The organism is Endozoicomonas sp. Mp262 (assembly GCF_025643335.1).
GTDB lineage: Bacteria > Pseudomonadota > Gammaproteobacteria > Pseudomonadales > Endozoicomonadaceae > Endonucleibacter.
In genome coordinates, this window is the sequence record NZ_CP092489.1 from 1,215,515 (window position 1) to 1,273,185 (window position 57,671).

The 57,671-nt window shown below is 44.3% G+C and carries 52 protein-coding genes and 2 pseudogenes (2 of these 54 running past the window's edge); 32 read left to right on the plus strand and 22 right to left on the minus strand.

The features are described from left to right. Positions 1–1,281, minus strand: the 5' portion of a protein-coding gene (gene rsmB, locus MJ595_RS05345; protein WP_263081441.1) for a 16S rRNA (cytosine(967)-C(5))-methyltransferase RsmB. 21 nt of this gene lie to the left of the window's left edge; the window shows 1,281 of its 1,302 coding nt (coding positions 1–1,281); the start codon lies at positions 1,279–1,281; its stop codon lies beyond the left edge, outside the window. Positions 1,282–1,302: 21 nt separating this feature from the next. After that, the gene (fmt, locus tag MJ595_RS05350) at positions 1,303–2,247 is read right to left on the minus strand and encodes a methionyl-tRNA formyltransferase (protein ID WP_263081442.1); all 945 of its coding nucleotides are present in this window, start codon (positions 2,245–2,247) and stop codon (positions 1,303–1,305) included. A 906-nt stretch (positions 2,248–3,153) separates the two neighbouring features. Here fmt and MJ595_RS05355 point away from each other — a divergent pair. After that, on the plus strand, positions 3,154–4,521 hold the full coding sequence (locus MJ595_RS05355) for a transposase (protein WP_263078002.1): 1,368 nt from the start codon (positions 3,154–3,156) through the stop codon (positions 4,519–4,521). 108 nt (positions 4,522–4,629) lie between these two features. Here the strand turns inward: MJ595_RS05355 and MJ595_RS05360 are convergent, their stop codons facing one another. Both MJ595_RS05360 and def read right to left on the minus strand, forming a co-directional pair. After that, positions 4,630–5,229, minus strand: coding sequence for a hypothetical protein (locus MJ595_RS05360; protein ID WP_263081443.1), 600 nt, complete (start codon positions 5,227–5,229; stop codon positions 4,630–4,632). A 178-nt stretch (positions 5,230–5,407) separates the two neighbouring features. After that, positions 5,408–5,914, minus strand: coding sequence for a peptide deformylase (gene def / locus MJ595_RS05365; RefSeq protein WP_263081444.1), 507 nt, complete (start codon positions 5,912–5,914; stop codon positions 5,408–5,410). Positions 5,915–6,112: 198 nt separating this feature from the next. On the opposite strand from def, the gene MJ595_RS05370 reads away from it, so the two are divergent. From MJ595_RS05370 to MJ595_RS05410, 9 genes are all read left to right on the plus strand, one after another. Further along, complete coding sequence (locus MJ595_RS05370) at positions 6,113–7,144, plus strand: LysM peptidoglycan-binding domain-containing protein (RefSeq protein ID WP_263081445.1); 1,032 nt, start codon at positions 6,113–6,115, stop codon at positions 7,142–7,144. Positions 7,145–7,156: 12 nt separating this feature from the next. After that, positions 7,157–8,275, plus strand: a complete 1,119-nt coding sequence (gene dprA / locus MJ595_RS05375) for a DNA-processing protein DprA (protein ID WP_263081446.1) — start codon at positions 7,157–7,159, stop codon at positions 8,273–8,275. 86 nt (positions 8,276–8,361) lie between these two features. Beyond that, positions 8,362–8,865, plus strand: a complete 504-nt coding sequence (purE, locus tag MJ595_RS05380) for a 5-(carboxyamino)imidazole ribonucleotide mutase (RefSeq protein ID WP_263081447.1) — start codon at positions 8,362–8,364, stop codon at positions 8,863–8,865. A gap of 163 nt (positions 8,866–9,028) precedes the next feature. Then, on the plus strand, positions 9,029–10,177 hold the full coding sequence (locus MJ595_RS05385; RefSeq protein ID WP_263079026.1) for an IS4 family transposase: 1,149 nt from the start codon (positions 9,029–9,031) through the stop codon (positions 10,175–10,177). A gap of 91 nt (positions 10,178–10,268) precedes the next feature. Next, positions 10,269–10,835 carry an L-threonylcarbamoyladenylate synthase gene (locus MJ595_RS05390; RefSeq protein ID WP_263081448.1) on the plus strand — a complete coding sequence of 189 codons (567 nt, stop codon included), beginning with the start codon at positions 10,269–10,271 and terminating at the stop codon, positions 10,833–10,835. Positions 10,836–10,876: 41 nt separating this feature from the next. After that, entirely contained in the window at positions 10,877–11,788 is a 912-nt protein-coding gene (gene hemF, locus MJ595_RS05395) for an oxygen-dependent coproporphyrinogen oxidase (protein WP_263081449.1), read from the plus strand. A gap of 39 nt (positions 11,789–11,827) precedes the next feature. After that, positions 11,828–12,670 carry a shikimate dehydrogenase gene (gene aroE, locus MJ595_RS05400; protein WP_263081450.1) on the plus strand — a complete coding sequence of 281 codons (843 nt, stop codon included), beginning with the start codon at positions 11,828–11,830 and terminating at the stop codon, positions 12,668–12,670. Between the two features lie 115 nt (positions 12,671–12,785). Next, complete coding sequence (locus tag MJ595_RS05405; protein ID WP_263081451.1) at positions 12,786–13,370, plus strand: biotin transporter BioY; 585 nt, start codon at positions 12,786–12,788, stop codon at positions 13,368–13,370. Next, complete coding sequence (locus MJ595_RS05410; RefSeq protein WP_263081452.1) at positions 13,346–14,005, plus strand: YiiX/YebB-like N1pC/P60 family cysteine hydrolase; 660 nt, start codon at positions 13,346–13,348, stop codon at positions 14,003–14,005. Before MJ595_RS05405 ends, MJ595_RS05410 begins: the two co-directional genes overlap by 25 nt. On the opposite strand, the gene MJ595_RS05415 is transcribed toward MJ595_RS05410, so the two are convergent. The 4 genes from MJ595_RS05415 to MJ595_RS05430 all read right to left on the minus strand — a co-directional run bounded on the left by MJ595_RS05415 (position 14,002) and on the right by MJ595_RS05430 (position 17,824). After that, positions 14,002–14,217 (minus strand): hypothetical protein, encoded by a 216-nt coding sequence (locus tag MJ595_RS05415; protein ID WP_263081453.1) that lies wholly within the window; start codon positions 14,215–14,217, stop codon positions 14,002–14,004. The genes MJ595_RS05410 and MJ595_RS05415 overlap by 4 nt on opposite strands. A gap of 125 nt (positions 14,218–14,342) precedes the next feature. After that, a complete protein-coding gene (locus MJ595_RS05420; RefSeq protein ID WP_263081454.1) occupies positions 14,343–15,077 on the minus strand; it encodes a GAF domain-containing protein in 735 nt (244 codons plus the stop codon). 521 nt (positions 15,078–15,598) lie between these two features. Then, positions 15,599–16,924, minus strand: coding sequence for a transposase (locus tag MJ595_RS05425; RefSeq protein WP_263078492.1), 1,326 nt, complete (start codon positions 16,922–16,924; stop codon positions 15,599–15,601). A gap of 357 nt (positions 16,925–17,281) precedes the next feature. Continuing rightward, positions 17,282–17,824, minus strand: a complete 543-nt coding sequence (locus MJ595_RS05430) for a gamma carbonic anhydrase family protein (protein ID WP_263081455.1) — start codon at positions 17,822–17,824, stop codon at positions 17,282–17,284. A gap of 85 nt (positions 17,825–17,909) precedes the next feature. Here MJ595_RS05430 and prlC point away from each other — a divergent pair, with 85 nt between their 5' ends. From prlC to MJ595_RS05445, 3 genes are all read left to right on the plus strand, one after another. Continuing rightward, positions 17,910–19,946, plus strand: a complete 2,037-nt coding sequence (prlC, locus tag MJ595_RS05435) for an oligopeptidase A (RefSeq protein ID WP_263081456.1) — start codon at positions 17,910–17,912, stop codon at positions 19,944–19,946. 55 nt (positions 19,947–20,001) lie between these two features. Continuing rightward, positions 20,002–20,250, plus strand: a complete 249-nt coding sequence (locus tag MJ595_RS05440) for a YheV family putative metal-binding protein (RefSeq protein ID WP_263081457.1) — start codon at positions 20,002–20,004, stop codon at positions 20,248–20,250. Between the two features lie 254 nt (positions 20,251–20,504). Beyond that, complete coding sequence (locus MJ595_RS05445) at positions 20,505–20,675, plus strand: hypothetical protein (RefSeq protein ID WP_263081458.1); 171 nt, start codon at positions 20,505–20,507, stop codon at positions 20,673–20,675. A gap of 108 nt (positions 20,676–20,783) precedes the next feature. Here the strand turns inward: MJ595_RS05445 and MJ595_RS05450 are convergent, their stop codons facing one another. After that, on the minus strand, positions 20,784–22,151 hold the full coding sequence (locus MJ595_RS05450) for a transposase (protein WP_263078002.1): 1,368 nt from the start codon (positions 22,149–22,151) through the stop codon (positions 20,784–20,786). A 133-nt stretch (positions 22,152–22,284) separates the two neighbouring features. Here MJ595_RS05450 and MJ595_RS05455 point away from each other — a divergent pair. From MJ595_RS05455 to MJ595_RS05470, 4 genes and pseudogenes are all read left to right on the plus strand, one after another. Beyond that, positions 22,285–22,632, plus strand: a pseudogene (locus MJ595_RS05455) (helix-turn-helix domain-containing protein); the annotation flags it as partial. Beyond that, positions 22,554–23,207, plus strand: a complete 654-nt coding sequence (locus tag MJ595_RS05460; protein ID WP_263322427.1) for an IS630 family transposase — start codon at positions 22,554–22,556, stop codon at positions 23,205–23,207. The pseudogene MJ595_RS05455 and the gene MJ595_RS05460, both read left to right, overlap by 79 nt. A 105-nt stretch (positions 23,208–23,312) precedes the next feature. Continuing rightward, a complete protein-coding gene (locus tag MJ595_RS05465; RefSeq protein WP_263081459.1) occupies positions 23,313–24,509 on the plus strand; it encodes a hypothetical protein in 1,197 nt (398 codons plus the stop codon). A gap of 427 nt (positions 24,510–24,936) precedes the next feature. After that, complete coding sequence (locus tag MJ595_RS05470; RefSeq protein ID WP_263081460.1) at positions 24,937–25,380, plus strand: L-alanine exporter AlaE; 444 nt, start codon at positions 24,937–24,939, stop codon at positions 25,378–25,380. Between the two features lie 17 nt (positions 25,381–25,397). Here MJ595_RS05470 and MJ595_RS05475 read toward each other — a convergent pair whose 3' ends face one another. Further along, on the minus strand, positions 25,398–26,348 hold the full coding sequence (locus tag MJ595_RS05475; protein ID WP_263081461.1) for a LysR substrate-binding domain-containing protein: 951 nt from the start codon (positions 26,346–26,348) through the stop codon (positions 25,398–25,400). A gap of 876 nt (positions 26,349–27,224) precedes the next feature. Between MJ595_RS05475 and deoC the strand changes: the two genes are divergently transcribed. From deoC to deoD, 3 genes are all read left to right on the plus strand, one after another. Next, positions 27,225–28,004 (plus strand): deoxyribose-phosphate aldolase, encoded by a 780-nt coding sequence (gene deoC, locus MJ595_RS05480; protein ID WP_263081462.1) that lies wholly within the window; start codon positions 27,225–27,227, stop codon positions 28,002–28,004. Between the two features lie 125 nt (positions 28,005–28,129). Beyond that, complete coding sequence (locus MJ595_RS05485) at positions 28,130–29,359, plus strand: phosphopentomutase (RefSeq protein WP_263081463.1); 1,230 nt, start codon at positions 28,130–28,132, stop codon at positions 29,357–29,359. 260 nt (positions 29,360–29,619) lie between these two features. Further along, the gene (gene deoD / locus MJ595_RS05490; protein WP_263081464.1) at positions 29,620–30,327 is read left to right on the plus strand and encodes a purine-nucleoside phosphorylase; all 708 of its coding nucleotides are present in this window, start codon (positions 29,620–29,622) and stop codon (positions 30,325–30,327) included. A 128-nt stretch (positions 30,328–30,455) separates the two neighbouring features. Here the strand turns inward: deoD and MJ595_RS05495 are convergent, their stop codons facing one another. Beyond that, the gene (locus MJ595_RS05495; RefSeq protein ID WP_263081465.1) at positions 30,456–31,211 is read right to left on the minus strand and encodes an ion channel protein Tsx; all 756 of its coding nucleotides are present in this window, start codon (positions 31,209–31,211) and stop codon (positions 30,456–30,458) included. Between the two features lie 138 nt (positions 31,212–31,349). Further along, on the minus strand, positions 31,350–32,144 hold the full coding sequence (locus MJ595_RS05500; protein WP_263322463.1) for an outer membrane protein OmpK: 795 nt from the start codon (positions 32,142–32,144) through the stop codon (positions 31,350–31,352). A gap of 293 nt (positions 32,145–32,437) precedes the next feature. On the opposite strand from MJ595_RS05500, the gene MJ595_RS05505 reads away from it, so the two are divergent. Then, positions 32,438–33,658 carry an NAD(P)/FAD-dependent oxidoreductase gene (locus MJ595_RS05505; RefSeq protein ID WP_263081466.1) on the plus strand — a complete coding sequence of 407 codons (1,221 nt, stop codon included), beginning with the start codon at positions 32,438–32,440 and terminating at the stop codon, positions 33,656–33,658. 10 nt (positions 33,659–33,668) lie between these two features. Further along, a complete protein-coding gene (locus MJ595_RS05510) occupies positions 33,669–34,019 on the plus strand; it encodes a hypothetical protein (protein ID WP_263081467.1) in 351 nt (116 codons plus the stop codon). A gap of 15 nt (positions 34,020–34,034) precedes the next feature. Here MJ595_RS05510 and MJ595_RS05515 read toward each other — a convergent pair whose 3' ends face one another. Continuing rightward, positions 34,035–34,775 carry a TrmB family transcriptional regulator gene (locus MJ595_RS05515; protein WP_263322464.1) on the minus strand — a complete coding sequence of 247 codons (741 nt, stop codon included), beginning with the start codon at positions 34,773–34,775 and terminating at the stop codon, positions 34,035–34,037. Positions 34,776–35,100: 325 nt separating this feature from the next. Here MJ595_RS05515 and glmU point away from each other — a divergent pair, with 325 nt between their 5' ends. Together glmU and glmS are read left to right on the plus strand one after the other, a co-directional pair. Next, complete coding sequence (gene glmU / locus MJ595_RS05520) at positions 35,101–36,480, plus strand: bifunctional UDP-N-acetylglucosamine diphosphorylase/glucosamine-1-phosphate N-acetyltransferase GlmU (RefSeq protein ID WP_263081468.1); 1,380 nt, start codon at positions 35,101–35,103, stop codon at positions 36,478–36,480. A gap of 31 nt (positions 36,481–36,511) precedes the next feature. Beyond that, the gene (gene glmS, locus MJ595_RS05525) at positions 36,512–38,344 is read left to right on the plus strand and encodes a glutamine--fructose-6-phosphate transaminase (isomerizing) (protein ID WP_263081469.1); all 1,833 of its coding nucleotides are present in this window, start codon (positions 36,512–36,514) and stop codon (positions 38,342–38,344) included. A 271-nt stretch (positions 38,345–38,615) separates the two neighbouring features. Here the strand turns inward: glmS and MJ595_RS05530 are convergent, their stop codons facing one another. Next, on the minus strand, positions 38,616–39,497 hold the full coding sequence (locus MJ595_RS05530) for a LysR family transcriptional regulator (RefSeq protein ID WP_263081470.1): 882 nt from the start codon (positions 39,495–39,497) through the stop codon (positions 38,616–38,618). A 117-nt stretch (positions 39,498–39,614) separates the two neighbouring features. Here MJ595_RS05530 and maoP point away from each other — a divergent pair, with 117 nt between their 5' ends. The 4 genes and pseudogenes from maoP to MJ595_RS05550 all read left to right on the plus strand — a co-directional run bounded on the left by maoP (position 39,615) and on the right by MJ595_RS05550 (position 44,359). Continuing rightward, complete coding sequence (gene maoP / locus MJ595_RS05535) at positions 39,615–39,968, plus strand: DUF413 domain-containing protein (protein WP_263081471.1); 354 nt, start codon at positions 39,615–39,617, stop codon at positions 39,966–39,968. Positions 39,969–39,985: 17 nt separating this feature from the next. Further along, positions 39,986–41,020, plus strand: a pseudogene (locus MJ595_RS05540) (glutathione synthetase). Continuing rightward, positions 41,004–43,043, plus strand: a complete 2,040-nt coding sequence (locus MJ595_RS05545; RefSeq protein ID WP_263081472.1) for a flavohemoglobin expression-modulating QEGLA motif protein — start codon at positions 41,004–41,006, stop codon at positions 43,041–43,043. The pseudogene MJ595_RS05540 and the gene MJ595_RS05545 overlap by 17 nt, the downstream one beginning before the upstream one ends. Positions 43,044–43,129: 86 nt before the next feature. After that, positions 43,130–44,359 (plus strand): MFS transporter, encoded by a 1,230-nt coding sequence (locus MJ595_RS05550; protein ID WP_263081473.1) that lies wholly within the window; start codon positions 43,130–43,132, stop codon positions 44,357–44,359. 66 nt (positions 44,360–44,425) lie between these two features. Here MJ595_RS05550 and MJ595_RS05555 read toward each other — a convergent pair whose 3' ends face one another. The 5 genes from MJ595_RS05555 to MJ595_RS05575 form a co-directional block, all read right to left on the minus strand. Further along, positions 44,426–44,854 carry a hypothetical protein gene (locus MJ595_RS05555; protein WP_263081474.1) on the minus strand — a complete coding sequence of 143 codons (429 nt, stop codon included), beginning with the start codon at positions 44,852–44,854 and terminating at the stop codon, positions 44,426–44,428. Between the two features lie 129 nt (positions 44,855–44,983). Further along, the gene (locus MJ595_RS05560) at positions 44,984–47,065 is read right to left on the minus strand and encodes a prolyl oligopeptidase family serine peptidase (protein WP_263081475.1); all 2,082 of its coding nucleotides are present in this window, start codon (positions 47,063–47,065) and stop codon (positions 44,984–44,986) included. Between the two features lie 336 nt (positions 47,066–47,401). Next, positions 47,402–48,202, minus strand: coding sequence for a glucosamine-6-phosphate deaminase (gene nagB / locus MJ595_RS05565; protein ID WP_263081476.1), 801 nt, complete (start codon positions 48,200–48,202; stop codon positions 47,402–47,404). A 480-nt stretch (positions 48,203–48,682) separates the two neighbouring features. Further along, on the minus strand, positions 48,683–49,912 hold the full coding sequence (gene serA / locus MJ595_RS05570) for a phosphoglycerate dehydrogenase (protein ID WP_263081477.1): 1,230 nt from the start codon (positions 49,910–49,912) through the stop codon (positions 48,683–48,685). A gap of 122 nt (positions 49,913–50,034) precedes the next feature. Continuing rightward, positions 50,035–50,295, minus strand: coding sequence for a DUF4404 family protein (locus tag MJ595_RS05575; RefSeq protein ID WP_263081478.1), 261 nt, complete (start codon positions 50,293–50,295; stop codon positions 50,035–50,037). Between the two features lie 178 nt (positions 50,296–50,473). Here MJ595_RS05575 and MJ595_RS05580 point away from each other — a divergent pair, with 178 nt between their 5' ends. Together MJ595_RS05580 and MJ595_RS05585 are read left to right on the plus strand one after the other, a co-directional pair. Further along, positions 50,474–51,142, plus strand: coding sequence for a fumarylacetoacetate hydrolase family protein (locus tag MJ595_RS05580; protein ID WP_263081479.1), 669 nt, complete (start codon positions 50,474–50,476; stop codon positions 51,140–51,142). Positions 51,143–51,318: 176 nt separating this feature from the next. Further along, positions 51,319–51,738, plus strand: coding sequence for a response regulator (locus tag MJ595_RS05585; protein ID WP_263081480.1), 420 nt, complete (start codon positions 51,319–51,321; stop codon positions 51,736–51,738). A gap of 105 nt (positions 51,739–51,843) precedes the next feature. Here MJ595_RS05585 and MJ595_RS05590 read toward each other — a convergent pair whose 3' ends face one another. Both MJ595_RS05590 and MJ595_RS05595 read right to left on the minus strand, forming a co-directional pair. Next, a complete protein-coding gene (locus MJ595_RS05590; protein WP_263081481.1) occupies positions 51,844–52,458 on the minus strand; it encodes a hypothetical protein in 615 nt (204 codons plus the stop codon). 428 nt (positions 52,459–52,886) lie between these two features. Continuing rightward, positions 52,887–53,309, minus strand: a complete 423-nt coding sequence (locus MJ595_RS05595) for an acyl-CoA thioesterase (protein WP_263081482.1) — start codon at positions 53,307–53,309, stop codon at positions 52,887–52,889. A 579-nt stretch (positions 53,310–53,888) separates the two neighbouring features. Here MJ595_RS05595 and MJ595_RS05600 point away from each other — a divergent pair. Beyond that, a complete protein-coding gene (locus MJ595_RS05600) occupies positions 53,889–54,857 on the plus strand; it encodes a phosphate ABC transporter substrate-binding protein PstS family protein (RefSeq protein ID WP_263081483.1) in 969 nt (322 codons plus the stop codon). 121 nt (positions 54,858–54,978) lie between these two features. Next, positions 54,979–55,902: a hypothetical protein gene (locus MJ595_RS05605; RefSeq protein WP_263081484.1), complete on the plus strand. Its 924-nt coding sequence runs from the start codon at positions 54,979–54,981 to the stop codon at positions 55,900–55,902. Positions 55,903–56,008: 106 nt separating this feature from the next. Here the strand turns inward: MJ595_RS05605 and MJ595_RS05610 are convergent, their stop codons facing one another. Further along, on the minus strand, positions 56,009–57,671 hold the 3' portion of the coding sequence (locus MJ595_RS05610; protein ID WP_263081485.1) for an NAD-dependent malic enzyme. It continues 5 nt past the right edge of the window; the window shows 1,663 of its 1,668 coding nt (coding positions 6–1,668); the start codon falls outside the window, past its right edge; it ends in the stop codon at positions 56,009–56,011.

A 57,671-nucleotide genomic window follows, 5' to 3' on the forward strand; every position in this document is an offset into this window, starting at 1 on the left:
AAGGCTATAGAAAAAACCATCCCCGCTACCAGGGAATATCTGTTTACCATACCGGGTGTCATATCCCCAGCTTCCTGGCAGAGGCTGAAGGCTGGCATCCTTGTGAGAAGCCAGAAAGTCCTTGATTTGCAAGTGATTTTCTTTTGGCATCACGGAGCAGGTGGCGTAGAGCAGTGAGCCACCAGGTTTAAGTAATGACCACATCTGGTGAAGGATTTCCTTCTGGAGACTGGCCAGGGCATCAATGTCAGAGGCTTTTCTCAGTAGCTTGATATCGGGATGCCTTCTGATAACACCGGTAGCAGAACAGGGCGCATCTAAAAGAATATGGTCGTATTCCTTGCCGTCCCACCATGCTTCCGGTTGGGTTGCGTCGCCATGAATGACAGTGGCAACCTGGTTTAGCCGTTCCAGATTTTCACGTACACGAACCAGCCGGTGCTCATCGGAATCCAGGGCATGCAGCTCTGTGTTTTCATAAAGCTCAAGGATATGACAGGCCTTTCCTCCGGGAGCACAACAGGCATCCAGGATGCGCTGCCCCGCTTTGGCAGGCAGCAGGTTAGCGGCAAGTTGGGCAGATTCATCCTGGACACTGACAGAGCCATCCTGAAACAAGGGTAGCTGGTTTACCGCGGTGGGTTTGCTCAAGATTAGGCCTTGTGGCGCCAGGAGAGATGGAGCCGCAGGAATACAGTGATCAATGAGTTTTTTCAGGTATCTGTCACGGCTGATTTTGCTGTTGTTGGCCCGGAGTGTCATGGGGGGCTGTTGATTATTGGCGTCAATAATCACTTGCCAGTGCTCCGGCCATGCCTTTTTAAGTTCCTGCACTAACCAGGCAGGGTGGGCGGTGGCACAGTGTTGATCTGTTTCTTCCAGTTTTTGAAGGGTATCAAATTGGCGCTGGGCATTTCGTAGCAAGCCATTAACCAGTCCTCTTGCCCAGGCTTTGCCCAGGCTGCGGGTGACCTGTACCGTTTCGCCAATGGCTGCGTGGGGGGGGATACGGGTATAGAACAGCTGGTATAAGCCCACAAGGATAAGACTATGAAGCTCTTTCTCTTTCGCCTTTAATGGCCGTTCCATTAAATGATTAAGCCAGGCCTCAAGCCTGAAATAATAGCGCAAGGTTCCGTAACTTAACTCGGCCAGCAAGGCCTGATCCCTGGCGGAGAGCGTTTCCTGCTGGGCGGGCAAACACTTACTTAAAGAGTCGCCGCTGGCTACTTTTGCTACGACTTTGGCGGCAGCAAGTCTAACGGATGATTGTTTGGCCATAGTTGCGATCAAAGGCTCGTATTAACTAAATTGTTTACCAGTAGAGAACAGCTCTTTTTTACTGTTGAGCAGGTCTTGCACAGACATGGCCCGACTACCGGGAAGTTGCACATTAGTCACTCTTAATACGCCTTCTCCACAGGTAATATCAAGGCCTTTTTTGTTGGCGTCGATCAAAGTGCCCGGTTTTTCATTAGTGTTGGAGGCAATGGCCGCTGCCTCTCTGATTCGAATAATCTGGCCATCAAACTCAGCTGTGGCAACAGGCCAGGGGTTGAAGGCCCTGATGTGGCGTTCAAGCGCCATGGATGATTTTTCCCAATCCAGCCTGGCTTCTTCTTTGTTTAGTTTATGAGCATAGCAGGCTTGGTCATCATCCTGTTTTTCTGGTTGGATGGTGTGAGTTGCCAATGCATCCAACGCTTTTATCAGGGCCGGTTGTCCTACTTCAATCAAGCGGTCATGGAGGTCAGCAGAGGTATCTGTAGCCATAATCGGGCAATGGGCTTTAAGCAACATATCACCGGTATCCAGCCCGGCATCCATTTGCATAATGGTGACTCCGGACTGAGTGTCTCCTGCCTGAATGGCACGTTGAATAGGAGCTGCCCCTCGCCAGCGGGGAAGAATGGAGCCGTGGACATTAATGCAGCCCAGTCTTGGCGTATCAAGAACCATCTGGGGAAGAATCAGGCCATAGGCAACCACAACCATAATATCGGCATCCAGTGCTGCCAGTTCTTTTTGGGCTTCTTCTGTTTTGAGGGAGCGGGGCTGAAAAACAGGTATATTGTTTTCCTGGGCCAGGGCCTTTACCGGGCTTGGCTTTAGTTTTTGCCCTCTACCGGCAGGTCTGTCAGGCTGGGTATAAGCAGCAATAACCTCATGTTTGCTGTCCAGAATGGCTTGCAGGTGCTCTCTGGCAAACTCGGGTGTTCCTGCGAAAATAACTCGAAGGTTTGTCATTGGATATTTAGTGTGTCCGGGTTGTGCTAGCCATACTACAAAATAGTGGCCAGGCTAGGGGCTGTTGACGTTTGCTCGTGTGCTCAGCCAAAACCAGCGGTTTCGTGGCTAGACGCAGTAGCGCAGGAAGACTCACGTCTTTCAAGCTACTGCAACGACGGCACGGAATCGCTGGTTTTGGCCCTTCGGGTGGCTCGTAAAGCGGCTTTCCGACTGCGTTGGACTGGCTTGACGTAGAATAACTATGCCTGCACCAGTCCGCCCGGTGTGCCCCATTGGGTATTGCGGAAAACCGCTTTACGAGCCACTGAGCTCACGATCAAACGTCAACAGCCCCTAGGAGCCTGTTCTCGGACAGTCTCCTATCTAAATGGTGGAAATCCTTCGCAGGAGGCGCCGGGAAAAATGACCCTGCGACTTACCGACGAAAATGAATTCAGTGAAATTGGTGGGGGATAATATGAAAAGTCGCCAGGAGTGTAAAACACTCCAGACCTTTATTTGGTAAATTATGGTCATTTTTATTGGAGCAAACCTGCTTCTGAAAAATAGTGAATAACCCATATTAATTACCAAACTATCTGTAATTGGTTGAAAAATAAAATACCAGCAATTATGGCAGCAACAGTGGTTAACCTGAAACACCATCCTGTAGAGGGGGATTTGTTAAGCCTATCAGCAGGAAAAGTATCGTTATGGTTAAACATGGTAACCGCTGTCATTGTAAAAACATAAGTAGCCTGAAGCTTTAGTCTGGCAATTTTTTCTTCAGGGTTTATACAGCTATTCCCGTGACATCAATTAAATCACTGCAACAGCAAGGCTTACAGTAAATTCCAAATGGAGTGATTTCGCACAAAATAACGTCTACTTTTGATAGGGATACTTTATCAATGGCTGTCTCTCATGGCTTATCCATTCCAAAAAAGTCGTAAGCATCTTTGTGCAAACAGTTTAATTACTACGATTTCTGAAAGTTATGAGCAAATTCCAGATGTCCGACCAAACAAGGATTCCAGAAAAATAACAATACATGATGCCTCCATGTCCGCTTTTGCCATGATGCATCTCAAGTACCCATCGCTCCTCTCGTTTGAGCGTGATAAAACAGAGCAAGAAGTAAGGCATAACCTTGAGCACCTGTATCAGATAAAAAAACGTGCTCCCTGTGATACCAGTATGCGGGAAATCCTGGATCCAATAGATCCCGTAGAGTTCAAAAAGCCTTTTAAGACATTGCTGTCTAACGTCCAAAGGGGCGGATTACTGAAGGCATTCGAATTTCACTGCGGGAACTTGAAAAATCACTACTTGCTCCCGATCGATGGAACTGGGCTATTTTACTCCTGCAATAATAAAAAACCTTGTCAGGAGTGCTGTACTAAAAATAAGGGAAAGGCCAACGAAGCTCACTACCACCAGTTAATGGCAGCATGCATTGCTCACCCGGATCAAAAAACAGTCTTGCCATTGGCACCGGAAGCCATAGTTTGCCAGGACGGTTCGACCAAAAATGACTGTGAAAAAAATGCCATTAAACGGTTGTTTGCCACCATACGAGAGCATCACCCACGTCTAAAGTTCGTTATTCTTCTGGACAGTCTTTATGCTGACAACCCCACTGTCCAACTGATTAAGAGTTATGGCTGGCATTACATCATTGTCGCGAAAGATGGCAACCATGCCTCGCTGGTTGAAGCGATGGATGAGCTGGATAAAGAAGGAAAAGTTCACCGTGCTGAAAAAGTTAATGAAGAGACTGGAATTAAGTGGTGGTTTCGCTATGCCAATGACGTCAGGCTGAACAAGGCAAAATATGCAGAACAGGTTAATGTGCTTGATTTTGTCGAAACCGATAAAAAAGGTAAACAGCATATCTGGTGCTGGGTGACTGATATTCCGCTTAACGAAGAAACCATAGAACCCGTCATGAAAGGAGGGCGCTGCCGATGGCATATTGAGAACCAGACGTTTAACACCCTGAAAAATCAAGGCTACGATCTCGAACATAACTACGGTCACGGTGAGAAGCACTTAGCCACAAATCTGGCCTATCTGACGATGCTTGCTTTTCTCGTAGATCAAATACAGGAACTGTGCTGTCCCCAGTTTCAGGAAGCTTTAAGAACCCGCTCAAAAGGAGTCCGTATAGCATTATGGAAATGGATACAGGGCTATTTTTTGCATTGGCTGATAAAAACGTGGGAGGGGCTTTTTTACACAGTAACTCATGGTATTGAAGAGAAAAGGGTGATTCCATTCGATACATCATAACCGGCCATATCGTAGCTACGTTCAGGGGTGACATTTTTTCTTTAAAGCTCCGCTTTGTTAATTGGCGGCTCAGTTTTGATCGGCTTCATTATTTTTGCTGCCTTATTGTCAATACCAACGATCATCGACGTTCATCATGCGGGAATAGCTGGGGTTTATATCTTCTTTTTTTGGTAAAACTTGTAAAAGTGTTGTTTTAAGTGCTTTTTTTCGACATTCTTCGGATATGGGATATTCTCCATATCGACCAGCATAATATGATAGCAATGCGATAAAACTGTCAGAATCTTCCTCTATTAGAGATACAAAATACTCTAATAAAGAACTCTCCAATGCTGGATCTTTTTTACTTCTTTGTGGTTCCAGGATTTGTAAGTAGTCTGGCAAGTCAGATACATCCTCTACTTTTTGAACCAATAAAAGCTGATTCATAATATTGTTTATCAGATCTATATTTTCAAAATTTTTTGGGTTGCTATCAAAGAATAAATAACAGAAGTCTCCAGGTGTTAGATTTTCACCTCTACTGAATTTAGTGGTAATTAGATCTTGTTGATCTTTAGTTTCTTCAGGTGTTTTATTTTTTGTAATGAATTCAAATGTTTTTTGGAGTAACTCACCCATCGTCGTTTGGTTTGAGTAAGAATTGGTAGAGATAACAATTAACAAAAATAAAAAATATGTTTGATAAAGTTGAAAAAATCTCATGTACACAACCTTTATGTAAAAATAGAACGAGTCAAAAGCTGCCGTTAAGAAAGCTTGTTTTTTTATACTCTTTAATTTGGGTGCATAATGAGTTTAGTTTAAATATGACTGGTTTCAGAAGGTTAGAGAAGCTGGAGCCATTTTTTTATGGCTCCGGAGGGGGAAAGAGTCTTTATTATCAGGCTTTCAGCCGCTTATTTTTTTCAAGTTTCTTTTTGATACGATCCTGCTTCAGACGAGACAGGTAGTCGATAAACAGCTTGCCTTCCAGGTGATCGAGTTCATGCTGTACACAGACTGAAGCCAGGCCATCAAGTTCCGTGGTGTACTCCTGGCCTTCTTTATCCAGTGCGGTCAAGCGGATTTTTTCAAACCGACCCAGGGTCTCATAAAACCCTGGTACTGACAGGCAACCTTCCTGAAGCTCTGACTTTTCTTCGTTGACAGCTTCATAGCTGGGGTTAATGAGCACGATGGGGGCGTCGCCATTTTCTGACATATCCATCACAACAATCCGCTGGTGGATATCTACCTGGGTGGCGGCCAGACCAACGCCTTTAGCGTGGTACATGGTTTCCAGCATGTCATCAACAATTTTACGGATATCATCGTCTACCACTGTAACGGGCTTGGCAACAGTGCGTAGTCTTGGGTCGGGGTATTCCAGAACGTCCAGGATAGCCATCAGTAATATATAACTCTCAAGTTAAGGTAAGCGTTTTTTCCTTCATTGTAAGGAGCATCTATAGAATGAACAATTGGGTAAATAGCCTTAGCCCGGAAATTTTCTTTCAGGGTCGGCACCTCTTTTATTCAGAAACCCTGTCAGTGGTCGAGAGAGTAGTATAGTACATTGTTGATAGCGATCAGAGGGAGGCACAGGATGAGAGTAGGGTTTCTGGCCTTGATTTTATCTTGTCTTCCGGTTTCTGGCTGGACTGTGCAAACAACGGCTATCAAGGCAGATTCCCCGAAAAGTTATACAGTTAAGGAAGGTGATACCTTGTGGGGGGTTGCCGAACGCTTCCTCGAAAGTCCCTGGCGTTGGCCTGAACTCTGGCATGCAAACCCTCAGACAAATAATCCACACCTGATTTTCCCCGGGGATGTTGTCAGTCTGGTAGAGGTTGATGGTCAGCCCAGACTGGCGGTTTCTGAAAGAGGGGATACAGGGCGGACAGTAAAGCTCAGTCCTAAAATCAGGACAACACCTATTGATAAAGCCATTCCTGCAATTCCGTTACGGAAGATTAATACTTTCATGCTAGAGAGTCGTATTTTTTCGTCTAAGGAAGAGCTTGTCAGGGCACCCTATATCTTTGCATCCCAAAATAACAGGGTTGCGTCCAGCCCTGGTGATACGGTTTTTGCTCGTGGGCGATTCCCGGATTACGGCGGGAAATATGAGTTATTGCGCAGAGGTAAAAGTATTAAAGATCCCGCCACTGGTCAGACGCTTGGAGTCATAGGTTACAAAGTGGGGGAGGCTAGTCTGTCACGACTTGGAGAGGGTGTCGGTACTCTGAAGGTCATTAGTGCAAAAAGACCGGTGAAGCCAGGGGACAGGGTTATATCTGGGGACTCTTTTGCACCTGCCACGATGTTTTATCCCAAGGCACCGGTAGAGGCAGTCCATGGCAAAGTGGTGAGTATTTTAAATGGTGACAGTAAAGCCGGAAAGCACGATACGATTATTATCAGTATTGGTAACCAGGAAAGTCTAAGGCCGGGGGATGTTCTGGCCATCCAGTCCAATAGGAAAATTCGGGATCGATTTTCCAAACAAAAGGTTCGACTTCCCCCCCAGGATATAGGCATGGCTATGATCTATCGATCTTTTGATAAATTAAGCTATGGTATTGTTATGTCGGCCAGCCAAGAAATAGAAATTGGCGATTTTCTGAACAACCCATAATGCATAGTGACGATGACTTCCTGGCAGCAACTTGAACCCTGGTTAAGACTATCGTGTATTCAGAGCATTGGGCCGGTGAGGGTGCAAAGGCTTTTGCAGCACTTTAAGTCACCTCAACAGGTTTTATCTGCGTCACTGGCAGAATTAAAGGCTGGGATCCCTGAGGCGTGTGCCAGGGCCATTGTTGAGCAAAAGAACTCAGGTGATATCGCTAAAAAGCTGGATAAAGCCAGGGGTTGGATGGATGCCAGTGAAGCCCACCATATTCTCTGTGTTGAGTCTGATGCTTATCCCGTTCAGTTGAAAGAGCTGCCGGATCCCCCTTCCATACTCTACGTGGTTGGTAATCCTGTATTACTGTCTGAGCCCCAGCTGGCCATTGTTGGTAGTAGAAGACCAACCCCCCAGGGTAGACGGGTTGCTGCGGAGATTGCCGGGGTGCTGGCTCGCAGTGGTTTTGTTATCACCAGTGGCATGGCTATGGGGATTGATGGCGCTGCTCACCAGGGAACCCTTGCAGGTTATGGAAATACTGTGGCGGTGTTAGGCACGGGGGTGGATCAAGTCTATCCACGATCCCATCTTTCGCTCTATTCAGAAATTATCGAGCAGGGAGGGGCTATTGTCAGTGAATTGCCATTAGGCACTTCGCCAAATCCTGCCAACTTTCCCCGAAGGAATCGAGTGATATCAGGCCTGTCTCTGGGTGTACTGGTGGTGGAAGCGGCCATTGAAAGCGGTTCATTAATTTCAGCAAGACTTGCCGCAGAACAGGGGCGGGAAGTGTTTGCCATACCGGGTTCCGTTATGAACCCGCTTAGCAAGGGGTGCCATAAATTAATCCGTGAAGGCGCTGTATTGGTGGAAAGCGCTGAAGATATTTTGTTAGAGCTTAAGCCGGAAATTCAACATTTGCTGCTGGAGTCTGAGGGTTGTGCTGTATCTATCACAAAGTGTACCGATCCGGCACATAAGAAAATTCTCGAAGCGATGGGATTCGATGTTATCTCTCCCGACCTTATTAGCTCTTTGTGCAGTATCCCCTATGATGAATTATCAGTGATACTGACAGATATGGAGCTAAGTGGTTTTATTCAATCTGTGCCAGGTGGCTTTCTCAGATCCTGTTGAGATCTGATGGCATTAAGAAATATCGTTATCTTCCCTTCTCCCTGCTAAACTAGCGGCCTTAACACTGTCCTGAGGGAGGAGCTAAGGTGTCCAAGCCATTTATCGCGATTCTGATGGGGTCTGATTCTGATCTGCCAAAAGTCCAGTCAGCCGTGGATGTACTGAAAAAGCTGGATGTTCCTGTAGAGGTTAAGGTTCATTCAGCACACCGTACCCCGGATGCTACCCACTCCTATGTCCACGATGCCGATGAAAGAGGGGCTGCTGCGTTTATTTGCTGTGCCGGTATGGCTGCGCATCTGGCGGGTGTGGTTGCATCCCTCACCGTTAAGCCTGTGATTGGTGTTCCCATTGATGCAGGCCCACTAGACGGTATGGATGCCCTGTTGTCTACAGTGCAAATGCCAGGAGGCATTCCTGTGGCAACAGTGGCAATTGGTAAAGCGGGGGCAAAGAATGCGGGTTATCTTGCCGCCCAAATTATTGCCTTACACGACAAAGAGTTGTCTGATCGGCTCAAAATGGAACGCAAAGCTAATGCTGAAGCAATTCTTGCCAAAGATGCCGCTTTGCAGAATCAGTTAAAATAATACAGCCCGGTTTATCAGTAGGGGGGAATAGAGAACAGCCTGTCACACTATTCCCCATTAACTACTTCTCTGGAATCGTCAATCCATAATAAACAAGAATCGGGCTAAGTCCGACAGCTCTGTAGGGGACAATTCTGAGGTAAACGTTGATCTATGAGGGAGAATGAGCTGCTTTCAATCAGTATTCTGCAAGTCCTTTACCTCAAGCAGTTTACTTTTTGTGCAGCATACTCATTCTCTGGAAAAACAGCTTAAAGCTTCTTTTAACTGGCATCAATCCCGTATTAACCTTATGGCTCTCGCCATCTTTGGCCTTATACAGGTTGGCACGGTCAGTTTGTCCCGTATAGCTCAAACGATGGGGCACCACACTGAAATAGACTCCAGACGTAAGCGCCTCAAACGTTTCCTGATGTGGAAAGGCTTCGAGCTGGATTGTGTGGCACGAATGGTTGTTGACTGGATGGTGCCTGAAGGCAACTGGATTGTGTGCCTGGATCGCTCCAACTGGCAGTTTGGAAAGTTCAAAATCAATATCATGATGGTGGCAATTGCTTATAAAGGCACTGCCATTCCTATTGTCTGGACGCTCCTTCCCAAAAAGGGCATGTCCAGCATGGAGGAACGAATCACGCTGCTGAAGCGTTTTATCAACTTACTGGGTACAGAGCGTATACAGTATTTAACCGCAGACCGTGAGTTTCGGGGTGAAAAATGGTTAAAGTGGCTGATAGCGCAGAAAATTCCTTTCCGTATCCGCATTCCAAACGACACCCGCACAATGAACCGCCATCGAACGGAAAAATTGAAAGCGTATCGATTTTTCAGTCTGAAAGTGGGAGAAAGCATGCATCTGAATCATGCACGGGAACTCTGGGGTGTTCGTGTATTTCTTTCCTGTTATCGCTCAGAGCAGGAACGCGTCATCATTATCAGCAATGAAGCAGGTCAGGAGGCGCTGGGTGACTACATGAGGCGATGGGAAATTGAGACACTATTCCAAGCTTTAAAGGGTAGAGGTTTCGATCTGGAGAGTACACACCTGTCAGACAGAGAGCGTATTGAGCGCCTGCTGGGAATTGTAACCCTTGCCTATTGTTGGGCTTACTGCACAGGAGAATGGCGTGCTGAAATTAAGCCCATCAAAAGGCTAAAACATGGACGCCTTGCCAATAGTATTTTTCGATATGGACTGGAGTGGCTGGCAAGCCTTCTGTTTGACCGTACTTCATCCAGTACAGAATTAATGTTTCATATTGAGATGTTTGGCCAGCCTGTAAGGCCAGCCACTCATTGCGACAGTAAGAGTTAGGGATAATTGTCCCCTACAGAGGTCCGACAGGCTGCCAGCGTTTCTGGTAATATTGGCCGTGTAATCCAACTCTAGATGTATAACTAACCTCATGATCCTTGATATTGATGAACTAAACCTTGCAGTGGATGCGGTGACCCAAGGTGGGGTGATCGCCTATCCCACAGAAGCTGTTTGGGGGCTGGGCTGCAACCCATGGAATCAGGAGGCTGTTAACCGGTTACTGGCCATTAAATCCAGGCCTGTGGAGAAAGGTGTCATACTGGTTGGCTTTGCGGAAGAACAGTTCAGTCCGATTCTTGATCCATTAACGGATAGTGAGCGAGAGCGGCTCACTTCGGGATGGCCCGGACCTTATACCTGGCTGATTCCTGATCCTGATGGCTGGACGCCAAAATGGATTAGAGGCCAGTTTGATACGGTTGCCATTAGAATCAGTGATCACCCTATTGTTCGCTACCTGTGCTCTGCTACCGGATTGCCACTGGTATCAACATCCGCTAACAAAGCCGGGGAGCCACCCTTGCTAACTAAAGAACAGGTTGAACAACAATTTTCGGGACAGGTTGATTTTATCGTGCCGGGAGAGCTGGGTTCACAACAGACACCTTCTGAAATTCGTGACCTCAAAACCAACCGGGTTATTCGTGCCGGGTAACGGTTTACTGGTTCTTCAATAGAGAGGGAATGGGCTAAATTATGGAAACTGCCGTTAAGCTAAATGATGTCAGAGCATACCTGATGTCTCTCCAGGATCGAATCTGCCAGGCACTTGAAGTAGAGGATGGTGAAGCTCACTTTAAGGAAGATAGCTGGGAGTACCACGGTGGAGGCGGTGGCCGTGCCCGTATTGTTGAAGGAGGACATGTTTTTGAGAAAGCCGGGGTTAATTTTTCCCATGTAATGGGAGCCTCGCTGCCTCCCAGTGCCACAGCCAAAAGACCTGAACTGAAGGGACGAAGTTTTCAGGCGATGGGGGTTTCCTTGGTGGTCCATCCAGACAACCCTTTTGTTCCCACATCACACGCAAATGTACGGTTACTTGTGGCAGAAAAACCAGGTGCTGATCCTGTCTGGTGGTTTGGCGGCGGTTATGATCTGACACCTTATTATGGGTTTGAGGAGGACTGTGTCCATTGGCACACTGTGGCAAAGGCTGCTTGCGACCCTTTTGGTGACACTGTTTATCCCCGCTATAAAAAGTGGTGTGACGACTACTTTTTCCTGAAGCACAGAAATGAGCCAAGAGGGGTTGGTGGGCTTTTTTTTGATGACCTGAATGAATGGTCTTTCGATCAGTGCTTTTCTTTTATCCAGGCTGTTGGGGATAGCTATATTAAAGCCTATCTGCCAATAGTCCGAAAGCGAAAGGGCGAGACTTTTTCCGAGTGCCACAAGAAATTTCAACAGTATCGCCGTGGGCGCTATGTAGAGTTCAACCTGGTATACGACCGGGGAACTTTGTTTGGTTTGCAGTCAGGTGGCAGAACAGAGTCTATTCTAATGTCTCTTCCTCCATTGGTTCGCTGGGACTATAACTGGCATCCGGAGGAAGGTTCGGAAGAAGCAAAGCTATACTCTGACTGTCTAAAAGTAAGAGATTGGGTTTAAGTTTTCTGAAAACCGAACAGCAAAAAATTGAGGTGAAAAATGGCCGCTCCAGCAGACCGTTATGCGGTGATGGGTAACCCTGTTGCCCATAGTAAATCCCCCCGGATTCATGCCCTGTTCGCGGAAAACACACAACAGAAACTGCGTTATGATGCTATCGAGGTTGCCATTGGTTTATTTGAAGAGAGGGTTGCTGCTTTTTTTAACGATGGAAATCATGGCTTAAGTATTACTGTACCTTTTAAAGAGGCAGCCTGGTATTTGGCCGATAAAAAAACAGCGCGTGCAAAAACGGCAGGTGCCGTAAATACCCTTTGGCGGGATGAAAATAATTGCCTGAATGGGGATAATACGGATGGCATTGGATTGGTTAGAGATTTGACAGAGAACCATGACATTCCTGTAAAAAATACCCGAATTCTTGTGTTAGGGGCTGGTGGTGCAGTTAGAGGTGTTTTGGCTCCACTGATAAATGAACAGCCAGCATTAATCACTGTGGCCAACAGAACGTTCAGTAAAGCAGAAGAGCTGGTAGAGATATTCAGTCAGGAAAAAAAATCTTCTAATCAGGTAAGGCTGAATGCCTGTAGTTTCGATATGATTCAAGGGGATTTTGACCTTATTATTAATGGCACTGCTGCCAGTCTTCAGGGACAAACATTACCGGTTTCTCCCGATATCATTAATCCGGAAACCGTGTGTTATGACATGATGTATGGCTCTGGAGAGACAGTTTTTAATAAATGGGCCAGAGAGTCCGGGGCACTCAAATGTATTGATGGGCTGGGAATGCTTGTGGAGCAGGCGGCAGAACAGTTTTTTATTTGGCGTGGAGTCCGTCCAGAGACCGCTTCGGTATTGGCTGCTCTTAGGGGCTGCTGACGTTTGATCGTGAGCACAGGAGCAAACGTCAACAGCCCCTAAATAATATCCTCTTTGTGCAGTGATTGATTGATCTATACTTTCGACTTCTATAAATAATTAGAGAGTGCAGGGTATGAGTGCTGTTATTCAAACTGCTGCGGCTACAAGCCTGGAAGTAAAAGTAGATGCTTTTTTTCGCCCTTTGGCCCTGTTTTTTTCTGGTATTGTTTTATTAACGCTGGGGTCAAAGATTTATATCCCTATAGAACCTGTTCCTATTACAGCTCAAACAGTGGCTCTATTTCTGATTTCATTGACCTTTGGCCATCGTCTGGCTGTTGCTTCGGTTCTTGGGTGGCTTGGTTTAGGAGCCTGTGGGTTGCCTGTTTTTGCATCACATCTGACAGGTGTTACCGTTTTTACAGGGCCCACCGCGGGCTATCTTTTCGGGTTTCTTCTGGTTTCTGGTGTATGTGGATACCTTGCTGAAAAAGCAAAGGAATGTTTATCCGGTTCTCTTGATAAGCTGATAGCAATATCAGTGCTTGGGCATGTGATTCTCTATCTTTCCGGTTTGTGGTGGCTACATTACTTTGTGGGGAGTTGGCAAAATACTTTTTTAGCAGGGCTTTACCCCTTTATAATTGGAGATGCATTAAAAATAATCCTTGTTGTACTATGTGTGCCCGGAACATGGAAACTGAAGAACAGATGTTAGAAGAAGGATTGCGTCCCGGAGACCTCTTGTTTCAGCTTAGCAAGGGGCAGGAGGTGGAATGGTTAATCAGTCGGCTTTTCTCCGGCGTCAATGGGCAGGCTCTTAATCACGTAGGACTGTATATCGGTAATAATCATATTATTGAAGCGGTTTCACCCAGGGTACAAGAAGTCAAAGTGGAACAATTTGTCAATAGGGCAGCCATTGATCTAAAGGGAAAACCTTGTGTCACTATTGCCAGGTTAATACCTGAGTATTGCTCTCTTGTGGATAAGGCTATTGATTTTGCTCAGGATTGCTTATCGCATCCTTATGATAATAGCTACGGAAATTGCTCGGGGTGGTATTGTAGCCAATTGATTATAGAGGCTTTTAGATTCGCCAATAATGGTCATTTCCTTTTCCAGGAAACCCCAATGAGTTTTAAAGATCCTGAAACAGGAAAGATATTTCCTTATTGGGATATCTTTTACAAAAGCCGGGGTGAAAGGGTTCCTGAGGGTCAACCGGGTTCACATCCGGCATTACTCTCGTTATCACATCAGTTAACCATTGTGAAGATAGTGGGTGAGCTGCCTTTTAAAAACCTGAGGGAATTTGGTAGCAGTTTTAATGCTCAGTGTGAAATTGTTTAGATAATCAAGCGATGTTTAGCAACAATTGCAGCTAATCTTGAATTTCTATCTTTGAAAGAAGTTTGATGTTCATTTATAGCCATTTGGTTATAAAGTGTTTGCTTTTGTGAAGTTCTCTCTTCCTCAAATAGCTTTCTTTGCTCTTCAAGGTAAGCCTTATCGTATAAGTCAAATATGCTATTTTCGGCTGCTGTGGATTTAATATCGTTCATATATACATATTTAATTTATGTGTTATACCAATAGCGTAGTAGGAATATGGGACTAGTATAATTACTTTGGTTTTATATATCTTATTATTTATATAATTATTAAATTTATTTTAAATAAGAATAAACTAGCTGATGTTAGTCAAATCTATAGCGCTTATATTTCCTGATATTGCCAGCTCAAGGGAGTGTATAGCATTTGCCAGTGGCGAGGCAGTATTTGCAAGCAGTTGTTTGTACTTTTTTTCTGGCTTGGTGAGACAGGCAAACGCCAAAAGCCCTTTCACCCTGGCACCATAACAAAAAGGAATGATATATACAGTGTCTGGTTTTTTATCCAGGTGTGCTGACTCTATTCGGAAAAAATTTCCCGGAAGCTCTGAAATTTCAATGGACTCTTTGTGTTTTACTGCTTCAATAAGCAAGCTGCCATCATCATGTTGCAGTATTTCCAGATAATCTCCCTTTGATGAGCAACCATACTGCCCCTTTAAAGACAAGGTATAGTTTTTATCCACAAGGTACATCGCAGCGGCAGGAGAGTTAATTAATCTGGCCAGGTAACCGGTCACTTTACAACAAAGCTCTCCCAGGTTCATTATGCCATTCATCTCTTTGTATAAACCAGAAATGCTGTGCTCTAACCAGAGTTGTTGTTCCTGATATTCTTTATACTGTAACTGTCTTTTATTAAGAGTAATAACAGATTGACTTAAATTATTAAATTCAAAACTGGTATTTATGATTTCGCAGTTTGCAGAATCCCCTTTCGCTATTTTCTGAACCCATGAAGATACTTTTCTTAGAGGTTGGTTGATTTGTCTGGAAATAACCAGTGATAAAAAGATAAAAGTCGTCAGCATACAAATAAAGGCAACGATGTTTATTAGTTTTGTTTTAATAAAAAAAGTATTGATTCTTTTTTCTGGTATCTCTGTAACCAGCAATCGTTGATTGCCGGATAAATTAACCGGTCTGAAAATGCTAATCATTTTTAAGCCTAGACTGTTTTTATAATAAGTCAGTGGGCTTTTATTTGCGGTGCTATTTGATTCTGTGCTGTGAGTGATGTTTTTTTCTTGCCAGCTAATGAAAGGGATTCCACTGGAATAGTTGATTTTTTCATCAATAGGGTTGGAGATATAAAAGGCATTGGCCTGCTCATCTAACAAGTAAGCTATTACTTCATTGTTATAGGCAGTTTTTAAGTGGGATAACCCTTGTTGTTTTGATTGGTTAAGTACTTGTTTTGCTAACTATTCCTTAACTTTAGAGTTAGTATGACATGAACGTTTGGTTATATTTTAAAAATTGTGTGCAAAAATACATCCAAACGTTTTTTCAGATTCGGTATTATTCTTGATTATTGCGTTGTTGCCGCTATTTATGCCGCTTTTTTCTTTTCTTTGACTATTCCGTCAGTCAAACTATTAAAATTGAACTCATATTTTTGGCTATATCGGTTCCAGCCCTCACGAATAGGTAATCTGGGGATAATTCCTGCGAGTGCAAATCTTAGCATGCCAGCGGTGGTTGTATCCTGATCCCGCCAAGGAATCCTTGAAATGCCCACGCTTGCTTGATTTTTACAGACGGTCAACAGTTGCAATAATGCGTATCCAGCCATCTTCAGATGCATCCACCGCAACAGAGTTCTCAGCTTTTGCTGCCATAACTGGCGGCAACCAAATGAATGTTTAATTTGCTGAAACATGGGTTCAACCGGCCATCTTTTCGCATAAATACGAAGGATGTCTATACCTTCAAGTCCAGTATTGGTTGCAATGAATATACGGCTTTCTGTCAGTCCTTTATCATTTTCAAACCGACCCCAGACAACCCGAACCTTGCGGCCTTTCAGGAAGCGAGCCCGACATACCCGGGTGCGATAACGTATCTTTCGAAATCTGCCGTATATTCTTACGGTTGTTTGATATTCCGGTAGCTTCTCCACTTCCGGGGGCGTCATTTTGATGCCATACTTTTTGGGTCGCCCACGTTTTTTTGCAGTGGACTCCAACGGTAAGGCATACAATGCCCGGTTTAACGGGATTTGCCCTACTACTTCATAGCCCATTTCCAGAACGGGTTGCATTAGCGTCCAGTTCATATACCAACAGTCTGTCAGCAAGCGCAGTCCTTGCACCTTCACCTCTTGCCTCACTACTTTTAGCATGGCAACAGCGATTTTTAGCTTACTGGCATTGCCTGAAGCAGGAGATGGAAAGGAAAGCACAGGGATGGCAGTAAATACTTCATCTTTAGCCCGCTCAAATACAACAGCCAGGGATACCCAGCATTGTCCCCAGATATACGTTGGCCGGTTCCTTTTTTTACTGTGCTGGTGATGGGTTCGGCAAGCGGGAGCCTTGTCAGAAAAACGCTCCACCACCCAATCATCAAGACCAATGTTGATAAGTTCACCCCGTGGTACTTTTGAGCATACCAGCTGAATGAGCCGGCATGCGAGGCTCCTCCACCGCCACTTGCCTTGAGAGAGCCAATGGTGGTAACTGCTCCATACGCATTGAAAGTTATTAATAGATAACAGCGCCTGAGTGACAAAGCCTTGCCCGGATAGCATGCAGCCAAAAAGAAGTTCGCAGAACGTAGGTACTGCTGTTGGGGATAGCGCTGAAGCAAGAAACGTTGTATATAAGGCAAGCTCCCGGAGGATCTCTTTATGATCTGAAGTGAGCATAGCAACCATCTTTGTATTTTGTTTGGAGATGGTTGCTATTAACCGATTTCAGATGAAAATCGTACTATTGTTCTTTGGTAACTCTAAAGTCGAGAACTATTCATTAAGTAAGGTTAATTCAATGATGGTTTTTTCATGTAAAAGAGATTTATGCTGATTAGCATTGATGACAGATACTGCCATCATTGGCACTACTGTAAATAATAGAAAACCGATAAAAAACTGAAAAGTTAAGCTATATCGTTTTAAGTAGTCCAGCATCCCTGACTTTCCCTTGGTATAAAATGATGATCAACCCGGAAGATAAATGGTATTTTATCTTTCTGGATAGGAAATAAAATTTCCGGGCTGAAATGGATTTTATCTCTATGAGACTGTTTCTAAATACTGATCTTTTAACTTTACATAGTTATCGGCGCTATAGCGTAAATACTGACGTTCTTTTTCAGATAATGGACGGGCTATTTTTGCGGGGTTTCCCTTATATAAATGACCACTTTTGAGGTGTTTTCCGGGGGGGACAAGACATCCGGCAGCCACCATCACTTCTTCCTCAACGACAGCCCCATCCATAACAATAGCCCCTATGCCTATCAGACAACGATCCTGAATAGTACAACCGTGAAGAACAGCCTTGTGACCAATGGTGACTTCACTGCCTATATCAAGAGGATAGCCCGCTGGATTATAGTGACTTTTATGGGTTATATGGAGAACTGAACCATCCTGAATACTTGTCCTGGCGCCAATGATGATGGAGTGCATATCTCCCCTGATAACTGCAGTGGGCCAGATGGAGCTATCATCACCTATTTGGACATCACCAATAATCACGGCAGAGTTATCCACATAGACCCTTTGCCCTATGACAGGAACTTTGCCCTGAAAGCCTTTAATCTTGCTAGTCACTTGAATAATTACCTTTTATTCTCTTGAAATCATTGAATGAAGAGCCCATTTAGACAATAACAACCCGGCATAAGGTCATCCAGTAATGAATAATCCTCTTCTTGATCCCACTGAGCTGCCTCCCTTCTCACGGATTAAACCGGAGCATGTAAAACCGGCTATCGAACAAATCATCCGTGACAATGAATCATTTGTTGATGGTCTATTACAGGACAACAAGGAGTTTAGCTGGGATACCCTGCAATTGCCCCTTGATACGATTAACGACAAACTGAGTAAGGCGTGGTCTCCAGTTGGCCATATGAATGCAGTGGTGAACAGTGAAGATCTCAGGGAGGCTTATAATGCCTGCTTGCCCTTGCTTTCCGAATACTCTACCAAGCTGGGTCAAAACCGTGCCTTGTTTGAGGCGTATCAGCAGCTGTCCAATTCAGATGCGTTTGGGACTCTGGATGCTGCCCAGAAAAAAGTGATTAGGGATCAGCTCCGGGACTTCAGGTTGGCGGGGGTAGCGCTGCCAGACGATAAAAAAGAACAGTTTAAAGAACTCAAGAAGACACTCTCTGAGTTAACCAGCCAATTTTCTGACAATGTGCTGGATGCCACTATGGCCTGGACAAAGCTCATTGAAAATAAAGAGGATCTGGCCGGGATGCCAGACTCTGCCCTTGCAGGTGCGAAGCAGCTTGCTGAAGCTAAAGGTCATCAGCAAGGCTGGCTCATCAATCTCGATTTCCCCAGTTTTTTCCCTGTGATGACCTACTGTGATAACCGGGCGTTACGGCAAGAGGTTTATACCGCATACAGCACCAGAGCCTCTGACCAGGGGCCGGATGGTAGTAAATTTGATAACTCGGAAAAAATTAATGAAATACTGAAGCTCAGGCATCAACTTGCCGGGTTATTAGGCTTTAAGAACTATGCTGAATACTCTCTGGCAACCAAGATGGCGGATGATCCCGGGCAGGTTATGGCATTTCTGGAAGATCTCGCCAGGAGAAGCAAGCCTCAGGCTGAACAGGAGCTGGCTGAGCTCCAAGCTTTTGCAAAAGATGAGTGTGGCCTTGAACTGCTTCAGGCATGGGATATCGGGTATTATTCCGAAAAACTGCGCCAGGCTCGCTATGCCATTTCCCAGGAAGAGTTACGTCCCTGGTTCCCTGCGGAAAAAGTAATCAGTGGTATGTTTGAAGTGACTTCCCGCCTGTTTGGTATTCACTTTGAACAGGCTGAAGGCATTGATTGCTGGCACCCCGATGTGCGTTTTTATAATGTGTGTAGTGATTCTAAAATCATTGGTCGTTTTTACCTTGATCTTTATGCCCGTGAAAACAAGCGGGGTGGAGCCTGGATGGATGAGTGCCGGGTTCGACGGGTAACTCATGACCAGGTTCAGCTCCCCGTGGCTTATTTAACCTGCAATTTTACGCCTCCAGTGGGCAGCAAGCCTGCCCTGTTAACCCATGATGAAGTAGTGACACTCTTCCATGAATTTGGTCATGGCTTGCACCATATGTTGACCAAGGTGGATTATGCTCCGGTTTCAGGCATTAATGGTGTTGCCTGGGATGCTGTGGAACTGCCCAGTCAGTTTATGGAAAACTGGTGTTGGGAGAAGGAGGGGCTGGCACTGATCTCGGGGCATTATGAAACTAATGAGCCACTGCCCTCTGATAAATTAAAGAAATTACTGGCCGCTCGTAATTTTCAGTCTGCCATGATGATGGTCAGGCAACTTGAATTTTCACTCTTCGATTTTCGTTTGCATAAAGACTATCAGGAGGGTATCAATGTTCAGGATGTTCTGAATAAGGTAAGGAATCAGGTTGCGGTGGTTATACCACCGGTCTTCAATCGTTTTCAGAACAGTTTCAGCCATATTTTTGCCGGCGGTTATGCGGCAGGTTACTACAGCTACAAGTGGGCTGAAGTGCTGTCAGCAGACGCCTTTTCCCGATTTGAGGAAGAGGGGATTTTTAATGAAGCAACCGGACGGGTTTTTCTCAACGAAATTCTAGAGAAAGGTGGCTCAGCAGAACCTATGGAACTTTTTGTAAACTTCAGGGGACGTGAGCCCAAAATTGATGCACTGCTTCGCCATAGCGGAATTCTTGAATCATAAATAAACCATGGCGGGGGCTTGGTGCATAAGCCCCTGCCTATTACAGGGAGTTAATATGCCAATCAAACGATTTATTGCCAGTGCAGTGTGCCCCTCCTGTGGAGAGATGGACAGTGTACGGATGTATCTCCATGAAGGGCAGCAGTTTCGTGAATGTGTTGACTGTGGCTTTACCGATAAAATGCCATCTGAATCCACCCTGGAAGGTAGCCTGCCCCAGGCAAGGATTGATCGTGAAGAGCAGGTTTTGGAGGAAGATGTGGATATAGTCAGGATTGTTGGTGATGCAAGTAAAGGCTCGTGAGGCCTGTAACATATGTTAAGTAATTGTCGTCTTTTTTGATGCTGTAATTGAGCGTTTTTATACTCTCTATAGTGATAAATATAATTTATTAAGCCAAAATAGTTGATCTTTAAGTAGGTCATAGTTTGGTTTCAAATAAACTGGATGTTCGGCCAGTACGAGAAATCTACTTCTTGATCTAACGATCAGATAGCTATTGAATGATACATTTACTCTATTATAAAGAGAGTACTGGTCTTTAAATCCCTCTCCCTATGAAGTACGTCACTACAATCACTGATGAAGCTGTTTTATTAACTTTGAAATTCGCCAAACACTACGGACCTCTGAGATGTATAAGGGAAAGAGCCCATAGCCTTTTATTGAGCAATCGTGGCTTTACCAGCTATTCCCGCATGATGAACGTCGATGATCGTTGGTATTGACAATAAGGCAGCAAAAATAATGAAGCCGATCAAAACTGAGCCGCCAATTAACAAAGCGGAGCTTTAAAGAAAAAATGTCACCCCTGAACGTAGCTACGATATGGCCGGTTATGATGTATCGAATGGAATCACCCTTTTCTCTTCAATACCATGAGTTACTGTGTAAAAAAGCCCCTCCCACGTTTTTATCAGCCAATGCAAAAAATAGCCCTGTATCCATTTCCATAATGCTATACGGACTCCTTTTGAGCGGGTTCTTAAAGCTTCCTGAAACTGGGGACAGCACAGTTCCTGTATTTGATCTACGAGAAAAGCAAGCATCGTCAGATAGGCCAGATTTGTGGCTAAGTGCTTCTCACCGTGACCGTAGTTATGTTCGAGATCGTAGCCTTGATTTTTCAGGGTGTTAAACGTCTGGTTCTCAATATGCCATCGGCAGCGCCCTCCTTTCATGACGGGTTCTATGGTTTCTTCGTTAAGCGGAATATCAGTCACCCAGCACCAGATATGCTGTTTACCTTTTTTATCGGTTTCGACAAAATCAAGCACATTAACCTGTTCTGCATATTTTGCCTTGTTCAGCCTGACGTCATTGGCATAGCGAAACCACCACTTAATTCCAGTCTCTTCATTAACTTTTTCAGCACGGTGAACTTTTCCTTCTTTATCCAGCTCATCCATCGCTTCAACCAGCGAGGCATGGTTGCCATCTTTCGCGACAATGATGTAATGCCAGCCATAACTCTTAATCAGTTGGACAGTGGGGTTGTCAGCATAAAGACTGTCCAGAAGAATAACGAACTTTAGACGTGGGTGATGCTCTCGTATGGTGGCAAACAACCGTTTAATGGCATTTTTTTCACAGTCATTTTTGGTCGAACCGTCCTGGCAAACTATGGCTTCCGGTGCCAATGGCAAGACTGTTTTTTGATCCGGGTGAGCAATGCATGCTGCCATTAACTGGTGGTAGTGAGCTTCGTTGGCCTTTCCCTTATTTTTAGTACAGCACTCCTGACAAGGTTTTTTATTATTGCAGGAGTAAAATAGCCCAGTTCCATCGATCGGGAGCAAGTAGTGATTTTTCAAGTTCCCGCAGTGAAATTCGAATGCCTTCAGTAATCCGCCCCTTTGGACGTTAGACAGCAATGTCTTAAAAGGCTTTTTGAACTCTACGGGATCTATTGGATCCAGGATTTCCCGCATACTGGTATCACAGGGAGCACGTTTTTTTATCTGATACAGGTGCTCAAGGTTATGCCTTACTTCTTGCTCTGTTTTATCACGCTCAAACGAGAGGAGCGATGGGTACTTGAGATGCATCATGGCAAAAGCGGACATGGAGGCATCATGTATTGTTATTTTTCTGGAATCCTTGTTTGGTCGGACATCTGGAATTTGCTCATAACTTTCAGAAATCGTAGTAATTAAACTGTTTGCACAAAGATGCTTACGACTTTTTTGGAATGGATAAGCCATGAGAGACAGCCATTGATAAAGTATCCCTATCAAAAGTAGACGTTATTTTGTGCGAAATCACTCCATTTGGAATTTACTGTAAGCCTTGCTGTTGCAGTGATTTAATTGATGTCACGGGAATAGCTGTGGCTTTACCCTTGAGCAAATTGCCGAAATACTTGAAATTAGATATCAAACTGCTTCTCAGTGGATTGATGATTGGGAAGAATATGGTATTCGTGCCTTGTACAAGGGGCATGGTGGCGGTAGGCCGTGCATATATGACGAATCCGAAGTGCAACGCATAAAAGAATTAGTGGCTGAAGAGCCTCGTCGCTTATCGTATGTCAAATCCAAGATCGAGGATGAAACCGGTAAATCTTCATCAAAAATTACTCTGGCAAACATTGTAAAAAAGCAGGGCTGGTTTACAAAAGACTCCGTAAATCATGCAAACATAAACGGGACGAAGAGCAATTCCATGACTGTAAAACTGCTCTGAAAGATGCCCAGGAAGCCGAGAGCAAAGGGTTAATCAATTTATTTTATTTTGATGAGTCCGGCTTTACCCAGGAACCTTGTGTGCCATACGGTTGGCAGGAAAAAGGAAAGCAGCTCAGAATACCATCAGTCAAAAGTAAACGCATCAACGTACTGGGGTTTATGAACCGAAGCTGTGAGCTATTTCATTATCCTGTTGTGGGTTCAGTGAATAGCGATACGGTGATTGCGGCCTTTGATGACTTTGCAGAGAAAATGGCAGATGAAAAATACAGCTCAAATGATCGTTACACGGTAGTTATGGTGGATAATGCCAGCATTCACACCAGCAAAAAGTTTTGTGCCAGAATTGATGACTGGATGATTGAAAAGAAATTGCTGGTCTGCTTTCTGCCAACATATTCACCTGAGCTCAACCTGATTGAAATCCTGTGGAGGAAAATAAAGTATGAATGGCTCAACCTCTTGTCAATCAAGAGCTTTGCGGAATTTGAAAAAGAAGTTGAACGGGTGCTTTTTTCATTTGGAGAGGAGTATATGATCTCATTTTCTAATACTGTCCGACTGGATGGTTAAATTATTCGAAAGCAATCTATACACTACTTATAACTTGAAAAAAAATAAAAGTGGTTAATAGTTTACTTTTCTTAACATTGTTTTTTTTAATGGGCTGTTTTTGTTATGAAATTTAAACTATCTTGTTTTTTATCCTTTTATATGGTGATGGTGTTTTTTTTAAGTAAAGCACATGCTGGCTTTGTGTATGAAGTTTTATTTGATTCTGATCAATATGAAGATTTTAAATATTTGTTTATAGATAAAGATGATGGTGCTGATTTAGTTTTTGGTAAAGGTGAAGAGGTATTTTATTATAAAATGGTTGATAAAATAGTTATGGATGATGATAGTGTTGTTGTTTATAAAGATGAACACAGTTCTTCAAAACTAGTCAGTGATCCTGGGATTCAAGTCACTGATAAGGTTGTTTTTTTGACAATAGACCTTGAGAGACAATTTTTTTCAGAGAAGATCAATTGTGGTACGAAGGAAAACCCTACGCCACCTGATTCAAATGAACCTCGGCTGTTAATAATGAATAAAGAAGGCAAGGCTCGAAGGTTTCAGGTCTGGTATAAAGAATTCTATCAAGGAGAAGATGAACAGGTAGATAGTATTGACCTGGCAAAATTTTGCGTCTTATATGGTGATTTTGTAGGTTCTACTGAATCTGCTGATGCTTTCAATCTAACTGTAAACCTGGATGTTAAAAAAAATGAATTCTTCGCCAGACTGGAAGAAAATATTCCAGGAGAGGACGGATTTCAAATTGTCTATGACCTGTGTATCAATGAAGAAGATAGCGAAGATGAAGGAGAGGACTCTCTACCAGCTACTCAAAAGGTTGACACAGAAGATCAGTACTCGGATGAGAGTGAGGAAGACAAAGAAGGAAGTGGTAGTGATGAAGACGAAGGAGAGGACTATCTACCAGCTACTCAACAGGTTAAGCCAGAACATCAATCATCTGATGAAAATGAGGAATATGAAGAAAGAAGTGGTAGTGATGAAGATGAAGGAGAGGGCTATCTACCAGCTACTCAACAGATTAAGCCAGAACATCAATCATCTGATGAAAATGAGGAATATGAAGAAAGAATTGATGAAACTAAAGATTATATAGAACCAAGCCAGAAACAACCTTCATATGATTTCGAATCTGATAATCAATCTCCTGAATCTAGCCAGAGCGATATAGTTGCTGATATATTGGGATTTTCAGAAACTGATAGTAAAAATAAATCATCTGGAATTAATGAAGATAATATCACTAATCGAAAAAGGAAAAGAGTTGACTCTTCCAGTTTTTCAAATGAATAATAGATAATATAGTATTTTTAAGTTGTTAGCTTATTTTTAAGCTAACAACTCTTTCATCTATAAATAGTGAAAATTTATTCTATTAAATAGTTGAACACGAGAGCGAAAAGCTCTTGATTGTCAATAAGGGCTAGTGCTTATTCTCTCTGTAATGAAAAACAATAAAAATAGCGTATCTATCAATACTCAGGTTGTTGGTATCCTGCCATGGCCATCTTTTCAAAATCTGTATTATTTGATGCTGTCCTTTGGCGGTTGGGAGGAAGAACTCCCCAGGTTTACTACGGTTGTTATTTGTACTGATTAAAATACAGACTATTGGTCAATAGGTTTTTCTTCTGAAAATAATCAGATTGATAAAACATTTTAGTATTTTAAATACAAATTAATGAAAACAGACTGAAAAATAGTGGCAGTGACGCTCCCAATGAAAATCTCCCGTAGTTTTATTGCTGATACGTTGGCATTGATGACCTTTACTTTTGTTACCGGCATGATGGTTGAGGTAGGTATTGCCGGGTTTACCCTGATTCAGTCCCTGATTTCCAGAATGTTATGCATTCCAGTAAACCTGGGCACGGCACGCCCCTATGGTATGTACCGTGATTTCATCACAAGGCTTGTCAGCCGGTGGGTTCCTGGTCAGGCCCTGCAGGGGGTTTGCTCTGATATAGTGGCTTATATCAGCTTTCAGTTACCACTCTATGTTGTGATCCTTCTTGTTGCAGGCAGTTCCTGGTCTGATATTGGGACTGCATCAGTAAGCCAACTGGCAGCCCTGTTTGTTTTGGGACGACCCTATGGCCTGTGGCTGGAGTTTTGCCGAAGCAGGGTGGGAATTCCAGCCAGACTAGCTTTGAATAATAAATAAACAGGATTCAGAGTGAATCAGGGCACATGATAGCCTATTGCACGGCTGGGGTCGTGTTGGAGCCAGATTTTATTAAGCCAGCTTTCGGAACCCAGCCAGTCAAGTACCCACTTGAGGCCATTACCCATATTTTCCTGGTTCCAGGCCAACAGGCAGCCATCGTTATATTGAAGCGCATTAACCTGTTTTTTCACCAGCAGGCCCTGTTCGATATAGGGCTGGACGAAGTGGCTGGGTAAGATGGTAACGCCAAGTCCCCTTAACAAACACTCAATGGCAGCTCGAAAACTGGGAACCATCAATACCTGCTGATTATCCAGTAACAAGTTATAGCCTTTACTGAATACACGAGAAGTATCTTGTATGCAGATAGAGCGGAACTCATGGAGCATCTCCGGCGATAAGGCTTCATCGATCGTAGCCAATGGGTGTTCTCGGGAGACAACAAAGTCCCAGGATAAAGGTCCCATTGAGCGCCAGGCAAACCGCTCATTACCCTGGATGGTGTCTGGAATGGTGATGGGAGCCCCAATGACTAACTGACAACGACCATGAAAAAGAGCATCCCATGAGCCGTTGTACACTTCCGTATTTATAACCAACTCTGTTTCAGGGCGTACATCCTGCAAGTCGCTGATCAGATCATAGATTTTGCCCTGGTTAACCACATTATCAAGGGCTATGCATAATTCTTTTTCCCACCCTGATGCCATTTGGCGGGTACTGCTTTCAAGGTCTTCCAGAGACTTTAACAGAGTGGCAGTATGCTTGATAAAGTGCTCGCCTGCCGGGGTCAGTTGAACCCGTTTGCTATCGCGAAGAAACAACTGCACTCCCAACCGGTCTTCCAGTTTGCGAACGGTATAACTTATCGCTGAAGGTACTTTGTGAAGGTGTTTAGCGGCTGCTGTAAAATTCCGAAAGTGGGCAACAGCCCGTACAATCTCAAGGGTTTCCGTAGGAATCATTTCTAGTACTTAATTCTGGTGCTGCCCGTAGGGGCTGTTGACGTTTGATCGTGAGCTCAGTGACTCGTAAAGCGGTTTTCCGCAAGGCGGACTGGTGCAGGCATAGTTATTCTACGTCAAGCAAGTCCAACGCAGTCGGAAAGCCGCTTTACGAGCCACCCGAAGGGCCAAAACCAGCGATTTTGTGTCGTCGTTGCAGTAGCTTGAAAGACGTGAGTATTCCTGCGCTACTGCGTCTAGCCACAAAACCGCTGATTTTGGCTGAGCACACGAGCAAACGTCAACAGCCCCTAACATATACAATTAAATATTAATGCCAAGTACCTTTGTTAAAAGGGAGAAATAATGCTCTTTTTTATTTCTGGTTTCTCGCTCACCGGATAACCTGGAAATCAAGAATCTGTCTGTTCATTATGTCGTCAAAAAAAGTGAATGCTCATCCAAATATTGTCATTGTACCCGGACTCAAGTCCTTTGTAGTATTACGCCCTCGCTTAAACCGGTGGTATTGGCGGGAACCAATACTGCAACCTTGTCAAAGCGAATGGACTACTCCTGTTGCCTGTTCTTGTAGTCTCATAAGCTTGAATGAGGGCGATTGAGTCAGTAGCTATGCTACTCACTCAGGTGGATGATCAGCAAAAGCCCCTGTTATCACAGGGGTTTTTTGTATCTATAGACTTTTCCTATCCGCTGGTTTGACTAATATATACTTTTAAAACTGCCAGCGACATGATCTCTGATTAGTGCATCATTTCAATGCCCTTGACATGCAGTCCCGTTCCCAGGCTGGAGCCCGGGAACGAGAGGAAAAAATATCACCTATCAATTGCATTGAAATGATGTACTAGGCTGGCACCTGAAAAGGGTTGAATCATGACCTCTGATATCCTGAAGCGTTGTCGTCTTGCCTTGCAGTTAATGGATCTTACCTCTCTGAACGAAGACGACACGCCAGAAACCATTATTGCGCTGTGTAAACAGGCAAAAACAGAAGCAGGACATCCTGCGGCAGTCTGTGTATATCCACAGTTTGTGCCTGTTGCTAAAAAAACACTGGCAGAGCTGGGGTTGAATGATATGACGGTTGCAACTGTCACTAACTTCCCTGATGGGAAAGAGGATGTGAGTCAGGCTGTTGCAGAAACCCGCTCAGCCGTAGCAGCTGGTGCAGATGAAGTGGATGTGGTTTTCCCATACCGTGCTTTGGTTGCCGGAAATGACTCTATCGGTGGGGAGCTGGTTCGCTGCTGCAAAGAAGCCTGTGGAGACAAGGCTCTGCTAAAAGTCATTATTGAAACCGGAGAGTTAAAAGACACTCAATTGATACGCAAGGCCAGTGATATTTGTATCAATGCCGGGGCAGACTTTATCAAAACATCCACAGGCAAAGTAAAACAGAATGCAACACTTGAGTCTGCCCGGATTATGCTGGAGGCCATTCGGGATAGTGGTAAAACGGATGTTGGCTTTAAGCCTGCCGGAGGTATTCGGACAGCTGAAGAGGCGACAGCCCATCTTGAGTTAGCCGAGGAAATCCTTGGGGAAGACTGGATTGACCGCAGCCACTACCGGTTTGGAGCCAGTAGCCTGTTGGGCAATTTATTAGTGACTTTGGGGTTAAAAAGCGGAAAAGAAGACACCTCAGGTTATTAAATGTCGTTAAAAAATGATGTAAATTCGGCCAGTTTTTTTGCATTTAGGTACTTTTCACTGTCTCCATAGGGAAAGATTCTGGGTAATATTGTGTAAATCTTATGAATTTTGAACAGGTGCCGTTTATGAAACGAGCAGTCGTTCTGGTAATGGATTCTTTTGGCATCGGTGCGGCGGATGACGCTGACAAGTTTGGTGATGCCGGGTCCAATACCATTGGTAGTATTGCTAAAGCATGTGCAGAAGGCCGTGCTGATGATGGACAGGAGTACGATCGTACAGGTCCATTGAAGTTACCTACCCTATCCAGCCTCGGGTTAGTGCATGCTGCCCGGGAGTCCTCTGGAGCATTTCCGGCAGGAATGGATACCGGCATTGAGGTTAAAGGCGCTTACGGCTTTGCCAGCGAAATCTCAAGTGGTAAGGACACACCCAGTGGCCACTGGGAAATGGCGGGTGTTCCCGTGCTGTTTGACTGGGGTTATTTCTCCGATCATAGCAACAGCTTCCCTCAGGAGTTGCTGGATGCATTGGTAGAGAAAGCCAATCTACCGGGTGTCCTGGGTAACTGCCATGCCTCAGGAACAACCATCATTGCAGAGCTGGGTGAAGAGCACATGCGTACAGGCAAGCCAATTGTCTATACGTCAGCTGATAGTGTATTCCAGATTGCCTGCCATGAAGAGAGTTATGGCCTGGATCGTTTGTATGAACTGTGCCAGATAACCCGTGAATTACTTGATTCCTATAACATTGGTCGAGTCATTGCGCGTCCTTTCACTGGCAAAGATGCCAGTGACTTTAAACGTACAGGCAATCGCCGGGACTACTCTGTGCTTCCCCCTGCCCCAACCGTTCTGGATAAACTGGTTGAAACCGGTGGTGAAGTGATCAGTATCGGTAAAATCGCTGATATTTTTGCCCATCAGGGTATCACCAGCAAAGTTAAGGCAACCGGTATTCCTGCGCTGTTTGATGCCACCATGAAGGCGATGGATACCGCAGGTGATCGGAGCATTGTCTTTACCAATTTTGTGGATTTTGACTCTGCTTACGGCCATCGTCGTGATGTGGCAGGATATGCAGGAGCCCTGGAATATCTGGATAGCCGTCTTCCCGAACTGCTGGAGAAAATGCAGGAGGATGACGTTCTGGTGATTACCGCAGATCATGGTTGTGATCCCACCTGGCATGGCACTGACCACACCCGCGAATATATCCCTGTTCTGGTGTTTGGTAAAAAAGTACCCTCCGGATTCCTCGGCAAGCGAGAGACCTTTGCTGATATTGGCCAAAGCCTGGCAAGCTACTTTGGGCTTGAAGCCATGGACTATGGCAAATCCTTCCTGAATTAATTTCAATACAATCATTGATATTAGCTCTGGCTTATATATGGTTTCAATGAGTTGGGCGGGTTCCTGACTCGTTACCAGGCTCTCAAGGTTATCGCGAAAGTCTGAGTTTTTTCCGTCGTCATCTCTGTAAAGGATGGCGGCGCCAGGTCTGTTCCAGACTGTTGCGATACCCTTAGGGCGTTGGGAACGAGAGTAAAAGTTCTACTTGTCAATTTCGTTACCAGGCCAAGGCTTTTTCCGTTATTTCCGAGGTGTAACCATTGACTCCCCATATTAATGCCAAGCCGGGTTCGTTTTCTGATATTTGCCTGATGCCAGGTGATCCCCTGAGAGCCAAGTATATTGCCGAAAATTTTCTGGAAGGGGCTGAGCTGGTTAATGATGTCCGCAACATGTTTGGATATACCGGCTATTACAGAGACAGAAAAGTGTCTGTAATGGGATCGGGTATGGGAATTCCCTCTGCTTCGATTTACTATAAAGAACTGATTACCGAATACGGTGTGGATAAAATCATTCGCATTGGCTCCTGTGGTGCTATTTCGGAAGATGTTGAATTAAGAGATATCATCATTGCTATGGGAGCCTGCACGGATTCCAAGGTAAACAGGATTCGCTTTAAAGACCATGACTTTGCTGCAATTGCGGATTTTAGCTTGATGGAAAAAGCGATAAAGGCCGCCCGTGCCAAAGAGATGCCTGTTCAGGTGGGCAATATCTTTTCTGCTGATCTTTTCTACACTCCTGAAGAGGAAATGTTCGATATCATGGAAAAGTACGGTATTCTCGGGGTAGATATGGAAGCGGCAGGTTTGTATGGAAAGTGTGCGGAATACGGTGCTAAGGGTCTGACGATTTGTACGGTCAGTGACCATATTCGTAAGGGTGAGCATCTGACACCTGAAGAACGTCAAGTGTCATTTAATGAGATGATTGATGTTGCCCTGAGTTCTGTTCTTATAGATTAGCCTGGATCTTTCATAAGCTCATGGAGTAGATCATTCAGGTATCTATGATTTATTAGAGAAAACTTTTATTAAATAGATAAAAGTAAAAGGCTTCCTTAATGGAAGCCATGAAAATACGTTTTTATTATTTAAAAGTTATATCTCAGGGAGTAAATCATAGCATTCTGGTAAGAGTTTGAACCCAGCTTATTATCGGCATAACGATATTGTATGCCAGCAGTAATATGGTTAGTGGCATTCCACCAAAGGGCTACTGCACCATTAACACCATTCTTTTCCCCACTGCCATCTTCGTTCTTGCTATAGTCTTCGGAACGGTTAAATTCATATTCATGCCAGTTAGTTAGCATTAAGTCTTGATCTGCCAACTTGAAGTTATACCCTAATACCCAGCCGGCAACATAACCATTCGAACCACTAAAGAAGGTACTTTGAGTATTATTTGCAGCAAGGAAAGGCTTAAAGAATAAGTTATCATTCTGATAATTATAACCAATACCTAATAACCGATTTTGCTCGCTAAAACCATGGCTTTCAGTATCGTAAATATGACCATAGAGGTTAAACCCTGTGTTACCAAGATAATAGCGAATGGTTCCTTTTAATGCAGTACGACGGCCATCGCCATCCTCCTCTTCATTTTTTTTATGAGGGTTTTCCAGATCGGCAAAGCCGTAAATTTCTCCCCAACTAAATCCAGCCCCCCCTTCAAGCTCTAAATAGGTGAAATCTTTTTTTCCGGAGCGGTGCTCTGTGCCATTGGACCAATCAAGACGATTTATACTAACGTTGCCGAAACCGTATTGATAGTCAGAGCTGGCAATAGAAGAGAATCCAGCGGATAGTATAGTAGCGACAACTGTCGTGTTTCGTAAAAGCCCCATAAGACCTCTTTCCTTATGTATTTATCTGGAAACTTATGGGGGTTTAACGTATAGGATTTATGGCGATATTAATATAGTGGTTAATCCTTGGGAGAGAGGGGAATTTATTAACCATATACCAAATAACAGCATCAGGAATCAGAATTTGTATGTAATATCAAAGTAATGACTTGTACCCGTTGATTTAAGAACCTTACTGTCATCTTTGATCAGATAGATGTCTTTATAAAGCTTTAATCCATAGCCCACTGCAAAGTGTTCAGAATGCCAGTACAAGCCACTAAATATACAGCCTCCATGATTGGTTTGTGAGTTTCCCTCAAACTCGTCCTTAGCCCCAAACTGATAGTCAATATAGCCCTGATAAGATAAAAAGCTGCTGTTACTAAAGGTATAAAAAGGTTTGAACCAATTGGTTGAAACCTGATAGCCATTCCATTTTTTCTTATTTATGTCATATAAACCATAAATGTTAAAACCTGTTTTTCCGAGCCAGGGCACCATAATATCGGAGCCTAATCCCCAAAAAGACTTATTGACAGGTTCATACTCACTGTTTTTTTCATACCCTCCTGACCAGTTAAATAAAGTTGCGATATAAAGCTCTTTAACCGGACCAAAGGAAAAGTCTTTACCAGAAATAGCATCAAGGGAAAACCTTGGGGCAAGTTTGGCAAAGATTTTTTCCTTATCCTTTTTATCACTACAACTATGATTATTTAGATTAAATATATCTACATAGCCGTATAGATCAAAAAATCCTGAACGGCCACCAAACTCCATTTCAAGATAGTCATGCCCGGAGTGATCAGACTCTTTTCTTGGTAACTCCTTCAATGCATACATCAGGTTAAATTGAAGCCACTTATAGTCGTTCTTTCGTAGATCATCATTATAGTCTTCAGCCAGTACCTCAACAGGATTGAATACCACAGGTATAAGAAAACCACATAATAGTAATGACCTTCTATATAAGATGTTATCCACTTTAATACCTCAATACTTAATAAACGACAATAGATGTTAAAAATGATAAGTAATAAAATAGGTGTCGTGTTTTTGTTATGGGAAAGTTTAGATGGATAGTCGGAGAATTACTAAATAGTAATAAATTGTTTTATTTGGTGAGTGATATTAAGTTTTTGGGCATATAAATACTGATTGGTTAGCTGTGTATTTCTGACTATAGTGCGTTACTTTAAATTACCTCAGGGCTACTGTTAACAATGTCTATAAGCCAGCCGGATCTATCTGAATACGATGTGGTTATTATTGGGGCTGGTGCCTCAGGATTGATGTGTGCATTAACTGCCGGAAAGCGCGGTAAAAAAGTTTTGGTCATTGATCATGCCAATAAGATGGCTAAAAAGATCCTGATTTCCGGTGGAGGGCGTTGTAATTTCACCAACTTATACACAACTTCGGATAACTACCTTTCAGAAAATCCCCACTTCTGCAAATCAGCCCTGGCAAGATATACACAGTGGGATTTCCAGGCGCTTGTGGATAAGTATCGAATTGCCTGGCATGAGAAAAAACTGGGTCAGCTATTTTGTGATAACCGTTCCAGGGATATTGTTGACCTGTTGATTGAAGAGTGTAAAGAAGCGGGTGTAACCATTCGCTTGAAAACATCACTTCAGGCTATAAAACCAGTAGAAAATGGCTATAGATTAAATACATCCCTTGGCAAATTGAGCGGCAGTTCTCTTGTGGTGGCTACCGGAGGATTGTCATTCCCAACCATGGGAGCCACAGGGTTGGGTTATGAGCTGGCGGAACAATTTGGTCATTGTCTGGTAAAGCAAAGGCCAGCGCTGGTTCCATTGACCTGTTCAAAGAGCTGGTTAAGTCATTTTGCAGAACTTTCGGGTGTAAGCGCTGATGTATTGGCTCGTTGTAACGGGCAGAGCTTTAGGGAAAATGTCCTGTTTACCCATAAAGGACTCAGTGGGCCAGCCATCTTACAGATTTCTTCATTTTGGCAAAAAGGCGACACTATCTCTATAAACTGGTTACCCCACTGTAAGATTGACCATTGGCTGAATCTGGCAAGAAATGATCGCCCAAAAGCAGAGTTCCAGTCTGTTTTGGCAAGCATCCTGACTCGAAGATTGGCCCAGGCGCTTTGCCAATATGGCTCCCTGGGCATTCTGGTTACTCAAGGGAAAAAAATAATGGGACAGTTTAGCCAGGCAGAGTTGGAAGAAGTCGCAAAGGAACTTGAAGACTGGCAAATACAACCGACAGGAACTGAGGGTTATAAAAAGGCAGAGGTGACATTAGGCGGAGTTGCTACCGATGCAATTTCTTCTAAAACCTTTGAGAGCAAACTTCAGCCAGGACTTTTCTTTGTGGGAGAAGTGTTGGATGTTACAGGCCATTTAGGTGGATTTAACTTTCAGTGGGCCTGGGCTTCGGGTTATTGTGCCGGACTTCATGTTTAGGAACTGCGAAATGAAATTTGTTAACCGCTGCGTTGTTACCCTTAAGCCGAGGAAAGCCTTTATAGACTGGGCAACAGGGTTGGGAGCCGAGTTACCGGAAGACTGGTCATTTGAAGGTGGTGCCTACCTTTTGAATGAACAGGAAACAGAGGAAGCGCTGCTGGCTGATATTAGCCAGCAGTCCCGGAAAATACTGGAAAATGAATTGTCAGTGTGGACTGAAGATCGCAGCCAATGGCCGGAGCCATTGGATCATAGACAGTTGCAGTCTTTTTTTGAGCTGTATATTGCTGTAGCCGCTTTTGACTTGGGAAACGAGTCTTTGCTTAGAGCGGATATCAGTGATATTCAGGTATTTTAAGCGTCATCACATCGTTTAAAGAGTATTCCATAGTGTCTCAAAAATAATTTGCTGGGCGGTGGCAATTTCCTGTGAATCAATGACTACAGCGACAGGGTAATCCCTGGAGGCCAGGGAGATCATAGCAACCTTTGGAGGATAGATTGCAATATAGCTGGCATCTATATGACCCTTGGCGTCTATCCATTTTCGTTCAGATAACTCAGCATCCTCTCCCCCTTCGCCAATAGCAATAACCCTGACGTTTATTTTCCTACGTATTCTCTGCTGGGTATAGTTTGGAAATGGACGATAGAGATGCTGACGAATCAGTTTAGAGGAGAAGACATTGTAGGATTTGTTCTCCTGTTGCTCCACAGTATTAAGAATATCTTTGAGTACAAACTCTATACCTGTATCGCCTTCATAGAAACGGACATTGCCAGGGTTAAAGTCAGGCTTCAGGTGATTAAGCTGGGGGATCAGGGTTGTTTTCATTTCTTCTATGCCCTGCTCAAGAGCCTGACGTTTTTCCTTGGCCAGCTCCAGTAAAACCTCCGGTGGTTCGGCGCAAAAGACTCTGCGCTTTCCTTTCGGGAAATAGCTGACAACGCCCTTACTGGCAAGCTCCTTAAGGGTTTCGTAGGTGGTGCCACGGTTAATATCAGCACTGGTTGCAATATCCCGGATGGAGGCAGTTCCAAGCTTTAGAAGAGACAGGTAAATGCTGATTTCTCGCTGGCTAAGTCCCAGCTGTTCAAGTATATCCAGGTTCATTATTGTCAATAATCTTATGACAAGAGCTCTTGTATTTTCTTCAATGGGTAATAATCTAGGCGTTATATTGTCGGGGACTGTCACTAAAGTCCATCCTTTTATTATTTGACAGCTAAACCCTTTAGGTAAAGGCTGCAATGCCCTGGTAAAATCAAAAGTGGCCGAATAGGCAACATTTCAGAGGCTGGTGGCAAAAGGAATGCCCGCCCATTGGATTTGGAAAAGATAAAATAAATAGTATTTTGAGCTTCTTTAATCCGTTGGTTTTGCTTTATTTGCAGTCAAGAAATAGAAGTTTAGGTAAAGAATTCCAGAGAACAGATCCATGAGAACAGATATAGTCATCCTTGCTGCTGGTCAAGGCAGTAGAATGAAATCCGGTTTGCCCAAGGTTTTGCACCCTATTGCCGGGAAGCCTATGCTGGAGCACGTTATTAGTGCTGCAAGAAAGACTCAGCAAAAGGTTGGGCAAGGTGCAATTCATGTGGTCATAGGCCATGGTGCAGGGCAGGTTCAGGAGAAATTGCGCCATCATACTGTTAACTGGGTACAACAAACGGAGCAGTTGGGTACTGGTCATGCCGTTAAGCAGGCACTGCCGGGTCTCGAAGGAGCGGATGTTGTTCTGGTTTTATACGGTGATGTGCCACTGATTAATGCCACCACATTACAGTTGCTGGCAGCGGCCTGTAATGGTGAGCATCTGGCTCTTTTAACGGTGAATATGCCCAATCCATCGGGTTATGGCCGGATTGTTCGTGACGCCATGGGGAATATCCAGGCCATCGTAGAGCAAAAGGATGCAAACCCGGAACAGCTGGCTATTGATGAAGTGAATACCGGCATTATGGCTATCCCGGGTCACCGTATAAATGACTGGATCTCTGGCCTTGATAACGAAAATGCCCAGCAAGAATATTATCTGACAGATATTGTGGCAAAAGCCGTTAGTGAAGGAGCTACAGTGGTACATGCCCAGCCAGGGAAACTAACCGAGGTGCAGGGTGTTAATAGCCGCTTGCAACTGAGCAGTCTGGAAAGGCAATACCAAAAGCAGTGTGCTGAGGTCATGATGGCGGAGGGAGTGACTATTATTGATCCTCACCGTATTGATTTCCGTGGAGAGATTTCAGTTGGCAGGGATGTGCTGCTGGATATCAATGTAGTACTGGAGGGCGAGGTGACCCTGGGCAGTAATGTTGTTATTGAACCGGGCTGCATTATTCGAAACTCTAAAATTGCTGACGGTGTTGTTATTAAGGCGCACTCGATTCTTGAGAATGCCATCGTTTCAGAAGACTGTGAGGTTGGCCCCTTTGCCCGCCTGAGACCTGGTGCTGAACTTGCAGAAAAAGCAAGGGTAGGTAACTTTGTTGAAATCAAGAAATCAACCATTGGCAGAGGTTCTAAAGTTAATCACCTGACTTATGTTGGGGATGCCGAGGTTGGAACGGATGTCAATGTTGGTGCTGGTACAGTGACCTGTAATTACGATGGCGTTAATAAACACAAGACAGTGATTGGTGATGGTGCATTTATTGGCACCAATAGCTCTCTTGTTGCACCGGTTACTATTGGCGCATGCGCCACTACAGCAGCCGGTTCTGTGATTACAAAAAATGTTGCTGAACAAGAGTTGGCTGTTGCTCGTGGTCGTCAGCGCAATATAAACGGCTGGAGTCGACCAGTTAAACAAGCAAATTAATGCTGTCAGAAGTAATAACGGAGAACAGATTATGTGTGGCATTGTGGGTGCTGTAGCGCAAAGAGATGTGGCAGCTATTCTTGTAGAAGGTCTTCGTCGTCTTGAATATCGCGGATATGATTCGGCTGGAGTAGCTGTTATAGATGGCAATGGCAGCATGAATCGACTGAGGAGGGCTGGCAAGGTTTCAGAGCTCAGTGAGGCTATTAAGGAGTCCCCGGTCCACGGCGGCACAGGTATTGCCCATACTCGCTGGGCAACCCATGGCGAACCCAGTGAGCGAAATGCACACCCACATGTATCTGGCGAAAATATTGCTGTTGTACATAACGGTATTATTGAAAACCATGAAATTTTAAGACGTTTTCTTAGCGAGCAAGGGTATCCATTCGACTCGGATACGGATACAGAAGTTATTGCCCACCTGGTTAACCATGAGCTTAAAGCCAGCGAATCTCTTCTGGAAGCTGTACAGAAAGCTGTACGGCAATTGGAAGGTGCTTATGGCATGGTTGTGATGGATCGCAAGGATCCCGAGCGCCTGGTGGTTGCCCGGTCAGGCAGCCCTCTGGTGATTGGTGTGGGTATTGGTGAGCACTTTATAGCTTCTGACCAGCTGGCTCTTTTCCCGGTAACCCGCAAGTTCATTTTCCTGGAAGAAGGGGATGTGGCTGAAGTTACCAGAACCTCTGTAAGCACTCTTGATATTGATGGTCAGGCTGTTGAGCGTCCAGCGAGGGAGAGTGATGTTGAGCATGATGCCGGGGATAAAGGCCCCTATCGTCACTATATGCTCAAGGAGATACATGAACAGCCTGAAGCCATTGCCAACACCCTGGAGGGGCGGCTTGGTGATCAACGCCTGAACCTGTCGTCTCTGGGTAATGCGGCTGCCGACATACTGGAAAGAACACGTTGTGTGCAAATCGTCGCCTGTGGTACCAGTTACCATGCGGGGATGGTGGCTCGTTACTGGTTTGAAGAGTTGGCAGGAATCCCCTGTCGTATAGAGATTGCATCGGAATTCCGTTATCGCAAGTTCTTTGTGCCGGAAGACTGCCTGTTTGTCACCATTTCCCAGTCCGGTGAAACCGCTGACACATTGGCTGCTCTCAGGCTGGCCAAGGAGCAAGGCTATATGGCCAGCCTGAGTATTTGTAACGTACCAGGCTCCTCTATGGTTCGCGAGTCTGACATTGCCTTTATGACCCGTGCTGGTGCTGAAATCGGTGTTGCATCGACCAAGGCATTTACCACCCAGTTAACAGCCCTGCTGATGATGGTCACTGCAATTGGCCGTTATACCGGTATGACAGAGCAGCAAGAGGAAGATATTGTAAAGGCCCTGAGAGAGCTGCCTCATGTTATCAATAATACGTTGGCACTTAGCTCTGATATTGAGGCGATGGCACAGGAGTTTGCTGAAAAGCACCATAGCCTTTTCCTTGGCCGGGGAACCCAATACCCCATTGCCATGGAGGGAGCGCTAAAGCTCAAGGAAATTTCCTATATTCATGCAGAAGCCTATGCTGCGGGTGAACTCAAGCATGGCCCCCTTGCCCTGATTGACAGTGATATGCCGGTTATTGTGGTGGCTCCTAACAATGACTTGCTGGAAAAACTGAAATCCAATATGGAAGAGGTTCGAGCCAGAGGAGGACTTTTATATGTCTTTGCCGACCGTCATGCACGACTGGTGGCCAGTGAAGGTGTAAAAGTATTGCCTGTGGATGAAGTGCCGGAAGTGGTGGCACCCATTCTGTATACCATCCCTCTGCAACTGCTTTCCTATCATGTAGCCGTGATTAAGGGAACGGATGTGGATCAACCCAGAAACCTGGCTAAGTCTGTGACGGTTGAATAAAAAGCAGTTTTAAAACGATAGAGGGCAGGTGTATGGCCTGTTACAGGCCTTACACTGAAGCCTCTCGTGTGATGTGGCAAAACATGAATATTGCTTCAGTCAAAAAGAAGTTAGGACGTTGGAGGTTCTGAAGGGCTTGATTTTGGATTAGGAAAACGCTATTTCCCTCTGAATTTTTATACACGATAGTGGTTTTATAATTATTAAGCCAACCCGCCTTTATCATAAGCGGGATCGTTGGATCTGCTTTTTTGATCTTTTTATATGCTGGTTATTTCTCTATTAATTGGACAGACATATCAGGTTTTATATCAAGCTCTTCAAAGAAACTAATTATAGGATTGAGTGCATGAGCCTTGTCAGTATTTTTTGAATAGATCAGGTAAACATCCTGGCTGATTTGTTCAGTACCTTTAACGGGAAATAACATACCGTTTTCCAGGTAACTTTCCACAAAGGCTTTTGGTAAGTAGGCCGCACCTTTATAGCTAAGGATAAACTCCAGAGCTATGTGGCTTTGTGCTGTATGTAAAATGGGTGCGACAGGCTCAGCAAACAGCCGGGCCTGCTGCAGATTGAACGCAGTCCCCCAGTCAACAAATACATGCCCGATTTGAGGCACCTCCTCGAGTGTTTGATCAGGACTGTTACAAACCATTATTAATTCAAGTGAGCCGATCTTTTTAGAATCAAGATCAATATTGGTAGGCGCATCCAGGGTGGCAAAAATGTCAATTCTTCCACCAAGAAGTGCCCGAATCAAATATTGGGGCGGATTGATCTCTGTCCGTAAATAGGTGTTTGGAAACTGTTCACAGAGTTTCGGTAATACAGATTTAAGAAAGGTGTCCCATAGATTTGACGTTCCACCAAGAGATAATTGAAGATTTTGTTGTTTAGGAATACCTATTTCCTGAACAGTTAATTGCCAAGATGCGAGAAGGTTTTCAGCATGGGGAAGCAGGCGTTCTCCAGCAGGAGTGAGCAGTATATTGTTTCGTTGTCGAGTAAATAATGTGACTCCCAAAAGCTCTTCCAGCTGTTTGATTCTCGAACTGACCGCAGACTGGGTTAAATAAAGGTTATCTGCTGCATGACCAAAGTGCCTTGTTTTGGCTACTTCCATAAAGGTTCTTAAAAGATCTGTATTCATGGTATTTTTTCGATTAATTTTATTAATTGATAATGACAAAATTTTCCCATTTTACTAACTTAATCTTGTGAATAAAAATAGAAACCTATAGTTTGACGATTATAAATTTCTATCGAAATGACCAAGAAAATTTCTTTTTACTCAGAGTCCAGGTTTTATCCGAATGAACATTTTCCTTACGGTATTGCACGTAGTGGCGAGTTCATTCATACCCATGCAGAGCTTCTTGAGTGTCATGGAAAAGCTTACCAGGCTTTGCATGCGGGTTTGCGAGCACCATCGAATGAAGAGGAAATGTGTTTTTTAGCCGTTTGTCGTGGTGAGCGGGAAGCGACTACAGACCATGAAAAGGCATGGATACGTTTTTGTGAAAAAACAAAAAAGCAACCCTCTGTTTCACCTTTTGGCTGTGGACCGGTGAGCAGTAAAGAGGAGCAGGGTGATTTCCTGGTGGATGATTTGGACCATTAATGGCTGCTGCTGTAAAAATGAAAATCTGTTTTCTTATGTATCCATGGGATCGTATCGACCCAGAAACCGACAGTACCCTGAGACTGATTCACGAAGCGGCCAGCCGCCGTATGACGGTCGCTCTTACTACTGCACACAATCTAACAATCAGGGATACTGTTCCATACGCATTCTGCAATGTCCTGAGAAAGACGGAAAAGGTCAGCGGCAATATACCTGCTTTTTATAAGAGTGCAGAGTTCAAGCGCTGTAAGCTGCCTTTGGCTGGTTTTGATGCCATTATTATGCGGGCAAATCCGCCTTTGGATACAACAGCACTGAATTTTCTGGATTCAGTGAGAAATGATGTGTTCATCATGAATGATCTGGATGGTTTAAGAATTGCCAATAACAAATTGTACCCTGCTTCGTTCAGTGGTGATGCTGCCCGCTTTATTCCCGCCACCCATGTGTCAAAGAGTCAGGAATATCTGGAGCAGGTGCTGGAAGAGTCCAACACTGAAAAAATGATCATGAAGCCTTTAAATGGCTATGGTGGTCAGGGCGTTATAGTTGTTGAGAAAAGTGCCCAGCAGAGCTTCAGGTCTCTACTCGATTTTTATATAGGTGGTGAACAGGGCAATTATGTCATTCTCCAGTAGTTTATCGAGGGAGCAGAAGAGGGTGATGTCAGAATACTGATGCTTAATGGTGAATCTATAGGAGCCATGAAAAGAGTCCCACCGAATAAAGATATCCGTTCCAATATTTCCGCCGGTGGTAAAGAGGTGAAACATCAACTCACCAGAGAAGAAAAGGAACTCTGTAAAGCGCTTGGTCCTCAGCTGGTTCGTGACGGTCTGTATCTGGTAGGACTAGATGTTATTAACGGCAAACTACTTGAGGTTAATGTATTGAGTCCTGGCGGTATTTCACGGATCAACAGACTCAATCGTACCAAGCTACAAAAACCCATCATGGATTTTGTTGAAAATGTGGTTCTGGCCAGAGAAGTCGTGATCGAACGCAAGAATGCATTTCGGAAGGCAATCGAAGATGCTGAAGCTCTCTGAACAACAGATTATTGATCGCATTCATGCAAAGGAGTTGTTCGAATGCGAAATGTTGGATGGCAGCTTCTTTTTGAAGATTGACTCCTATGTGCCAGCCATTTGTACTGCTATACACGCTGGTAGTCGTCTTCGAAAAGGGCTTCATCCAAAATGCGCTTTATCAGAGTCTGAGCGTTATTATGAGGAAGATTCATACACCTGCCAGATGATCCAGGCTATGCCAGTCACATTGATTGGCAATGACTCTCGCTATGAATATGACCTGAACCGGCCCATTGCCACCTGTATTTATAACAAGGCTTGGGGAAAGAACGTATGGCACGCCAAGCCTGGAGCTAAAGATCGTCGGAAAAGTATTGATAAGCATCAGGCATTCTATCGGGTATTGGATAAGTTGGTGCAATCACTGAATGAACAGTTTGGGTCTTCGGTTATCTTTGATGTGCATTCGTATAATTATCTGCGCCGGGATGAACCGGACACACCTACGTTTAACTTAGGTACTGAGCAGCTTGATACCGACCGCTGGCAGCCGGTAATTAATCGTCTGTTAGTACAGCTGAATAAAATTGAGCTGCCAAATTTGCCTGTCACCGCACGTGAGAATACTGTCTTTTATGGTCGGGGTTATATGGCTGCCCATATTAACAGCCGCTTTCAGAATAGCCTGGTGTTGCCATTAGAAGTTAAAAAAATCTATATGGATGAACTCACGGGTGAAGTGTACCCGCTTGTAATGCAAACGCTGGTAGAACAATTCAAGAATACACTGATAGATGTTTCTGCCTTTTTCTCCCGACGTTTTTCTCGTAAGCGTTACCGGAAAAAGGCAGACATGCTTTCTGAGAAGATGGATCCGGCAGTAATAACTGTGGATAGGTTGTTTTTTCAGCTGGCCAGAGGGCTGGAAACCCTTCATTATATTAATCCGATCAATATTGCTGTTGAACGGAAAAAGTTTTTTAAATCGAATGGCAGTGTTAGCCCGACATTTGTTTATCGCCAGCTGGATATAGACCCTTACCTGTTTCGGGAGCAGTTATACCGTCTGCCAGTTGCCGCCATTCGGGATCCGGGAGTTCAAAAACTTTACCGTGACGTTATTGACAGTTACGGAAAAAAAATCGATTTACTGGTTAAAGCGGGTGAGCCGGGTTTTCTCTATGAGTCACTGAAATACTATGGTGAGCCTGGAGCCATTGACAATGGCAATGCTCAATTCATCCTTCATGCCACTGAGCAGGAAGCACCTGCGCCTTTATCCGTTAATACAGAGTTGGCTATTGCCATGTTCAGGGAAGCGGCAGAGCAATGGGGTATGCCTTGCAAGGTCGAAAAAAGCAGCAGGCTGGCAGCAGCGGCAATGGTTTTGAATAACAAAAAAACGGTTCAGATTAGTGCCAACTTGCAAATGACTGAACGTGAAATTCGTGCCCTGATCAACCATGAGCTTGGGGTTCATATGGCTACCACCCTGAATGCCAGTAGCCAGCAGTTAAAAGTATTTGCACTGGGCTTGCCCGGGAATACTTATGCCCAGGAAGGTCTTGCCATTTTAAATGAGTTCCAGTCCGGCAATTTCTCACTGAAGCGACTGAAAGTTCTGGCACTAAGAGTGCTGGCAGTCAGGGAAATGATCAGGCGCAATGATTTCAGGCACACATTCAGTTACCTCCATGAAGAACATATGTTGTCTCAGAATCAGGCATTCAATCTGGCTGTAAGGGTTCATCGGGGAGGCGGTTTTACCAAGGATCACCTTTATCTAAGCGGTGTCAGCAGGGCTTTGGAGTTGGTTAAACAGTGTAGCATAGACAATCTCTATATAGGCAAAACAGGTTTTGAATATCTGGATATCATAAATGAACTGGTTTCACGCCAGTGGGTTACAGCTCCAAAATACTACCCCGAATATCTGAAGCAACCTGTGGAAAGCCCTGTTGAACTCAATTATTTGATGACATGTATTAAACCTGCCCCGTCACAAACGGGGTTGTCTGAAAGGCTATCTCTGGCCTCTTAGGCTTGGGTCGGTCGCGTTGCATAGGCTTTAGCCACAATAAAATGGCTTAACTTCTTGTTTGACAATGATGCTTTGAGAGAATATCTATGTTCCGTTTTGCCCCTCCCTTACTAGGGCTATTCATTTTTGCGCTGGGCAGTGGTTATCTAATGACGATGGTACCATTGCTTGTCAGTAGTCGTGAAGGTGATGGTTTGTTGGCAGGGTATCTGGGAGGTGTTTACTACCTGGGTCTGTTTGCAGGCTCTTTTCGCTCTGAGCGAACGGTTAGTAGAGTTGGCCATATTCGATCTTTTGCTGCATTTATGGCCTTGCTATGCAGTTCAACTCTGGGGTTGGCCATTACAGATTCTATACCCGTTTGGGTAGTGCTCAGGTTTCTGAATGGTTTGGCGGTAGCCGGGATTTTCGTTGTGGTTGAATCATGGCTGCTCTGTGAAAGTGGACAACACAATCGGGGTAGAATACTGGCTATATACATGGTTGCACTTTACGGTGCAAACGCTATAGGACAGTTATTTATCGGGTTTTTTCCTGAAGGCAGTCCATTGGCGTTTGTGCTGATTGGTTTGCTCTTTTCTTTATCTATAGTTCCTCCTTCCTTGGCAAGGGTTCCGAGTCCTGTGCTTGAATCTGCTCCCGGGGTTAATATTATCGAGCTATTCAAGCTGACACCTTCTGCCATGCTAGGTTGCATGATGGGGGGGATGGTGCTTGGTGCCCTGTATGCCCTATTGCCGGTACAACTGCTCGCACAGACGGGTAGTAATGAGACGGTAGGTGTTCTCATGGCTGTCACCATGGCCGGAGGAATGTTACTGCAATATCCGGTTGGGCATTTCTCCGATTTTGTAGACCGTAGAAAGGTTTTGGTAGCCATTAGTGCGGCTGGCAGCTTGTGTTGTCTCATGTACATGTTGCTTGATGGAGCTGGATGGCTGGCCACAGGCCTGCTGTTTTTAATTGGAGGTACCACATTTGCGCTTTATCCGATAGCCATCAGCCATGGTTGCGACCACATGAAGCCAACAGACATTGTGGCAGGAACACAAGGCTTATTGCTCAGCTATAGCCTGGGTTCATGTATTGGGCCGGTGGTGGCAGGATTTTTTATGCACTACTTAAATGGGGGATTGATGCTTTATTTTGTCCTTGTTATGGGGCTGCTTACTCTATTTTTCCTCTTACGCATTCCCTTTCGCCCAGCCATTGTCACTGGCGAGGACCAGGCTTTTGTGGCTGTCACAAGAACAACCCCGGTGGTGGCACAGATTGACCCAAGAAATGAAACTACAGAGCATGGACATCAGAAATAGCGAGCTACAGGCAGAAACTTTATTACTCATAGAGAGCACTGTGCCTTACCCCTTTCAGGAAGCAACTCACGCTTTATTACTCACAATCTCCAGAATCTGTTTCAGCATATTCTCGTGCCGGTCCTGACCTTCTTTCAAGTCGGTTAGTAGCTGGCTGTGATGGTTTTGTTCACGACGTATTTGATAAAGCTGCTCATCGTGATTGCTGAGGCGTTTGTTCACTTGATCAAACCGTCTATCCACCTCGTCGAACCGCTGGTCTACAGCCTCGAATCGCTTATCCACCTCGTCGAATCGCTGATCTACAGCCTCGAATCGCTTATCCACCTCCTCGAATCGCTTATCTACCTCCTCAAATCGCTGGTCTACAGCCTTGAACTGCTTATCCACTTGCTTGAACTGCTTGTTGACGTTATCGAAGCCTTCAGCAACTTCACCCCTTAACTCCGTAAGCTCATCACGGGTTACGAACTCATCAATTTGATTACTGCCCATACAACTACCAGTCAGTTTTGTTATCCGCAGGGTCAGTGTAGGAGTTCCTGTGTCGCCTATCCAGCGGGAGCTGACTTTTTGGACACAGGATTTTTTCGGGTTATTTTTGTGCAACAACCGTCTTAATCACTACTTTTCCAGACATTTTAAAATAAAAGCGTAATCAAAAGCCGCTTCCTCTATCCACTCGTAGCGCTTGCTGGCTCCGGCATGCCCGGAGTGCATTTTTAGATTGAGTAGTAAGGGGTTGTTGTCTGTTTTAAGCGCCCTGAGTTTGGCTACCATTTTTGTGGGTTCCCAATAAGTCACCTGCTCATCCGAGATACCGGAATTGAAGAGCATGGGGGGGTAGTTCTGTGCTGTTATATTGTCATAGGGTGAGTACTGCATAATGTATTCAAAGTCTTCCTTGCGGGTAATGGGGTTACCCCACTCTTCCCACTCTGGAGGTGTTAAGGGCAGGGAGTCATCGTTGATGGTATTGATAACGTCCACAAAAGCGACATCAGCGACAACACAGCCAAATAAATCAGGCCTGAGGTTGGTGACTGCCCCCATTAGTAATCCACCGGCACTGCCACCATTGATGGCGATTTGTCCTTTTGCTGTATAGCCCTGGTTGATCAGGTATTCACAGCTATCAATAAAGTCATAAAAGGTATTCATCTTGTTATGCATTTTGCCATCAAGATACCAGGAGTAGCCCTTATCATCACCACCCCGGATATGGGCAATGGCATAAACAAAGCCTCGATCAATCAGACTGAATATTCTTGAAGAGAAATGGGCCGTCATGCCGTAGCCATAGGAACCATAACCGTAGACAAACGCCTTATTTTTTCCGTTGAGAAGAAGGCCTTTTTTGTGGATCAGGGTAACAGGAACAAGCTCGCCATCACGGGCTTTGGCAAACTCCCTTTTAACAACATAGTTAGAGGCATCATAGTTTGGAATCTGTTTGGTATAGGCTTCCCGGGTTTTGCCGGTTTTCAAGTCCAGCTCAAGTACTTTATTTGGGCTTACAGGCGAGTCGTAATCCAGGCGCACTGTGGAAGCATTGTGATCCCAGTCTCCGGAAAACACCAGGTCATAGGCTTGGTCTGGCATATTGATATAGCTTACATTGCCAGATGACATATCCATCACTGCTATCTCATCAAGAGCTTTTTGATTATTTTTTCGCTCTATTACCAGAAAGCGATTGTAGAATGTTATGCCATTAAGACAGATAGCCTCTTCTTGACCAATAAATTCTTGCCAGTTTTGTTGTGGCCACTTGTCCTGCTCTACAGGGCACTTCATCACTTTATAATTATTTGCCTCACCGAGATTTGTAAGGATATAAAATTCGCCCTTAAAATGGTCAATGTTAAAGGTGACATCATTTTCACCCAAGGCAAACTCATGGAATTGGTCTGTACCCTTTTCAGAGACATATATAACATGGGTAGAGCCTGTCTCAAGATAAAGAAGAAAATAGTTTCTATCATTGGTCTGTGATAATGACATAAACATACTGTCGTATTTTTCAGGCTTTGAAAAAATCAGCTGTTTATGTTCAGGACCTTTATGGATATTAATTTTGTAGAGGTTTTTCCCCCTGGCAAACTCATCCCGTTCGATAATATATAAATGCTCATTATCACCCCAAAGAAATGAACCCGTGCTATTGGCAAACTCCCAGTCAAGATCTTTACCGGTTGCCAGATCCCTGACCTTGATAGCCCTATCCATGGAGCCTGTCAAGTTATAGCCATAGGCAAAATAGGTTTGAGCCCGGTTTGTAGCAGAGGGTCCAAACATATAAAGATCTTTGCCTTCCGCTTCTTTATTGATATCAAAATAAATTTCTTCGGGTGCTTCTTTAGATCGATGTTTCCGGCAGAGGATTTCGTAATCTTTTCCTTTTTCTTCCCGGTAATAATAAAAGTAATCCCCTTTTTTCACAGGCCAGGACTCATCATCCTCCTTTATTCGGGACAGGATTTCATGATAAAGGGTTTTCTCAACCTCTTTATAATCAGCCATCATGTGGTCTTTGTAGGTGTTTTCCTGCTTAATATAGGCAAGAACCTCTGGGTTATCAAAATCCAGGTCACCAGCAATGAATTTTTGCCAGTTTTTGTCCCGTAGCCATTGGTAGTTGTCTATTCTTTCACTGCCATGTTGTCTGATAACAACAGGTTTTTTTAATGCCACAGGTGCTTTCATTTCATCTCCCAGTATGGAAAAACAAACCAAGAATAAGAGTAAACCGGCTCTAATAGGGTTTTTATGGGCAAGATTACTTCGAATACATTCCATAGTCACTGAAAACCGAGGTTTGATTAATAATTTGGTAAGACCTTTAATAGTCGATTATGAGTAATTGTGGTAGTGCGCGGTGAATGTAGCCTTGAATGTATACTCTGTATACAGAGAATAATAATCGAAGAGTATCATGCTTCTTGGAAATATAGCCCCTCTGGGAGTGTGTACTTAAAGGGTGGCATTCATAGCGATGCCGCGTTTATCACCCGGCATCACTATGGGAAATATTTGTCTTTTTTAAAGACTTTTAATGTTTTCTGCTTCCAGTTCAGAAAAGTATTTCAGGGTTTTAACCCTCAATTCCATCGTTGCATCTTCATCACAGATAATCATCGCTTTCTGATGCATTTGCAGCGCTGATACCGTCCATAAATGGTTGACTGAACCTTCTACTGCCGCTTTTAGTGCAAGGGCCTTGTCGGATCCGGTAACCAGGATCATGACTTCCCTGGCATCCATCAAGGTGCCAACACCAATGGTCAAGGAGTGTTTGGGAACCTGGTTGATATCACCATTAAAAAAACGGGAATTGGCCTGACGGGTTTTATCGGTGAGTGTTTTAATGCGGGTTCTGGAGGTCAGGGAAGAGCCAGGCTCATTAAAAGCAATATGACCATCATGACCGACCCCCCCTAAAAACAGCTCGACCCCTCCAGCATTGCGCATTTTTTCTTCATAGCGGTGGCATTCAGCATCAAGGTCACTGGCATTACCATCCAGCAAGTTAATATTGTCGTGGGGGATATCAATGTGCTCAAAAAAGTTATTGAACATGAAGCTTCTGTAAGATTCAGGATGGTCAGTAGGTATGCCTACATATTCATCCATATTAAAAGTGATCACATGTTTAAAACTCACCTGACCATTTTTGTATAGCCGGATTAGCTCGTTATAGGTTGCAAGCGGGGTGCTACCTGTGGGGAGTCCAAGTACAAAGGGCTTTTCCTTTGTTGGAGAAAAATCCTTGATTCTGTCAGCAATGTATTTAGCAGACCATTTGCCCACATCAGACTTGCAAGCCAGAGGAATCAGTCGCATAAGTTTACCTGTAGAAGCTGGGTCATGAAACCGGTTACATTTATGGCTGTAGTTTATCGTCCAGGCCAAACAAGTCAAACTAAGTGAAGTGGCATACCAAGCCGCGCCTGGTTAGAGGCGCCTATATGCATTCCCAGCGGGGGAGAGGGTGTAGGCTTTTTCGAACCACGAAGGACACGAAGGATTTTAAGAAAAGCCTTGGTGTACTTAGTGTTCTTCGTGGTTCCAAAAAAACAGGGCATTGCGCTGAGACTTTCGCGCCACCCTCGGGGAGAGACTGTCGCAAAAGTTATTTTGATTAACCACAGAGGCACAAAGGCACGGAGATTGATTGTTTGAAAATTAAAAAGCTCCGTGTCTCTGTGCCTCCGTGGTGAAAAAAAGAGAAATCAGCCTGTTTTGTATATTCTATATTAAGTTTTGCAACACCCTCGGGGACGCTGGGAACGGGAGGATAGATGCTATTGCCGGAAAGATTCCTTAGTAAAGCACCCGGCAACGTATTGTGCCTTCTATCCCCTTCAGTTTTTCCAGGGCCATATTGCTATGGGCGGCATCCACGTCCATAACGACGTAACCGACATGTTCATTGGTTTGCAGGTATTGACCACTGATATTGATATTATTCTCTGAGAAAAACTGGTTGATAGCACTTAAAACGCCGGGGATATTCCGGTGGATATGAAGTAGCCGGTGCTTTCCGGGGTAGGCGGGCAAAGCCACCTCAGGAAAGTTCACGGAAGACAATGTTGTCCCGTTATCACTGTATAGAACCAGTTTTTCTGCGACCTCCCTGCCAATATTTTGTTGGGCTTCCTGGGTACTCCCTCCGACATGGGGAGTTAGAATAACATTATCGAACCCCTTTAATGGACTAACAAACTCATCATTGTTGGAGTAGGGTTCCTCAGGAAACACGTCAATGGCAGCCCCTAATAACTTACCCTTTTGCAGGGTGGTTACCAAAGCATCAATATCAACAATGGTTCCCCGGGAAGCATTGATAAGGACGCTCCCCTCTCTCATGGCATTGAATTCATCAGTGCCAATCATCCATTGGGTAGCGTCTGTTTCAGGGACGTGAAGGCTCACGACATCAACCATACCTAATAATGTATGTAGCGCATGAACCTGGGTGGCATTGCCAATGGGGAGCCGGTTTACCACATCATAAAAATAAACTTCCATGCCCAGGGATTCAGCCAGTATTCCCAGTTGGCTACCAATATTGCCATAACCTATTATGCCCAGCTTTTTACCCCGGCTTTCATAGGCATCTTTTGCACTTTTTTTCCAGCCTCCTTTATGGGCAAGGGCATTTTTTTCAGGAATTCCACGAAGCAATAAGATGATTTCTGCCAGAACCAGTTCTGCTACGGAGCGGGTATTGGAATAAGGCGCATTGAACACAGGAATCCCCCGGCGGGTTGCCGCTTCAAGGGATACCTGGTTGGTTCCTATACAGAAGCAACCCACAGCCACTAATTTTTTTGCGGCCTCGAAAATTTCATCAGTCAGCTGGGTACGGGAGCGTATTCCAACAAAACGAACATGGGCGATGCGCTCTTTCAGTTCTTCAATAGACAGTGACTGACTAACGTAATCAATGTTGGTATAGCCAGAAGCCTCCAGAATTTCCACTGCTGACGGATGAACACCTTCCAGCAGTAGAAAAGGAATTTTGCTTTTATCCATGGATGTTGCAGGCATGTTGTTAACTCGGGTTTTCTCATTCAGTGATTATTGTTTTAGCTGGAAAATGCCCTTGTACAGCCACCACTCTGTCTGGTGGCTGAGTGATTATGCTTTTATAAAAGGGTTAACCAGGCGATCTATATTCCAATACTGGAGAGTGTGGTTATCACCTGTCGAATGGCTTGGGATAGAGCCGGGTGCTTTTCGCTAAACTTTATGGCCTCTTGCTCCAGTTGTTCATTATAGTCTTGCAGGGGGATGTCACCTTCCGCTTGAGCCAGGGCAAGTTGAATTTCATCGGTGATTTGCCTTAATGTCCCGGCAGTACATTCATCAACAGGCTGTCCCTCCAACATATCGTGAAGATCCTGTATTCGCAGGTGGAGTTCTTCCGGCATGGCTTTCTCCTCTTTAGCTAAAGGCTGGGAGCCTCAGGTGCTGTTGACCCAGTGTATATCAACAGAGCCTCAATGCGAATGATAGCTCTGGCAGTTTATTACGGCCATACTTAGAATTGATATTTCTCTTGTCAACGCTCATCTATGAGAATAGATGCATCGCTTGGATGGATGGGGTATGAAATACAAGCATCGCTGGATTAGTGGAGATCGTATAGACCTGCCTGAGGGTAAGGTTGTTTGTGTTGGCAGGAACTATGCGGCCCATATTAATGAGCTAAATAACCCACTGCCTGATGATCCTGTGCTTTTTATTAAGCCTGGTACCGCTTTAAGCAATATAGAGCGTATTTTATCCCTTCCGAAGCGCAGGGGGGAGATACACTATGAACTGGAAATTGCCTTGCTAATGGAGTCAACGCTTACGGATGCCAGTGAGAGTGACGCGTTAGATGGCATAAAGGCTGTAGGTTTGGCGCTTGACCTGACCTTAAGAGACATTCAGTCAAAGCAGAAAACTAAAGGGCTTCCCTGGGAAGTGGCGAAGGCATTTGATGGTAGCTGTCCGGTTTCCGGCTTTGTGGCGAAAGAGCATATCAATGATCTCTCAACCCTTGAGTTTAGTCTTGAGATAAATGGAGGGTTGAGGCAACAGGGTATGGTGGCCAATATGCTGACATCCATTCCCGGGCTGCTGAGCTATATGAGTCGGCATTTTACTCTTCTGCCCGGAGATATTGTGTTAACAGGGACTCCCGCAGGTGTTGGCCCTTTAGTGGAGGGGGATCAACTGGTATTGTCTATTAGTGATATATTTTCAGTTCAAACCCGGTGTCATTATAAGTAATATCCAGGCTAAAGTACTGCAAGAAACGTCAGATATTGTAAAGAAGCAGGCTTGTAAATAGCGGTAGACAAAAGGATCATGCTTTGCTGTTTTCGATTCAGCGGAGTATGTCATCTTAAGCCAATAGAACCCAGGTAATAAAGGCAGTATTCCATAGTTATTGAGTGGAGACTCCAGTGACAGACTCAAACGCCTCAAGTGGTTTTGGGCTCCATATACTGGTAGCAGAAGATAATCCGGTAAATCAGCTGGTGGCAGAAAAGCTACTTAAAAAGCTGGGCTGTACCTGCGTTATTGCCAATAACGGTAGGGAGGCAATAGGCATGTTAGCCAGTGGAACCTACGATTTGATCCTGATGGATGTGATGATGCCTGAGCTGGACGGGATGTCTGCTACCCGTGAAATCCGTGCCGTAAAAAATGAGACAACCGATATTCCCATAGTCGCTTTTACTGCCAATGCCATGAAGTCAGACCAGGAAGCCTGCTATGCTGCCGGTATGAATGATTTTATATCAAAGCCTGTAACCGTTGATCGAATGAGAGAAATGCTTGCTAAATGGACCGCCATAATCAAGGGCGAAAAGGCCGGATAGAAAGGGTTTTATCATCTGGTTAGTCTACCATACTTTCTGTAAATTCTGACCTTTCCGGTGGGGTTGGTAGCGGGAGGTGAATAAAGTAATACCCATGAGGAGACATTAAATACTTAACGCCATAAATTTACTTAGTATTTTCTGTGGCAGTGTATATTCGGAGAAGCCAAAAATACTAAAGCATGGTTTTTCGAACTCGTGAAGATTAGCCAGCCAAGTCATATATACATCGGGCTTCAGGTCATATAGATAATTACAGAAATTATAAAATTTATTCCTTTTTTCCGAAATACAATTCCTGTAATGGTTAATATCTCTATATTTTCCACTAAATCTCTTTAAGTGGGATCTATCCATGTTAATGGTAATAATACCTATCATAAAAAAAATTACCACACGAGCAATGCTTTCAGTCTCTCTATCATCCTGGGCTACCTTTGCAAGATATAGTATAGATGCAGCTTCCTGCCATGAGACTACAGGCATATCTGCAAAAAATGAATTAAACACTGCTGAAGGGGTATCTAACTTTTTAATGCCATTTTTATGCTTACTTTCATCAATGGCAACTCTTTTTATTTCAAGAAGTTTTTTTTTTGCTTCAGCTAATAAACAAATATCCTGGTGGCCAAGTTTTTTTAATAAACATTGAACTTCGTCTTTACCTGCATAGCAAAAGCTCGTAGTAGTAATTAGGGTATACAAAAGAATAAAGCGCATAATCAACAGTCTGATGAGTCTAATGGCCTAGTGCTACTAAGCGTTAATATCTATACAACCTCCGTTCATCCTGAATTCTGAGTTTGACGAAGAGTTGAATTGAGCCAACATACTTCGATACTTCGTCAGGCTCAGTACCCAGTGCGAATGGTATTTTCTCGCTACGACCAGCTGAGTTCGATAGGCTGTTGGTATGATTATAGTTTGAACGTTTAATTTAAACTTCCCTAGCTCAGATATTTTATAAGCTGCCCCGAACATTATGCTGAGCATGACGACTTTTGGTAACTGCTCCAGCATGGCTCTACCTCTTGCATCCATTCAGTGGTAAGGGGGCTGGTGAAAGAATGCCGTACTGGGGAGTACGGCTAGCTAAAGCATGTCCCTCACGGATCCATCAAACTCCGGTTTTCTATCTGGGTGCCGGTTTAGTACATCAGGTCCCTGATTTGCCGGGTTCTGCCATTATCGTCTATTGCAACAAAGACAAGGCTGGCCTCCGTCAGTTTTGAGGCTCCATGTGGTCCTTCAATCCAGGCCTCCACTTCTACTTTGATGGATGTACGGCCTACTTCAATCACCTGACCATAAAACTCAATTAAATCTCCCATTTTAACGGGTCTTAAAAAGCTCATGGCTCCTATGCTGACTGCTACGACCCTTGTACCTCCCGCCATTTTCCTTGCGGTTAATTCTCCGGCCTGGTCAAGGTGTAAGGCAACCCAGCCGCCGAATACATCTCCAGAGCTATTCACAGAGGTGCTATCAGCCAGCACTTTCAGGGTTAAATCACCTTGTGGACCAGGAATAATATCTGGAGGAGAATCATAAGCCACAGCGTTAATGTTCATAGTTACTCCCTGTTATTATGAAACAAGTACACTCAACGTATTGATTCAGCAATATTAATACCAAGACTTATGTTTCATCTTGGGGCAACAGAACCAAAGAAGAGATGCCTGGTTCTTTGATTTTCGGGGTAATAAAGATTGGGTATAGCCAATGAGTAGAGGATGGTTTTTGTTACAGATATCCCCAGTGTCCCACATGCTTTCAGTCATTTATAAACAGTGATATCAAGCCAAACCATTTGAACTCGTTCCCATACTGCCTGGGAATAAATACCTTCCCCATAGGCCTGGTAAGTACCCAGCCTGATGAAACCCTATATTTCTGACTACTTGCTCAGATGCGCTGCTTCGTTGCAACTCTGGTTACATAGGCCAACTATGCGCCTGCCGTTGCGCCTTGCATCACACCTAATCAATCAGCCAGAAATATAGGATTTCATCAGGCTGGGTACTTATTGATTGGAAGCATTAGTATGCATTAATTCACACTATTGTCATAAAGGCTCTTTATAGTTTCATTCGATATTGAGGTAATGCCCCCTTTCCAGTGACGGAACCACTATCCAGGAGAATGGAAGGATGAAGCTGAAAGCACTGATTTGTACCCTTGCTATAGCAATGAATGCTCAGGTAGCCAAAGCCAGTCAGGTTGATTCCCGGTTACCAGCCTATGACAAATCCAGTGGGGTTTCCGGAAATTTATCCAGTGTTGGCTCAGATACTTTGGCTAATCTTATGACACTCTGGGCAGAAGACTTTAAGCGACAATATCCCAATGTAAATGTCCAGATTCAGGCCGCAGGGTCATCCACAGCTCCTACGGCCCTTTCAGAGGGAACGGCTAATGTGGGACCCATGAGCCGTAAGATGAAAGACCGCGAACTGGAAGCTTTCGAAAAAAAATATGGATATAAACCGACGGCAGTGCCCGTTGCTATTGATGCACTTGCCTTGTTTGTAAATAAGGATAACCCCATTAAAGGATTGACCCTGTCAGAAGTGGACGCCATCTTTTCCTCAACCCTCAAATGTGGGGAAAAAGCTGAAATCAGAACCTGGGGGGATGCCGGGTTATCAGGCTCCTGGTTAAACCGCTCCATTCAGTTGTATGGGCGTAATTCGGTCTCCGGTACTTATGGTTATTTTAAAAAGAAAGCCCTTTGCAAAGGAGACTTCAGAAGCAATGTTAATGAGCAGCCAGGTTCTGCTTCGGTTGTTCAATCTGTCAGTGCCTCAGTGAATGGTATCGGTTACTCAGGTATTGGTTATAAAACCTCCAGTGTTCGCACGGTACCCATTGCAAAAAATTCCCGTCAGGATTTTATTGAGGCAACACCGGAGAATGCTGTGAAGGGGCATTATCCTCTTGCCCGCTTTCTCTATGTTTATGTCAATAAAGCGCCTAATAAATCGTTACAACCTCTGGAGCGTGAGTTTTTAAAACTGGTGCTGTCGAAGCAGGGACAAGAGGTGGTGGTGAAAGATGGTTATATTCCTCTGCCCTTAGCGGTGGTTGAAAAACAATGGGTTGCCCTTGGTTTGAAATAACAGAAGCGGCTAAAAATAATATAAAGCCTGTAAGAATGCAGGCTTTTTTGTTTGTACCCATAATTCTACTAAACTGCATTAGTACCTTAATTTTTTTAGTATGATGCATTAGGTAGATGTTATGAAACTCACTTATAGGATTTTCTTTATTTCGATTATTTTTTTCTCGATCCCATCATTTGGTGATTACTGGCTGCGTTCAGATAATGCACGAGATCAGGAAAAAATGGAGGAAGGACAACTCTGCTATGTTGTTGATACGGATGATGGAGATATTTTCTTTGGAACAGTGAACTCGGATAAACACTGTGCTGGGAAATGGTATGATAAACGAGGTAAGTCTCAATCAGTTGCTTTTGAAGAAGGTTTCTCATTTCAGCTTAGAGATCGTGATGAATTGAAAAATTTGAAGAGTAAGATTAGTGAAGAGGATGTTGATGATATAAATGAATTGATTTTTTTAAAAGTAAGTGATGAGGTTTATTTAAAAAGGAACTACCAAAAAGTTTGGGGTGAAATGCAAGCTAAAGGAAGGCCAAATTATGAATTAAAAATTAAAAGAGATGGTCAGGATCGAGATTTAGAGGTTAGGCAGGTGGTTAGAACTCAATCTCATGATGAATGGGAAGATGAAGAAATAGACTATAAATTAGTGGCCTCTGTAAAATATGATCAGCAGGTGGAAAAAGACGAACCGGAAGAAGATACCAGTATGGACTTAGGGGATCGCCGTGTTATTGAGGGATATATTTTTCTTAAGGTGCAAAGTGCTTGGGTTAAAAGAGGACCAAATTATGAAAAAGTTGACTTAAAAGCAGGAATTATGGATCCCTTCAGTGGAAGTGTAACTAATCTTGGAGGGTTATTAGGCAGTGGAACAGAAGATAAATTTTTCAAAGAATTTATTCGCCAACATAAAAATAAAGGAATAACAAAAGGAGCCTTTGATCATCGTGGAAAAGGCGCATTTGGTGATGAGCATGATTTTAGTGATACTGCTCGTGGAAAAAATAAAGCATGGAGGATCTCGAAGAAAAAAATATAATAAATTATAGGCAGATAATTTGCTCAAAAAGTAATCATAGATGTGATGGTGATTAAATAAAGGTCTGGTTTAATTAAACCAGACCTTTATTTACGACAGGTATATTTTAACAAAAAGACATATGCATCCGTCGATAAACCGGTGCCCATCGTCTTGAGCGAATCTTTTGCTCCATCTCGGAAATGTCACACTGTTCTGCCAGCCCCTCTTTCTGGGCCTGGGCGATATCACAGGTAACTTGCTGAATATGTTCCATCAGAGGAAGAAGGGGAGCGTCTGCATTTGTCAGTGCAGGGGATGACAGCGCCAGGGTTTCTACGGCAGCATCCAGCATACCGTCAGAGACGTTTTCAGCACCGGATGCCAGCACGCCCAAACCCAGCCCGGGGAAAATATAAATATTGTTACACTGGGCGATGGGGTAAGAACAGTCGTTAAGCAGTACAGGTTCAAAGGGGCTGCCAGTGGCAATCAGGACTCTGCCGTTGGTCCAGCGAACGATATCCTCTGGTAGCGCTTCAACCTGGCTTATGGGATTGGATAGAGGGAAGATAATAGGCCGCTCATGATTTTCAGCCATCTTTTCAATAATGGACTGGGTAAACAGCCCCGGCTGACCACTAACGCCGATAATGGCATCCGGCTTGCCATGGGTCACCACATCTTCCAGGGAGATGGTTTCACCGGCGGACCAACTTTCTACCAAACCATAATTATGGGTCAGTTTTTGCTGGAATGGGCGGAGTCCTTCCATGCGGTCGTGGAGTAGGCCATATCGGTCAACCATAAAAATTTTGGCCCGGGCTTCTTCTTCAGACAGCCCTTTAGCGGTCATAAGACGAACCAGCTGCTCTGCAATGCCACAGCCTGCCGATCCGGCTCCCAGGAATGCGATTTTCATATCCTCTATGGATTTACCGGCAACTTTACCTGCCGCTAACAGGGATGCCGCTGTTACCCCGGCTGTGCCCTGAATATCATCGTTAAAGCAGCAAAGTTGCTCACGGTATTTTTCCAGTAGCGGTGTGGCGTGAGTTATAGCGAAGTCTTCAAATTGCAGCAAAGCTTCTGGCCAGCGGCGTTTCAGTGCCTGGATAAAGAGATCCACAAACTCATAGTACTGATCATCGGTAATTCGCTGATGGCGCCAGCCCAGGTAATTAGGATCATCCAGTAGTTTTTGATTGTTTGTACCACAGTCCAACATGATAGGTAGCGTCTGGTTTGGAGAGATGCCACCTACCGCGCTGTACAGGGAGAGTTTACCAATACAAATGCCCATACCTCCGACGCCTTGATCCCCGAGACCGAGGATGCGTTCACCATCGGTGACCACAATAACTTCAATATTGCGCTTGAAGTTTGCCAACATGCAGCCAATCCGGTCGCGCTCAGGATAGGAAATATAAAGGCCTCTTGGACGACGGTATAAATCACTGTAACGTTGGCAGGCCTGGCCAACGATTGGGGTGTAGATAACCGGAAGCATTTCCTGAAGATGCCGTTGCACCAGAGCAAAAAACAGCGTTTCGTTGGTATCCTGAAGAGAGCGAAGGTAGATATGCTTCAGTATGGGGGTTGGTTTAACAGAAAAAGATTTATAAGCGCGTCGACATTGCTCTTCAAGGGACTCTACTTTGGGGGGTAGCAGGCCGTGTAGATCCAGTTCTGTTCTTTCTTCCATGGAGAATGCTGTACCTTTGTTTAGCAAAGCATTTTCCAGCAACAAGCGTCCGGTCAGGCCTGTATGAATACTGTTATCGTAATCG

What these genes read in the sequence shown, in the direction of transcription:
- fmt (WP_263081442.1), bottom strand. Translation starts at nt 2,247, where the DNA reads ATGACAAACCTTCGAGTTATTTTCGCAGGAACACCCGAGTTTGCCAGA.
- MJ595_RS05355 (WP_263078002.1), top strand. Translation starts at nt 3,154, where the DNA reads ATGGCTTATCCATTCCAAAAAAGTCGTAAGCATCTTTGTGCAAACAGT.
- MJ595_RS05360 (WP_263081443.1), bottom strand. Translation starts at nt 5,229, where the DNA reads ATGAGATTTTTTCAACTTTATCAAACATATTTTTTATTTTTGTTAATT.
- def (WP_263081444.1), bottom strand. Translation starts at nt 5,914, where the DNA reads ATGGCTATCCTGGACGTTCTGGAATACCCCGACCCAAGACTACGCACT.
- MJ595_RS05370 (WP_263081445.1), top strand. Translation starts at nt 6,113, where the DNA reads ATGAGAGTAGGGTTTCTGGCCTTGATTTTATCTTGTCTTCCGGTTTCT.
- dprA (WP_263081446.1), top strand. Translation starts at nt 7,157, where the DNA reads ATGACTTCCTGGCAGCAACTTGAACCCTGGTTAAGACTATCGTGTATT.
- MJ595_RS05385 (WP_263079026.1), top strand. Translation starts at nt 9,029, where the DNA reads ATGAGCTGCTTTCAATCAGTATTCTGCAAGTCCTTTACCTCAAGCAGT.
- MJ595_RS05390 (WP_263081448.1), top strand. Translation starts at nt 10,269, where the DNA reads ATGATCCTTGATATTGATGAACTAAACCTTGCAGTGGATGCGGTGACC.
- hemF (WP_263081449.1), top strand. Translation starts at nt 10,877, where the DNA reads ATGGAAACTGCCGTTAAGCTAAATGATGTCAGAGCATACCTGATGTCT.
- aroE (WP_263081450.1), top strand. Translation starts at nt 11,828, where the DNA reads ATGGCCGCTCCAGCAGACCGTTATGCGGTGATGGGTAACCCTGTTGCC.
- MJ595_RS05405 (WP_263081451.1), top strand. Translation starts at nt 12,786, where the DNA reads ATGAGTGCTGTTATTCAAACTGCTGCGGCTACAAGCCTGGAAGTAAAA.
- MJ595_RS05410 (WP_263081452.1), top strand. Translation starts at nt 13,346, where the DNA reads ATGGAAACTGAAGAACAGATGTTAGAAGAAGGATTGCGTCCCGGAGAC.
- MJ595_RS05415 (WP_263081453.1), bottom strand. Translation starts at nt 14,217, where the DNA reads ATGAACGATATTAAATCCACAGCAGCCGAAAATAGCATATTTGACTTA.
- MJ595_RS05420 (WP_263081454.1), bottom strand. Translation starts at nt 15,077, where the DNA reads ATGCTGACGACTTTTATCTTTTTATCACTGGTTATTTCCAGACAAATC.
- MJ595_RS05425 (WP_263078492.1), bottom strand. Translation starts at nt 16,924, where the DNA reads ATGGTTGCTATGCTCACTTCAGATCATAAAGAGATCCTCCGGGAGCTT.
- prlC (WP_263081456.1), top strand. Translation starts at nt 17,910, where the DNA reads ATGAATAATCCTCTTCTTGATCCCACTGAGCTGCCTCCCTTCTCACGG.
- MJ595_RS05440 (WP_263081457.1), top strand. Translation starts at nt 20,002, where the DNA reads ATGCCAATCAAACGATTTATTGCCAGTGCAGTGTGCCCCTCCTGTGGA.
- MJ595_RS05445 (WP_263081458.1), top strand. Translation starts at nt 20,505, where the DNA reads ATGAAGTACGTCACTACAATCACTGATGAAGCTGTTTTATTAACTTTG.
- MJ595_RS05450 (WP_263078002.1), bottom strand. Translation starts at nt 22,151, where the DNA reads ATGGCTTATCCATTCCAAAAAAGTCGTAAGCATCTTTGTGCAAACAGT.
- MJ595_RS05465 (WP_263081459.1), top strand. Translation starts at nt 23,313, where the DNA reads ATGAAATTTAAACTATCTTGTTTTTTATCCTTTTATATGGTGATGGTG.
- MJ595_RS05470 (WP_263081460.1), top strand. Translation starts at nt 24,937, where the DNA reads ATGAAAATCTCCCGTAGTTTTATTGCTGATACGTTGGCATTGATGACC.
- MJ595_RS05475 (WP_263081461.1), bottom strand. Translation starts at nt 26,348, where the DNA reads ATGATTCCTACGGAAACCCTTGAGATTGTACGGGCTGTTGCCCACTTT.
- deoC (WP_263081462.1), top strand. Translation starts at nt 27,225, where the DNA reads ATGACCTCTGATATCCTGAAGCGTTGTCGTCTTGCCTTGCAGTTAATG.
- MJ595_RS05485 (WP_263081463.1), top strand. Translation starts at nt 28,130, where the DNA reads ATGAAACGAGCAGTCGTTCTGGTAATGGATTCTTTTGGCATCGGTGCG.
- MJ595_RS05495 (WP_263081465.1), bottom strand. Translation starts at nt 31,211, where the DNA reads ATGGGGCTTTTACGAAACACGACAGTTGTCGCTACTATACTATCCGCT.
- MJ595_RS05505 (WP_263081466.1), top strand. Translation starts at nt 32,438, where the DNA reads ATGTCTATAAGCCAGCCGGATCTATCTGAATACGATGTGGTTATTATT.
- MJ595_RS05510 (WP_263081467.1), top strand. Translation starts at nt 33,669, where the DNA reads ATGAAATTTGTTAACCGCTGCGTTGTTACCCTTAAGCCGAGGAAAGCC.
- MJ595_RS05515 (WP_263322464.1), bottom strand. Translation starts at nt 34,775, where the DNA reads ATGAACCTGGATATACTTGAACAGCTGGGACTTAGCCAGCGAGAAATC.
- glmU (WP_263081468.1), top strand. Translation starts at nt 35,101, where the DNA reads ATGAGAACAGATATAGTCATCCTTGCTGCTGGTCAAGGCAGTAGAATG.
- glmS (WP_263081469.1), top strand. Translation starts at nt 36,512, where the DNA reads ATGTGTGGCATTGTGGGTGCTGTAGCGCAAAGAGATGTGGCAGCTATT.
- MJ595_RS05530 (WP_263081470.1), bottom strand. Translation starts at nt 39,497, where the DNA reads ATGAATACAGATCTTTTAAGAACCTTTATGGAAGTAGCCAAAACAAGG.
- maoP (WP_263081471.1), top strand. Translation starts at nt 39,615, where the DNA reads ATGACCAAGAAAATTTCTTTTTACTCAGAGTCCAGGTTTTATCCGAAT.
- MJ595_RS05545 (WP_263081472.1), top strand. Translation starts at nt 41,004, where the DNA reads ATGCTGAAGCTCTCTGAACAACAGATTATTGATCGCATTCATGCAAAG.
- MJ595_RS05550 (WP_263081473.1), top strand. Translation starts at nt 43,130, where the DNA reads ATGTTCCGTTTTGCCCCTCCCTTACTAGGGCTATTCATTTTTGCGCTG.
- MJ595_RS05555 (WP_263081474.1), bottom strand. Translation starts at nt 44,854, where the DNA reads ATGGGCAGTAATCAAATTGATGAGTTCGTAACCCGTGATGAGCTTACG.
- MJ595_RS05560 (WP_263081475.1), bottom strand. Translation starts at nt 47,065, where the DNA reads ATGAAAGCACCTGTGGCATTAAAAAAACCTGTTGTTATCAGACAACAT.
- nagB (WP_263081476.1), bottom strand. Translation starts at nt 48,202, where the DNA reads ATGCGACTGATTCCTCTGGCTTGCAAGTCTGATGTGGGCAAATGGTCT.
- serA (WP_263081477.1), bottom strand. Translation starts at nt 49,912, where the DNA reads ATGCCTGCAACATCCATGGATAAAAGCAAAATTCCTTTTCTACTGCTG.
- MJ595_RS05575 (WP_263081478.1), bottom strand. Translation starts at nt 50,295, where the DNA reads ATGCCGGAAGAACTCCACCTGCGAATACAGGATCTTCACGATATGTTG.
- MJ595_RS05580 (WP_263081479.1), top strand. Translation starts at nt 50,474, where the DNA reads ATGAAATACAAGCATCGCTGGATTAGTGGAGATCGTATAGACCTGCCT.
- MJ595_RS05590 (WP_263081481.1), bottom strand. Translation starts at nt 52,458, where the DNA reads ATGCGCTTTATTCTTTTGTATACCCTAATTACTACTACGAGCTTTTGC.
- MJ595_RS05595 (WP_263081482.1), bottom strand. Translation starts at nt 53,309, where the DNA reads ATGAACATTAACGCTGTGGCTTATGATTCTCCTCCAGATATTATTCCT.
- MJ595_RS05600 (WP_263081483.1), top strand. Translation starts at nt 53,889, where the DNA reads ATGAAGCTGAAAGCACTGATTTGTACCCTTGCTATAGCAATGAATGCT.
- MJ595_RS05605 (WP_263081484.1), top strand. Translation starts at nt 54,979, where the DNA reads ATGAAACTCACTTATAGGATTTTCTTTATTTCGATTATTTTTTTCTCG.